Source organism: Lentibacter sp. (genome assembly GCF_965658795.1).
In the GTDB taxonomy this organism is placed as follows: domain Bacteria; phylum Pseudomonadota; class Alphaproteobacteria; order Rhodobacterales; family Rhodobacteraceae; genus Lentibacter.
In genome coordinates, this window is the sequence record NZ_CBFHTG010000001.1 from 198,186 (window position 1) to 253,420 (window position 55,235).

Genomic DNA, 55,235 nt, shown 5'->3' on the forward strand with positions numbered 1-55,235 from the left:
CGTGTTTTGAAGAACCGCGCGTGCCAAAGCCACTTATCAAGCCGGAGCTTGGCAGGGCTTTGGACGCTGTCGGATGTTTCGGCCATCAGTCTTTCTTGGCAAAGCCCATGAGTGCTGCCGCGAAGGGGTTGTCTGGGTCGATGGCTTTTTCCTTGGGGGGGCGCGCCTGAAAGCTCTGTGCGCCTTGGGGCTTGCCGCGTGGTTTGCCACGGTCGTTGCCCGTGTTGTTGCCCTGTGGCTTGCCTTTGCCACGGGGTTTGCCCTTGCCGCGCGGTGCGCCGCCTTCGGGGCGGGGGGCGCGGGCGTTGCCACGGTTGCCGGCCCATGTGAAGCTGTAGAACACTTCCATTTCGGGCGCGGCGTCTTCGGCGGGGGCCTCGGGCGCCGCTTCGGTGGGGGTGTCTGCTGCCACAGCTTCAGGGGCGGGCGTTGCCTCTGCCTCTGCTTCGGCTGCAGGTGTTTCTGCGCTGGCGTCAGCGGCGGGCGCTTGGGCTTCGGGCGCGGGTGCGGCCTTTACTTTGACGCGCTCGCCTTTTTCGGCTTTGTAGCCAAGCCCTGCCATCAGGTCGGCAAATTGCTCAAGCGTCATGCCTGTGATGGAGAGCATGTCGGCCTTGGCTTCAAAGCCGCCGCGGCTGTCTTCACCGCGCAGCATATCGGCGAGGCGCTCGAGCATATCGATGCGGATCGCGCGGGTGCCTGCGTTGCGGTAGCCGGCCATTGTATCTGTGCCAGCAGGGTGCGCCGACATGTTCGGGACGGTCACGAGGCCTGCGGGCGGGCTTTCGGGGAATTCGGCCAAATCCTGGGCCAGGGACCAGATCACAAGGCGCAGGCGTGTGGGCGCGGGCTTCAGCAGAAGGGGCTGGAAGATGGTAAACTGGCCAAAGCGGATGCCGTGCTTGCGCAGGGCAGAGCGGGCGTCCTGGTCAAGCGCCTTCACGTCATTGGCGACATCGGCACGGGGCAGAACGCCGAGGCCTTCAACCATCTGGAAGGCAAAGCCACGGGCGAGGCCTGTGAGGGTTTCGTCGCGGCTGAGGTTCAGCAGGGGTTCAAAAGCTGTCGCGATTTTGCGGTCAATGAAGTGTTGCAGGCGGCGGGTGACTTTCTCGGCCACGTCTGTGCCTGCTTCGTCATCGACAAAGGCTTTGACCAAAGGCTTGAGCGCCTCGGAGCCTTTGACGAGCTTGCCCACAGCTGTGTTGCCCCACATGAGGCCACCTTGCTCGGTAAAGTCGATCTCTGTGTCGGGCGCATTGTAGAAGCGGTCGGCCAGCAAGTGAAAATGCGGGGTCAGCGCGGCGAGGCTTGCGGCCTTGAGCGTCTTGGCCTCTTGGCCTGCTGCTGATTTGTCCTGCGAAAAGCGGAACCCTTCGAGACGGCCGACGAATTCGCCTTCGACCGTCACTTCACCATTTTCATTTACTTCGGCCAACATGGCCTCCTTTTGTTTCAGGCGTCGCAGGAGCACGGATGTGCGCCTGTCGACAAATCTCTGGGTCAACGCCTCGTGTAGCGCATCTGACAGGCGGTCTTCTACCGCGCGAGTCGTCTCGCGCCAATGAGAATCGTCCCGCGTCCAGCCTTTTCGCTGTGCGACATAGGTCCAAGTGCGGATAAAAGCCAGCCGTTTGGACAATGTGTCTATATCACCTGTGGTGCGATCTATGTGTTTTATGTGCCGTGCGACCCAATCTTCGGGCAATTCGCCGCGCTCGTGCAAGTGGGCAAAGATCTGCCCAAGCAGGGCCGCGTGCTCGCTGGCGGAGATAGAGCGGAAGTCAGGTACGCAGCATACATCCCACAAAAGCCGCACAGATTGTGCATCAGAGGCGCGGGCGCGCGGCTCGGCTTCGCTGGCCAGTGTTTTGAGTGCGATGAGGTCGTCGGCCTCACGCGCCTTGACCAAAAGCTCGTCTGTCGGGCTTTCCTCGAGTGAGTGGATGAGGGCGTCAAGCTGGCCGAACTGGAGCTTTGGGTTGCGCCAGATGATCTTTTTGACGGGTGCAAAGCGGTGATCCATGATCGCTTGGGCCACGCCATCGTCGAGCGGCGAGGCCTCGCCTGTGACACCAAAGGAGCCATGGCTCATGCCACGGCCAGCGCGCCCTGCGATCTGGCCAAGCTCGTGGGGCATGAGCTGGCGCATGCGGCGGCCATCAAACTTGGCTGTGGCCGAAAAGGCGACATGGTTGATATCGAGGTTGAGTCCCATGCCGATGGCGTCGGTGGCGACAAGAAAGTCGACCTCGCCGTTTTGGTAGAGCTCGACCTGTGCGTTGCGGGTGCGGGGGCTGAGCGCGCCCATGACCACGGCCGCGCCCCCTTTTTGACGCTTGAGCAGTTCGGCGATGCCGTAGAGGTTTTCGACCGAAAAGCTGACAATGGCAGACCGGGGCTGCATGCGGCTGATCTTTTTGGAGCCGCCGTAAACGAGCTGGGACATACGCTCGCGGCCCAGAAAGTCGGCCTCGGGGACGAGGGCGCGAATGATGCCGCGCATGGAATCAGAGCCGAGAAACAGGGTTTCGTTGATGCCACGGGTGCGCAGCAAGCGGTCTGTGAAGATATGGCCGCGTTCGGGGTCGGCGCAGAGCTGGATCTCGTCAATCGCGACGAAATCGGCGGCCATGCCCTCGGGCATCGCCTCAACGGTGCAAACCCAGTATTGGGCGCGCGGCGGGATGATCCGCTCTTCGCCTGTCACCAGCGCCACAACGGACGGGCCGCGCACCGCGACGATCTTGTCATAGACCTCGCGTGCCAGAAGCCGCAGCGGCAGGCCGATGACGCCTGTGCGGTAGCCGAGCATCCGCTCGATGGCGTAGTGGGTTTTGCCTGTGTTGGTTGGGCCGAGAACAGCCGTAACACGCCTTTGCTGGGTCATATTGAGGGACTCTTTTGCTGGCGTTACGACGAAAGCCTAGAGCTCTACACCATTTAGCGAGGGCTCAAGGCGGGCGATACCTGCAAGCGCTTTCTCATGTGCGGGGTAGAGGTTCAAGAGGATCTTGTAGGCATCATAGGCATCGGCGGGCTTCTCAAGCTGCTCCAGCAGCGCCGCAAGGCCATAGATGGCCCCGAAATGCTGGGGGTTGAGCGCGAGTGTCTGGCGCAGGTCGGCCAAGGCGAGGCCATATTGCTCAAGTGCAAAAAAGCTCTGTGCGCGGCCATGCCAGCCCTCGGCAAAGCCCGGGGCGTGGTCGGTGAGGGCTGTGAAGTGGTCAAGCGCCTTGGCGGGTGTGCCTGCATCCAGCGCGTCTTGCCCGCGTTTGAGCAAGAGGTTGGCTGTGGCCGACCCTGAGGCAGACCAGCGGATCTCGATGTCGCGGGCGATGTTTTGCGCCTCGGGGGCTTGGGCCTGTTTGAGGGCTTCAAGCAGCGCGGTCACATCTCGCTCGTCGGCAAAACCCGGCTGACCCAGCGTGAGCAAGGTGACAAGTGCCGCCACGGCAGGTTTGAGATGGACACGCAGATTTCGCATAGTAGGGTCAGGATAACCACTGGCGGGGCTGAAACAAGCCTTTGTCGCAACAATGTGAAGGAAACAGAGATGAGTGATGTGATTGATGGCGCCGTAAAAGCCCTGAACGAAAAGATGGGTGGCGCCGGGTTTGACGCGGGCACAGCCAAATTTGTGATCAACGGCGAAGGCGCTGTTCTGATTGATGGCGATGGCGCGCGCGCAGGGGATGACGACGCCGATGTGACGCTGTCAGCGGATCGCGATGTTTTTGAGGCGATTCTGTCTGGCGACATGAACGCGACAGCGGCCTTTATGGGTGGCAAGCTTGCTGTTGACGGCGACATGGGCATGGCCATGCAGCTTGGCGCGGTGCTTGGATAAGTGCGCGAGCCTGCGCCCTTTTTTGACAGGATCGCCGAAGGTCCGGCGGGCGGTTATGCGCGCTGGATCATGGCCGATGATGCTGTGCGCCTGCGTGTGGTGCACTGGCCAAAAGAGGGCGCGCGCGGCACTGTTCTGCTGATGCCTGGGCGCACGGAATATGCCGAAAAATACGGGCGCACGGCGGGAGAGCTTGCCGCGCGTGGGCTTGCCACGCTGACGATCGACTGGCGCGGGCAGGGGCTGGCCGACCGTTTGGCAGAGCCTGCACTTCTGGGACATGTGGCCCGCTTTTCGGACTACCAGCGCGATGTGCGCGCGATGGTTGCCGCCGCCAAAGAGGCGGGCGCGGTTGAGCCTTATTTCCTTTTGGGGCACTCGATGGGTGGCTGTATCGGCTTGCGCGCGCTCTATGAGGGGCTTGAGGTCAAGGCTGCGGCCTTTTCCGCGCCGATGTGGGGCATCGAGCTTGCCCCGCACATGCGCCCCGTGGCGTGGGGGCTGTCAAACCTTGCGCAGAGCTTTGGGCAGGGGGCGCAGTTTGCGCCGGGCACAAAGACCGAAACCTATGTCATAGTTGACCCGTTTGAGGACAATATGCTCACAACGGATGCAGATATGTGGGCCTATATGGTGCGCCAAGCCGAGGCGCAGCCCGAGCTCACCTTGGCTGGCCCCTCGCTCGGCTGGCTGGCGGAGGCCCTGCGCGAGACGCGGGCCTTGCACCGCATGCCGTCGCCTGCGACCCGCACGATTGCCTTTCTGGGGACATGCGAGCGCATTGTGGATGTGGCGCGGATCAGAGACCGCATGACGCGTTGGAGAAACGGGCGGCTTGCTATGGTTAAGGGGGCCGAGCACGAGGTGTTGATGGAAGGGCCTGCGATGCGCAGCCAAGTGCTGGACGAGATGGTACAATTCTTCGAGGATTAGGCCGCCGCGCGCCTTGAGATCGGCTCTGGCGCACTCTATGTCTCTTGCAAGCTAAACAAAGAGGCGCTCAGAGATGTTCCAACTTCCCTTTCCCGTTCGTGACGCAAATGCAGGCTCTGGCGCCGGGGGGCTTGGCAAATTGCCCGAGTGGGACCTGAGCGATCTCTATTCTGCCGAAGATGCGCCCGAGCTTCTGCGCGACCTTGCCTGGCTTGAGGACGAATGCGCCAGCTTTGCGGCTGACTATGAGGGCCAGCTGGCAGCGCTTGATGCCAAGGGCTTTCTAGACTGTGTTTTGCGCAACGAAAAGATCAGCAGCATCGCAGGGCGCATCATGTCCTATGCCGGGCTGCGCTATTACCAGCTGACGGTGGATGCGGGGCGCGCCAAGTTTCTCTCGGATATGCAGGAAAAGATCACCAATTTCACCACGCCGCTGGTGTTTTTCACGCTGGAACTCAACCGCTTGGACGACGGTGTTCTGGACAGCCTCTTTGCCCAAAGCGATGAGCTCGCGCGCTACAAGCCCGTGTTTGACCGCATCCGCGCGATGAAGCCTTACCAGCTCAGTGACGAGCTGGAGAAATTCTTGCACGACATGGGCGTGGTCGGCGACGCATGGGAGCGGATGTTTGACGAAACCATCGCGGGGCTGGAGTTTGAAGTCGATGGCGAGCCGCTCAACATTGAAGGCACGCTCAACCTTCTGACCGACGAGACCCGCGAGACCCGCGAGGCGGCGGCGCGCGAGCTGGCCGATGTGTTTGGCAGCAATATCAAGACGTTTGCCCGTGTGCACAACACACAGGCCAAGGAAAAAGAGATTGTCGACCGCTGGCGCGGGATGCCCACAGCCCAGACGGGGCGGCACTTGAGCAATGATGTGGAAGCGGAAGTGGTCCAAGCGCTGCGCGATGCGGTTGTGAAGGCTTACCCCAAGCTCAGCCACCGCTACTATGAGCTGAAGCGCAAGTGGCTGGGGCTTGAGACGCTGCAAGTCTGGGACCGCAACGCGCCTCTGCCGATGGAAGACAAACGCGTGGTTGGCTGGGAGGCGGCGCGCGAGACGGTGATGAGCGCCTATGCGGGGTTTGATCCGCGTATGGCAGAGATTGCCGAGCCGTTCTTCACCAAGGGCTGGATTGATGCGGGTGTGAAGCCGGGCAAAGCGCCCGGTGCTTTTGCGCACCCCACGGTGACCGATGTGCACCCCTACGTGATGCTGAACTATCTGGGCAAGCCGCGCGATGTGATGACACTGGCGCATGAGTTGGGCCATGGCGTGCATCAGGTTCTGGCTGCCGAGCAGGGCGAAATGCTCTCCTCTACGCCGCTGACTTTGGCGGAAACAGCCAGTGTGTTTGGCGAGATGCTGACCTTCCGCAAGATGCTGTCCGAGGCCAAGGACGACGCGCAGCGCCGCGTGATGCTGGCGGGCAAGGTTGAAGACATGATCAACACGGTTGTGCGCCAGATCGCCTTTTACGACTTTGAGTGCAAACTTCACGCAGCGCGCCGCGAAGGAGAGCTGACGCCTGAGGCGATTGGCGATTTGTGGATGAGCGTGCAGGGCGAAAGCCTTGGCCCTGCGTTTGAATTTATGGACGGCTATGAGCACTTCTGGGCCTATATCCCGCATTTCGTGCATTCGCCGTTTTATGTCTATGCCTATGCCTTTGGCGACGGCCTCGTGAATGCGCTCTATGCGGTCTATGAAGAAAATCCAGAGGGCTTTCAGGACAAGTATTTCGACATGCTCAAAGCGGGTGGATCGATGCACCATACCGAGCTGCTGGCACCCTTTGGTCTGGATGCCACAGACCCCAAGTTCTGGGACAAAGGCCTCAGCATGATCTCGGGCTTTATCGACGAATTGGAAGCCATGGAGGCGTGAACCAAATGTGCGCCTTGCGGCGCGCAGGATATCTCATCGCCGCCTGTGGCGTCTCCTCGGGAATGTTGTGAGGTGACGCGCACCTCTTAGGCTTGGCCTGTTGAGAGTACGGATGCCTCCGGCGGGGATATTTGGAGCAAAAAGAAAGAGCGTAACGGACGGTTAAGAATATTGGGGTATGATCTTGCCACGGTACAGGCGGGGACGCCGATGACCGTGCGAAGAGAAAGACCTTCACAGGGTTTCTTTGGGAGAGGGCTTGGCGCCTTCTCCCTTTCTTTTTGCCTTAAATATCCTGGGGGTCTGGGGGCAAAGCCCCCAGCCGGGCGTGGCCGCAGGCCGCGCAATACCTCTTTTATTTGAGCTGGCTGTCTTTTGAGCCGCGGCGGTTGATGCCACCGCGCGCGCGTTGAGCGGTGTCGCGTTCGGTCATACAATCGATGCAGAGCTTTACCCCCGAGATAGCCATTCGGCGGGCTTCGGGGATTGGCTCCTCACATTCGGCGCAATGAGTGAGGCTCGCGCCTGTCGTTTGCTTTCGGGCTTTCATACGCGCCAGCTCATCGTTGATGGTGGCTTCGATTTGTTCGCTGACTGCGCCGTCCTTGGCCCATCCGCCTGCCATGGTGTTTATCCCTTTACTGCAAGAGACGGCCGTCGCGGCGGTGCTCTCCGAGAAGAACATAGCGTGAGAATTCGTCGGCTGCCAAGCCCACCCCCCCTGTCAGGCGGCGCAAGAAACGGATTGCGGCAGGTGAGGAGACAGGTACCATATGGCCCATGCCTTCGCCGGTTTCAAAGAGAGAGAAATCCATCACCGTCACGTCCAGATCGGCCACTTCCTCGGCGCTTTGAATGCGGCCCAGGCGCTCTTTGCGCCCTGTGAGCAGGCCCGCCACATTGAGCACGCGGTCGCGCTGCGTCGTCATGATGATGAACGGGCGCGGCAGCCTGCCGATTTCAGTGGCTTGGCGGCGGAAGACATCGGGGTCGATGTCGGGTGACATGAGCACCACCGCTTCAAGAGACTGGATCTCTTTGGTTTTGCCTTGCAGCGCCATTTGGCGCAGGGCTTCCATCACAAGGTAGCTGCCCATTGAATGCGCGAGGATGATCACGCGGCGCTGGCCTGCGCGGTTCAGATCTTCCAGCAGGCGCGCAAAGTCTGTGCGGGCAAAGAGCACTGAATCCCTGTCATAGGCGTAGCCGAGCGGGTCGCCGGCGGAGGGCCAGGAGAAGAGCAGCGCCGGGTTCTTCAGTTCGAAATCATGCTGGATTTGCGCGAGGCGAAAGGCGGCGTCTTCCAGCGTGTTGTTATAGCCGTGCACATAGATCAGGAGCGGTTCGTCTGCTTTGCGACGTGTTTTGCCGAGCTGTTTGGCGAGCGCGGGCGCATCTGCGAGGTCTTTGGCGCTGAGCGGGGCAAAGTGGCGGCTGGCATCGATCACACCTGTGGCGCGCTCGATTTTCCCAAGCTCGTGGCGCGCGGGAATGGATATCTCGGCCTGGACGTAGCTCATTGTTTCTGAGCGTTTTTCCCCGAACATTTGTCCGCGTTGGCCTTCGGTTCGCATGGTGGCGATGAAGAGGGTTTCCACGGTTGCCTCTGGCACTGGTGTGGAAAACCCCGTCGCTTGCGGGCGTTCACAGGCTGCAAGGGGGACAAGGGCAATCAGGAGGAGAAACCGGTACAACATGGCCAGCTTATGGCAGGTTGTTCACGGGCAGGAAAGCGCGTCTGTAAGACTCTGGGGGCTTTGATAGGGGCCTATCTCACGTGAGGTGAGGCGCTCACCATCAAATTGTGTGGCCATGACGCGAGACCAGTCGGCGCTGGCGGTGATCATCTCGCTGGTGCCGTCGCAGTGTTTTACACCGCCTGCGATAAAGTCCCAGCCGATTTTGTGGTTTGTCAGCCCTGTCTGGCTGGCAATCTCGGTTAGCGTGCCGCTCTGAAAGCGCCAGAGGCGGAGTGTTTTGGCCAGATGCGGCCTGTCGATGTAGCCGATCTCGATATGGCCGTCGCCGTCAAAGTCGGCCGCGCCGATGGGGGCAAGCCAGCGGTTGCGCTGGCCAATGTGGGGTGTGGCGGCGATCAGGCCTTGGGGGCCGTAAACGGAGAGGCGCGCGCCGAGTTGGCTGTCGGCTTCCACCACAACGACTTCGGGGCGGTTGTCGCCATCAAGGTCGATGAGACGCGGGGCCAAGTCTTCAAACACGCGCGATTGGGGGAGGCGCAGCGTAACGCTGTTGTGTTGGCCGTCGGCCTCAGTGGTGCGCAAGATCAGCGCGCCGTATTCCACATCATCGCCCAGAACGCCGTGGGCGTAGCGGGTTGTCGGCGCGTCAAAGCGGGCCGATGTGATGGTTGTTTGCCCAAGGGCGGCCAGAGGTGTGGCCACAAGCAGCGCCGCTGCCAGTCCCGCGCCGCGGGTGAGGCCGCGCAAGGGGCGAAGGCTCTGACGCGGCGCTTTGGCCACGATCAGATCTGCTTTTCTGGCATCTGCACGACGAGGCCATCCATATCGTCAGTGACCTTGATCTGGCATGTGAGGCGCGAGCGGGCCGCGTCTGGCTGATAGGCGAAGTCGAGCATGTCTTCTTCCATATCTTCCTTGCCCGGGATTTTGCCCACCCAGTCAGGGTGTACATAGACATGACATGTCGAGCAGGCGCAGGCGCCGCCGCAGTCGGCTTCGATGCCGGGGATGTTGTTGTCGCGTGCGCCTTCCATCACGGTGAGGCCTGAGGCCACATCCACTGTGTGTTCGGTGCCGTTGTGCTCGATATAGGTAATTTTCGCCATTGTGACGCACTCCTGAAAAACGTTGCTTGAGACTTGTTACAAAAGCCGTGCCGCCGCGACCAGTCCTAATTGGCAACTGCATTCCTGCCACAGGGAAAAAACTTCGTGATCAACGGGTTTATGGGCGCTTTGCCTCGTTGTTTTTTGCGCGTAGCTTACGGGGCGAACAAAAACGGGCGACGCGCAGGTGAAACGGGTTCTTGGATCATGGTTGATGGTAGGTGTTTTGGGGGGCTGTGCGCCTCAGGCGCTTATTTCGGATGTGGAGCCTGCGCTGGTGCAGAGCTTTGAAGCACCGCCGCCCGGCTCTGATCCGAACTCGTGTTGGGGCAAGGATGTCAGCCCTGCGGTCATCGAAACCGTGCGCGAACGTATTTTGGTACAGCCTGCCGAAATTCTGGGGGATGGCACTGTTGTCAGCGAGCCGATCTACCGAGAGGACACGCGCCAGGCGATTGTCAAAGAGCGCCGCGAGCTGTGGTTTCAGACCCCGTGCCAAGACCAGCTGACCCCTGATATTATCGCGACGTTGCAACGTGCGCTCAAAGCGCGGGGGCTCTATTCGGGGGCTTTGACAGGGCGGATGGATGCAGGCACGCGGGCTGCGATCCGCCGGTTTCAGAGCAAGCAGGGCCTTGATAGCTCAATTCTGTCGCTTTGGGCGGCGCGCCAGCTCGGGCTTGTGGCTGTTGCGCGCTCCTGACGGGCGCATCAGCGCCAGTCGATCAGCTCTGAGGGCGTGGCGCGTGCCGTGCGAAAGCCGTTGATGGGCGCGTCTTTGTCGCCATAGCCAAAGGCCACGGTGCACAGAATAAGGCGGTCTTCTGGCAGGGTGAAATAGCTGCGCAAGAAGGGCGCGTAGCCTGCGGGCGCGGCTTGGGGAATACTGCTGAGGCCAAGACTTGTCAGGGCTGCGCAAAACGCCGTAACAAAGCCGCCGCAATCCAGCGCACCATATGGCCCAAGCTCGGCAGGCGAGGTGATGAGCGCCATATGGGGGGCACCAAAAAAGCGGAAGTTCTCAAGCATTTGGGCGTTGCGGGCGGCCTTGTCTTCACGAGGAATGGAGGCCGCATCGTAAAGCTGCATACCGCACTCAAAGCGGCGGTCTTTATACGCCCCCGTGTAGCTCGTGGGCCAAGGCAGGTCAGGCTGCATCGGCTCGGTCCGGGCATGGGCGTGGAGCGCGGCGCCAAGGCGTGCTGTCTCCTCGGCCGATGTGATGACGAGCTGCCAAGGCTGGGCGTTGCACCATGAGGGCGCGCGCGTGGCGGTGGCAACGGCTTGCTCGATGAGCGCTGGTGGCACAGGCTCAGGCAGGTAGGCGCGGGTGGACTGGCGTGTGGCCATGATACGGTCGAGCGCCTCAAAGTCGGGTGTCATCAGAATGCTCCTTGCTCAAGCCCGTAGAGATAGCCGACAGCGCCCGCCACGAGAAGCCCGAGCAGCACAGCAAATGTAATCTTCCATGCGGAATAAGGCCGTTCGCCCTGCACGCGGCCTGTGCGACCGTTGACAACAAAACGGTAGCTCTTGCCACGATACTTATAGGCCGCAAGCCAGACGGGCAGCAAAATATGCTTGAACGTGACATCGCGCACATCGGTTTCGATGTTGTGGATGCGCTGGCGGTCGCCGCCGATGTCAAACTTCACATCCCGCTCGATGATGCGGGCCATTTGCGCGCGGGCCTCTTCATAGCCTTGGGGCAGCGCCACGGCATAGCCCTCGGCGCGAAAGCCTGCGAGATATTCTGGGCGATAGGGCTCAAGCGCGGCCAGATCCCATGGCTCAAGCGCATCGGTGAAGCGTTTGGGGAGGCTCTTGGAGGCCAGCACCAGAACATCATCAAAGAAGCGCGCCACGCGCCCGCGGACAGGGCGCCAGCGGATCTTGGCCACTTGCTGGCGCTGGCGTTTGCCGTCGCGCATCACTGTGATGGTCTCGTAGTAGACCGTGCCGCGCTCGCCTGTGTAGCGCGAGGCGGTCTCGGCATCAAAGGTCCAGTAGGGCACATAGATGCCAGACATGCTCCGGCCTTTGCGGGCGTAGTCTTGCAGGCCGTTGGGGGCAAACCAGAGGCTACCGAGCCAATCTGTCATCGCGGCGCGGGCGCGGCGCTCATCAAGCGCAAACGGCAGAACGCCGCGCGGCTTGATGTGGCGATGTGTGCCTGTGTCGGTGACCACGGGAGTGGCGCAAAACGGGCATTCGGCGGCGTGGGTGGTGGCATCAAACTCGACTTGGGCGGCGCAATTGGGGCAGCGGGACACGCGGGTTTCTTCGATGTCTTGTGCGGGGAGCGCGGCGTGCAGGGCGGCTTCGAAATCCAGCTCCCGAATCTCTGTGCCACGGGTGAGGCCGATGGCCTCTGTGTTGCCGCAGTGATCGCAGACAAGGCGCTCTTGAGCCGGGTCAAAGCGGTAGTCAGCCCCGCAGCTTTGGCAGGGGAAGCGGTGTTCGGCTGTTACGCTTTTGGGGGCTGTTTCGTCTATCAACTTTTATGCCTTCGGCGAGGATATTTGGAGCAAAAAGAAAGACGTATTATGCGTCTTGGGTGACGGGGATATCTTGCAGCATGTCAGCGGGAAAGTTGCGCATGTTGACGCCTGTGTTCTGCCAATCGACCGTGACGGCGGCCCAATGGGTGAGCGCGCCGCAGGTTTTGCAGCGGTGAAAGGCGAGGCGTTTCTGGCCGCGCCTGTAGGTGTCTGTCGGGCCTGAAACGGTGACTGTTTCTTTGGGGAAATAGCCCCAGGCTGCGCCCATGCGGGTACAGAAAGAGCAGGGGCAGGCCGTGATTTGGAGCGGCAGCTTTGGGAGGGTGATGCTGACGGCGCCGCAATCACAGGTGGTGGTCAGGGCGCGGGGGGGTATCGAGGACATGACGCTCAGCTTTCCGGTGGGGGTGGTGGCAGGATGGTGAAGAGCGTGGCGAGGGCTGTGACATCGCCTGCTGTTTTCCAGCCGTCCTGACCTGCTGTCCAGACATGTGTGTCGCGCTTCAAAGAGCCGTCAGCGACCATACGCCCGAGCGCTGCGCGTGAGAACGGCCCCTTGGTTTGGCCCGCCTCGGCAATATGCCAGACCTGCTCCACAGGAGCGGGTGGCGGCGGCGGGGCGATCTGGGGGGCTGCTGCGCCCCATGGGCCCTGGCTGGCGTCGCGCGCGATCTGCATGCCCAAACCTGCGCCAACCCCTGCCTGAAGCGCGCCTGCACCTGCGCCCTGAGCGGTCAGGCTCTCTGCGGCTTGGAAACTCATATAGGTGGAGAGGTCGCCGACGACGCCCATGGCGCTGCGCTTGTCCAGCACCGCTTCGACAGCCTCGGGAAGCGAGATGTTTTCGATGTAAAGCTCAGGCATTTCAAGGCCGTAGGCGGCAAGCTGGGTGGCGATATCGCGTGCGACAAGCGTGCCAAGCTCGCGGGTGTTGGCTGCCATATCCAGAACAGGGATCCCCGCGCGGGCGATGGTGCGGGAGAATTCCTGCACGATGATGTTGCGGATCTGATAGCTGATCTCGTCCATGGTGAAATCGCCATCTGTCCCGACAATTTCGGTGAGGAAGCGGGCAGGGTCACTGACCTTGATCGTGTAGGTGCCGAAAGCGCGCAGGCGCACGGGGCCGAACTCCGGGTCACGCGCGATTATCGGGTTTTTGGTGCCCCATTTGAGGTTGGAAAAGCGGGTTGTGTTGACGAAGTAGATCTCGGATTTGAACGGGCTTTCAAAGCCGTGATCCCAATGATTGAGCGTTGTCATTACGGGCATATTGTTGGTCTCGAGCATATAGAGACCCGGCGTGAACACGTCTGCGAGCTGCCCTTCGTGCACAAACACAGCGGCCTGCCCCTCGCGCACAGTCAGCTTGGCGCCATATTTGATCTCGTGTCCCTCGCGCTCAAAGCGCGACACCATTGTGTCGCGGGTGTCATCAACCCAGTGGATGACATCAATGAATTCGCCTGTGAGAAAGTCAAAAATACCCATGAGGGCCTCCTATTTACGCAGTCAGCTGCCGTTTTCACCTGTGAGGTCTGCGGCGATGTGTTTGATTTTTGGGCGGGCCTCTTCAAGGGTCATGCCGCTTGTGAGGCGCGGGTCGTAGAGCATTTGCAAGAGCAGTTCGTCGTGGCTGGTGAGCGTGGCGAATTCTTCGTCATCATTGAAGATCGACGGCCGCGCCATCGGGCTGTCGTTGGAGAGGCCAAGGCCTTGGGCCAGCTCTTCGTGGATGCAGGAGAGGCGCATGAGCGGGGGGTGCTCGGCGCGAATGATGGCGATGGCCCGCTCGCGCCCTGCGGGGGCGGAGGGCGTGTTGGTGTGCACAAGGCAATAAATATCGCGCGGCAGCTCTGTCAGGGTTTGCAGGCGCGACGCGGGAAAGTCGGGCCAGAGGCGGCGCACGGTGTCTGTGAGATCCTGATTGTCATCGGCGCTCATGAAGAGCACATGAAAGTTGCCGTTGCGCTCTACAGCCGCGATCGGATGGCGGGTGACGCGCGCAAGGCGGTCGGCAAAGCCGGCGACGGCGGCCTCGTCTTGCTTGCGCTGGGCCATGGGGACAGAGGCACCGAAATGTGTGCTGAACCGAACCGCGCCACGCCACGGGTGAAAGCGGCTGATGGCTTGCGCACTGCGCGACAGTTCGCCGCCTGCGTGTTCGTCATAAAAGGCGATGGTCTCGAAATTGCGCGCCAGATCAAGCGCGCGGAACGTTGTGTCAGGGCCGCCACCGTCGCGGCGCAGAAGGCCTTGGGCCAGAAGGTGGGCTTCCAGCTTGGTGTAATAGGCTGAAAGGGCACGCGACTCGGCCGACGGCATGGGGGCAACCGCCTCGGCTTTGGGCGGGATAAGCCCTGCAGGGCGCGCCTGTGGCTTCAGGCTTTCGCGCAAGGGAAAGTCGCATGCGGCCAGAAGAGACAACCCCAAAAGGGCTGCCCCTAACTGGCGAAGAGGGCTGTGCCCGCGCAGCACGGCTTAGGACGGCACTGCTGTGCCAGCAGTGTCGCCCGTGCCTGTTTTGCGCGCTTTGGCCGAGGCCAGCGTGTCGCGCAGCTCGGCTTCCATCTTCTTGAGCTCGACTTCGGCTGACGCGCGTTTGGCTTTGCCTTCGTCCGCGATTTGCAGGCTCTCTTCAATCGTGCCGATCAGGTCGGCATTGGCCTGTTTGACGGCTTCGATATCAAAGACGCCACGCTCCATTTCCTGACGGATCATTCTGTTGCTGTCGCGCAGGTTCTGGGCGTTGGCGGTGAGCAGCTCGTTGGTAAGGTCGTTGGCGTCGCGCACGGCGGCGGCGGCCTCGGCTGAGCGCTGGATTGTCACGGCTTGGGCCAGTTGGGTCTCCCAAAGGGGCACCGTGTTGACCAGTGTCGAGTTGATCTTGGTGACCAGCGATTTGTCGTTTTCCTGCACGAGGCGGATCGAAGGCAGAGACTGCATGGTGACCTGACGCGTGAGCTTCAGGTCGTGCACGCGGCGCTCCAGATCATCGCGTGCGGCGCGCAGGTCGCGCAGCTCTTGTGCGCGCATGACCTTGTCTTTCTCGGGGGCTTTCTCGACTTTGGCTTCCAGTGCGGGGATATCCTTGGTGTCGAGCAGGCGGATTTTCTCTTCGCCCGCTGCGATGTAGAGCGCCAGCTCCTCATAGAATGCGAGTGTCTTTTCATAGAGCATATCTAGAGACTTAATGTCTTTGAGCAGAGTGTGCTCATGCTCCAACAGGCTTTCTGTGATGCGGTCAATCTGGCCCTGGACCTGCTCGAACTTGGCTGTGAACTTGGCAAAGGGCGCCGCGCGGCCCAGAAGCTTTTCCCACCATGTGCGCTCGCGGCGCACATCAAGCTCGCTCACCGAGAAGCCGCGAATGGTGGTGACGATCCCGCGCAAGCTGTCGCCCGCCGGGCCGACATCTTTGTTGCGTACGCCTTGCAGCATGGACTGTGAAATCACCTGAAGCTCGGCCTGTGCGGCAGAGCCAAAGCTGACGATCGACTGTGTGTCGCTCATGTCGAGCTCGGCGATCCGCGATTTGATCTCTTTGCCCAGTGCGCCTTTGGCCTCGGACATAGGCACGATGGCGCCTGCCTCGGTGGGTTCGGGCAGAACCACAGCGTTGACTTCCTCAACGAGGGCAAGGGCATCTTGGGCTTTCTTCTGGATTTCTGTGGCCATATCGGACCTCACTTTCTGTAAAATTAAGACTTGTCTAAACGGATGCCTTCTTGTGCGAGGCGGTCGCGCAGCACTTCGATCTCGATGTTGAGATCGCTGCGGTCATCCAGCAGCAGGTGGCGGTTTTTGGCAGAGAAGCTGTCTTGCAGATCGCTCAGCAGCGCGAGGTAGTCATTCTTGGCCTCTGTGCTGCGGGCGCGGGTGTAAATATCGACGAACTTCTCGGTCGCGTCGCGGGCCCCCTTTAGGTACACGCCCATGAATTTGCGCGCGGCTGTCAAATCACGCGGGTCTTCTTCAACGGTGCGCAGCAACTCGCGGACTTGGTGCTGGAAGCGCGCGACGCGCGAGGAGACCTGACGGTCTGCGGCACGATTGGTGGCAGCTGATATGGCTGCAAGGTGCTCTTCAGCCTGGCCGACAACCCGTGCGACACGGTCGTTTTGAAACTGGTCGATGCCGTCCATGCCTTTGTTGACCAAAGGGTCGGGGCCGAAAGCGGCAAAGTGCAACGCCGTGCCAAGCACACCGAAGAGGGCCGCCTCCAGCACACCAAAGCCTGCATAGCCCGCGATTGCGAGGCCTGTGCCTGTGAGGATTGATCCGAGGATCTTGCGTGGCAGGGCCGGGCGGCGCGCCACTTTGCGCGCCTCATAGGCCTCGTGGGCTTGCTGGCCTGCGCGTGTCAGCCATGCGGCCAGTAAAAGATCGGACAGAGCGGTGATCCAAAGAAACATTTCAACGGGCGGAGCCGTGAAGGCCTGCCAGATCATGGGAAGGGGCGCAAGAAACAGAAAGTTCACCCGACCGCCCACACGCGAACGGCGCGCGCCGTGGTAGCTGTCTTCGCCTGCGGCATTGCCTGTTTTGGGGCTGTATTTTCCGCCGAACCGCTCAGCCATCAGGAGGCTCCGAACACGGAGATATAGAGCATCAGCAACACAAGCAGCGCAAAAGCCAGTTTCTGCAAGCCAGTTTCGGTCATAGATCCCCCAGTACGACAAACACACGTCTTGCCCGGTAATCTAGGGTAGCAGGGGGCCTCGCGCTAGGGGGAAACGCCCGGCATTTGCCTCAAGGCAGGGTTTCGCTTGAAAACGCGCGCTTTCACTCAGCGTTCGCGGCGGCGCATCGGCTTCTTGCGTTGCGTGGGCTTTGGCGCTTCTGGCTCAGGGACTTCAAGGCCAAGCTGGTCGCGAATGACACGGGAGCGCAGCTCTTGAACCTGCCCTTGCTTCAGCTCGCCCAGCTGGAAAGGACCGTAGGAGACGCGAATGAGGCGGTTCACGGAGAAGCCAACAGCCTCCATCGCGCGGCGGATTTCGCGGTTTTTGCCTTCGCGCAGACCGATTGTCGCCCAAGCGTTGGCACCTTGCTGGCGATCAAGCGTCACTTGCATCGGCTGGAAAATTTCGCCCTCAACGACGATCCCTTTGCGCAGGGGCTCAAAGCTTTCTTCGGTCGGGCGACCGTTGATGCGCACGCGGTAGCGGCGCAGCCAGCCTGTGGACGGCAACTCAAGCTGGCGTTTGACGCCACCATCATTGGTGAGGAGCAAAAGGCCCTCAGAGTTGATATCAAGCCGGCCCACTGTCATCACACGGGGCAGATCTTCTGGGAGTTTGTCAAAGATCGTGGTGCGACCTTGTTCATCATTGTTGGTGGTCACAAGGCCGATGGGCTTGTGATAGAGCCACATGCGGGCAGGCTCGGGCGCTTTGAGCGGTTTGCCGTTGACCACGACTTTGTCGGCACTCGTAATGTTGAGCGCGGGGCTGGTGATGACCTTGCCGTTGACGGAGACGCGGCCCGCCTCGATCATGCGCTCGGCCTCGCGGCGCGAGGCCACGCCAGCGCGGGAAATAACTTTGGCGATCCGGTCGCCTGCGGGTGTGTCGGGTTTTGATGTGTCGCTCATGTGGGGGGCTTAGAGCATTCGTGGCTCTTGCGAAAGAGGGCATGTTCGGGGCATGTGGAGCCATGGGATTTGAGACATATATGAGCGTGGCTCTGAAAGAGGCCGAAGCCGCAGGCCAGCGGGGCGAGGTGCCTGTGGGGGCCGCGCTGGTGGTGGATGGCAAGGTCATTGCGCAAGCGGGCAACCGCTGCCGCGAGTTGAGCGACCCGACAGCCCACGCCGAGATGCTGGTGATCCGTGCGGCCTGTGCCGCGCTGGGGCGGGAACGTATTGAAAACGCAGCCCTTTATGTCACGCTGGAGCCTTGCCCCATGTGTGCCGCAGCGATCTCCAATGCGCGTGTTGCGCGGCTGTATTACGGGGCGGGTGACCCCAAAAGCGGTGGCGTGGCACAGGGCGCGCGGGTGTTTGACCATGCGCAATGTCACCATGTGCCAGAGGTCTATGAGGGCATCGCCGCCAAGGCCAGTGCGGCTTTGCTCGCAGCTTTTTTCAAGGGCAAGCGGTAGCATCTGACGTGCCGATTTTGGCCGAAAACCCGCGTGGGGCAGCCAGTGGGGCAGGCTGTGCATACACCAGTATGGACACTGTCAGGCGGCTCTCGGGGCCAGATTGCGGGTTTTGGATGCGAAGCAGGTTGAAGCGCGCGCCAAGGAGCGCTAAAGGCAAAGCGTTCAGAAATTGGAGTGATAGCCATGTCGATTGACAAGGACACAGCGGCCAAAGTGGCCAAGCTGGCGCGGATCAGGGTGGAAGAGGCGGACTTGCCTGCTTTGGCCGCAGAATTCAATGCTGTGCTCGGCTTTATCGAGCAGCTTTCTGAAGTGGATGTGGACGGGGTGGAACCGATGGTTTCGGTCACGCCCATGCGCTTGCCACGGCGGGTTGATGCTGTGACGGATGGCGGCCAGCAGGCCAAAGTTCTCGCCAATGCGCCAGATGCGCGTGAAGGCTTCTTTGCAGTCCCTAAGGTGGTAGAATAATGGCTGATCTGAACAAAATGACAATTGCTGCGGCGCGCGATGCGCTGCGCAAGGGCGATGTGACAAGCGCGGAGCTGACCGAGGCCTGCCTTGGCGAGATTGAGGGCTCAGGCGCTTTGAACGCCTTTGTGCACAACACCCCCGAGATTGCCCGCGCCCAAGCGGCGGCGGCAGACGCACGCCTCAAGGCAGGCGATGCGCCTGATATGTGCGGTATCCCGCTCGGCATCAAAGACCTGTTTTGCACCAAGGGTGTGCCCTCGCAGGCAGCGTCCAATATTCTCAAGGGCTTCAAGCCCGAATATGAAAGCACGGTCACGAGCCAGCTGTTTGACGCCGGCGCGGTGATGCTGGGCAAGCTCAACATGGACGAATTTGCCATGGGCTCCTCCAACGAGACCTCGGCCTACGGCAATGCCGTAAACCCGTGGCGGCGCGAGAACGACGCAACGCCGATCACGCCCGGTGGCTCGTCAGGTGGCTCGGCGTCGGCTGTGGCGGCAGACCTTTGCCTTGCTGCGACAGGCACAGATACGGGCGGCTCGATCCGCCAGCCTGCGGCCTTTACCGGCATCACAGGCATCAAGCCGACCTATGGCCGCGTGAGCCGTTGGGGTGTTGTGGCGTTTGCCTCAAGCCTTGATCAGGCTGGCCCGATGACAAAAGACGTGCGTGATGCGGCGATTATGCTGGAAGCCATGTGCGGCCATGACGCCAAAGACAGCACCAGCGCCGATTTGGCTGTGCCAAACTTCGAAGCCATGCTGACAGGCGACATCCGCGGCAAAAAGATCGGTATTCCGCGCGAATACCGCATGGACGGTATGCCTGCCGAGATCGAAAAGCTCTGGGCCGAGGGCACAGAGATGCTCAAGGCGGCGGGGGCCGAGATCGTTGATATCAGCCTGCCACATACAAAATATGCACTGCCGGCTTACTATGTGATCGCGCCTGCAGAGGCCTCAAGCAACCTCGCGCGCTATGACGGGGTGCGCTATGGCCACCGTGCCAGCCTTGCGGCAGGCGATGGCATCACCGAGATGTATGAAAAGACCCGCGCCGAAGGCTTCGGCCACGAAGTGCAGCGCCGTGTGATGGTTGGCACCTATGTGCTCTCGGCAGGCTTCTATGATGCCTACTACAACCGTGCGCGCAAAGTGCGCACGCTCATCAAGCGCGACTTTGAAGATGTGTTTGCCGCCGGGATCGACGCGATTCTGACGCCAGCGACCCCAAGCGCGGCCTTTGGCCTTGGTGAAATGTCAGAGGCAGACCCGATTGCCATGTATCTCAACGATGTCTTCACCGTGACCGTGAACCTCGCAGGGCTGCCCGGTGTGGCTGTGCCCACGGGTGTGGACAGTCAGGGGCTGCCGCTTGGCTTGCAGCTGATCGGGCGTCCTTGGGAAGAGGGCGACTTGCTGAATACCGCCTATGCACTTGAACAAGCTGCAGGTTTTGTGGCCAAGCCGCACAAATGGTGGTAAAGCGGCGCAAAATTGCATGAATTTTGCATGCGCAAGATAGGCAGGACGTGACGTGAAGAAAGTGTTTCTAATGAGTGTGGCTGCGCTTGTATTGGCGGGCTGCGAGCAGACTGTTCCAGACAGCGGAGCAGGTGTGGGCTTTGGCAGCTACAGCGAATATGAGGCGCGCCAAGCCGCGCGCGAGGCACAGCTCAACGGTGGCTCTTTGCCGCCTGCGACAGCCGTGAGTGAAGAAACACTGGACAGCACCAGCGATGTGGCCGCAGACGCCAGCGCCGTTCTGGACGCGACCCGCGCGCCGCTTGATGCAAGCCCGAGCAACCCGCCCCCCGCAGTGCTGAATGCGGCGGGTATTTCTAAAGAAAACGACTTTGATGCCGTGGATTCACAGCGCACCATTGCCGACGATGCCGAGCGCCGCGCCGCGCTGAAGGCCCAGTATCAGGTTGTGCAAGCGACTGACGTTCCAACGCGTGCGGGCAGTGGCGGACCAAACATTGTGGAATATGCGCTGAACACGACCAATGCCAAAGGGCAGGGGATTTACCGCCGCGTTGGCGTGAACTTGCAGGCGCGCAACACGCGCAACTGTGCGAAATACCCCTCACCTGATTTGGCGCAAGCCGAGTTTTTGCAGCGCGGTGGCCCCGAGCGTGACCGCTTGGCGCTTGACCCTGATGGCGACGGCTATGCCTGCTCATGGGATCCCGAGCCCTTCCGCAAGGTGAGACAAGAGGCCGTTGCGGCCGCACCGCTTGAGGCGACAGCGACCGAGTGAGCGCTGCGCTGGATATCTGCGAAAGACTATCGCCAAATCGGGGCGCGCGGCGAGAGGCTGCGCGCCCCGATCTGCTTGTGATCCATTACACAGCAATGGAAAGTGCCGAAGCCGCCATCGAGCGGTTGAGTGACCCTGCGGCCGAAGTCTCGGCGCATTATGTGATTTGTGAGCGCGGAGGCGTCACGCGGCTTGTGCCTGAGGCCGAGCGCGCGTGGCATGCGGGCGCGGGGCGCTGGGGCGATGTGTGTGATGTGAACTCACGCTCTATCGGGATCGAGCTGGCGAACCTTGGCAGCCATCCGTTTCCTGAGCCGCAGATGCGCAGCCTTGAGGCGCTGATGGCTGGTATCATGGCGCGCTGGGAGATCGGGCCTGCGCGGGTGATCGGGCATTCGGACATGGCACCAGGGCGCAAGAGCGACCCCGGGCCAAGGTTTGATTGGGCGCGTTTGGCGCGCGCGGGGCTGTCTGTCTGGCCCTCTGCGGGCATGGCGGGCGACTTTTATGCCGATGCTGCGCGGTTTGGCTACCCTGTGGGCGATGTTGAGGAGGCGCTGGTTCTTGAAGCGTTTCGCCTGCGCTTTCGCCCTTGGGCCACGGGGCCGCTTGCGGCGGCGGATGCCGCGCTCATGGCTGATCTGGCCGGGCGCTGGCCTGTTTTGAGCGGGCCTGCCTGAGGGATTGACCTGCAGGGCGGGGCGGACTATCTGGCGGGAGCGCGGAAGGCTGGATGGCCGCGGCGGGGCAACCTGTCGAGGAAAGTCCGGACTCCACAAGACAACAGTGCCGGGTAACGCCCGGGCAGGGCAACCTGACGGAAAGTGCAACAGAGAAGAGACCGCTTGGCCGATATCGCTCGCGATTGGGCCGAGTAAGGGTGAAACGGTGGGGTAAGAGCCCACCGGGGGGCTGGCAACAGGCCTCGCATGGTAAACCCCACTGGGAGCAATGCCGAATAGGAACCTCGCTATGGGCCGTCTTGGCTTTGAGGTTCGGGTTGGCAGCTAGAGGGGCGTTGGCAACAGCGCCCTGAGATGAATGGTCATCCACTTCGGGGGCAACCCCGGGGAGACAAAATCCGGCTTATAGGCCTTCCGCGCGTTTATCAGATGTCACGATATAGAGCCCTGCAAGGAGCAGGGCCGCGCCAGCGAGTTTGAGCGGCGTTGCAGGCTCGCCCACGACCAGAAGCGCCAGCACCCATGCGGTGAGCGGCTCGGCCAGCGCCAATGTGACGGCGGTGGAGGCAGGCAGCGCCTTTAGCCCCCATGTATAGAGCGCATAGGCCAGACCTGTTGCCCCCAAGCCAAGCGCCAGCAGCGCTGCGGGGGCGGAGCCTGTCAGCGCCCAGTGCCATGGCAGCAAGAAGAACACAGGGCTTGTCAGCAGCGCGGCCAGCGTGAAGGTGCTGGCGGCTATCGTGGCCGGGGGCGCATGGGCGACCATGGCCGAGGAGGCCAGAGAATAGCTCGCGTAGGCCAGACCGGCCGCTGCCGCCAGAAGCAGGCCAAAGGGCGCGACACCGCTGCTTGAGCCTGCGAGCACAAGCGCGGCTGCACCTGCGATCGCCAGAGCCTGCCCGAAGGCCTTGCGCAGGCCCGGCGCACGGCGCAGCACCAACATGTCATACGCGGCCACCCAGAGCGGCGCTGAGCCGATTGTCACCGCTGTGCCAAGGCCCACACCCGCCCGCGCCACGGCGGCGAAAAACAAAAGATTGTAGGCGGCAATGGCTGCGGCTGCCAAAAAGAGCGGGGCTTTGGGCAGGCTGGCCCAGCCGCGCCGCGCGGCGGGCTGGACGGCGGCCAGACAGATCAGGGCCACAGCCCCGATCCAGAGCCTGAGCGCACCAACAACAAGCGGCTCGCGCGCATCGGGCAAGACGCTTTGCAACGTGCCTGTTGTGCCCCAGAGCATGGCGGCGGCCAGCACCGCGAGTGTGGCTGTGAGGGTTGCGGAGGCGCGTATCATAGCCTTACATGCGGGAACTCGGGGCCTCGTGCAAAGCAAAACTTTCAGACAGGCGCGCTTTGCGGTTGACTCGGGCGTGCATGTCCTTAAAAGGCAGGCTTCAAGAGATTTCACGGGTTGCGCGCGCACTGCGCCTGCCCAGCCGCAGGAGAAGCCCAATGGCGAAGCCAACCACGATCAAAATCCGCCTGAACTCGACCGCAGGCACAGGCCACTTCTATGTGACCAAAAAGAACGCACGTACAATGACGGAAAAAATGACCGTTCGTAAGTATGACCCCGTTGTACGCAAGCACGTTGAATATAAAGAAGGCAAAATCAAGTAAGCCTTGGTTTTGACTTTGACGCGATTGGGCCGTTCCTTTGGGGGCGGCCTTTTTCGTTGGGGTGGTTGTTTGCGCAGGGCGGCATGCTTAGCTTTTGAGTAAGCGCGCGCACCCGGAATATCTTGGCGACGAAAAAGGGGCCAAAGAACATGAAACGACAGTGGATGACGAGACGGCTTGGGCCTTTGGCGATTCTTTTGGGGCTTGCAGGTGGCATGGCGCAGGGAGCAGAGCAGATGCTTGAAGATTTTAGCGGCGCGCCCGAGGCGCGCTGGAGCTTTATCTCCGATCAGGTGATGGGCGGTGTCTCAAACGGCACTGTCGCCTTTGAACAGGTCGATGGCCTGCCGGCCTTGCGGCTGAGGGGGGATGTGAGCACGAAGAACAACGGTGGCTTCATACAGGCGCGCCTGATGCTGCCTGAGGCGCTGCCAGAGGGCGCTGAGGGGCTTGAGCTGCGTGTGCGCGGCAACGGGCAAGGATACTTCGTTCATGTCCGCACAGGCGGCACTGTGCTGCCGTGGAACTTCTACCAAGCGCCGTTTGAGGCGGGGGACGACTGGTCAGTTGTGCGCATTCCGTTTTCGGCCTTCAAGGCGCAAGGGATGCTGTTGCGCAAGAGCTTGGCGGCTGGCGCGGCAAAGTCGATCGCTGTGGTGGCCTATGGGCGCGACTATGCCGCCGATGTGATGGTGTCGGCGATCAAATCTTACTGAAGGTCAGAGCGTTGTCGCCGCGGGCCGATGTGGTTTGGCCGAGGCGCAACAGACAAAAGAAAAGGGCCAGACGCAGTGTCTGGCCCTGTCTGTTTGTGTGTAAGCTAAGCTCAGTCGCGCGGCATGAAGAGGAACATGATCGAGCGGAACATCGCGATGAAGCTGATGTAGAGTTGCAGCGCGCCGATGATGGCGGCTTTCTCAAGGAAGAGCTCTGCCTCTTGGCCACCGTGCTGGCGGGCGCCGAGGTATGTGTTCTTGATGTCTTGCGTTGATGTGGCTGTCAGCACGGCGAAGACGCCGAGGATTGCCAGGTTCATCCACCATGCGCCATTGGCACCCATGCCACCTGTGAAGAAGCTGAACATGCCGATTGCGACAATACCCCAAGCCATCATTGTGGCCACTTGGCCGATGGGGCCGAGGTTGCGCTTGGTGAGGTAGCCTGTGAGGCTGAGGCCAAGGAAGGCCACCGCCGTGTAGAGCAGACCCATGATCACGCTGGTCATGGAAAACATGATGAAGATCACGGAGAGCGAAACACCCGTGAGGGCGGCATAGGCCCAGAAGATCATGTTGATGCTGGCGACGCTGAGGCGCTCAAACGCGAAGTTTGCGACGAGCACAAAAGCCAGTGGGCCAAAGATGACCGCGTATACGATGGGGGGAACCAGCAGCACTTGCTGTGCAGCCGGGCTTTGGGCCACGATGTAGGCCAAAGCAAAAGTCGCAAGGAGCGCGGCCGACATGAGGCCGTATACCTTGTTCATGTGGGCGCGAAGCCCTTGGTCTATTGCGGCGTCGTTGGGACGTGCGCCGGAATGGACGGTGTCAAAATTTGCCATTTAAGCCTCCGAAGTTGCATAGGCGTTATGTGGCTCTGCCTGTTCACAGAGCCCTCTTGGTGAATATCGGTGAGGTGCAACTCTTTTTCAAGCATTACCGTATGCGATTTTGTCGGGTTTTACGCAGTTTTGCGCAGGCCATGCGGATATGGCTGCGCGCAGCTGCTAGAGCGTGATCACCACTTTGCCTGTGGATTTGCGGCTGCGCAAAAGCTCCATGCCGTCGAGAGCCTGTTCAAGCGGCAGGGTGTTGCTGACGTGGGGTTTGATTTTGCCTTCGGCGTGCCAGCGCACAAGCTCTTTGAGGCTGTCTGTGACAACCGAGGGTTTGAACGCGAGGTAGCCGCCCCAGTAAAAGCCGATGACCGTCAGGTTTTTGACAAGCAGGATGTTGGCAGGCACTTGGGGCACGTCGCCTGAGGCGAAGCCGATGGTGAGCAGGCGCGCCTCAGGGTTGCAGGCGCGCATGGCGGCTTTGAACTGATCGCCGCCGACAGGATCATAGACCACATCGGCGCCACCAAGGGCGCGCACGGCTTCGCGGATATCGTCGGTTTCGGCATCAATCAGGTGGTCTGCGCCTGCGGCCTTGGCCACGGCGAGCTTGTCGGCGCCACGGGCGCAGGCAATGACGCGCGCGCCCATGTGCTTGCCGATTTCGACAGCTGTGAGGCCAACGCCGCCCGCCGCGCCAAGCACGAGAAGTGTTTCGCCTGCTTTGAGGCCGGCCTTATATCCGAGTGCGAGGTGGCTGGTGCCGTAGGCGACCTGCAGGGCGGCAGCCTCGGCCATATTGGCCCCGTCGGGCAGCGGTGTGACGCGCGCGGCCTCAAAACAGGCATAATCGGCCAAACCCCCTTGGCCGCCAAAGACCATAACGGGCGTGCCAACGGCAGGGCCGCTGACGCCCTCTCCGAGCGCATCAATGATACCAGCCACTTCCATACCCATTGTGAACGGGTAGGGGGGCGTGTCCTGGTAGCTGCCTTTGACCATCAGCAGGTCGGCAAAGTTAAGCCCGCAGGCGGCGATCTTGATGCGCAGCTGGCCTTGGGCGGGCTCGGGGCGCTCTATCTGTTGGATTTCGGGAGACTGGTCTTTGGCCAGACAGCGCAAAGCGCGCATTGTGGTCTTTGTCATGGGCTCGATCCTTTCAACAGATACCTTAACGTCACCCTTTGTTTGCCTTGACGCGGCAAGGAGGTAAACTAAAAAGCACAGCGCTTGACCCTGCCTCGGATTAAGCGGAAAAGCGAAAGAGAATAAACTGCCTGAGCGTGAAGCTTGACAAAAGGCGGTTCAAAACGCGTAATGCGTGTGTGCAAGGATTTGTTTAGCTTTATGCGATAGTCTTTGCGAGGGCACATAGTGTCACAGGAAATGTTGATTGTGTAAATGGTGTGCGCCTTGATGGTGCGCCGAGTATATAAGCCACGGTGGCGCTGTTCGTCTTGGACGGTCAGCCACATCGTGTGCAAAGCTTGATTGAGGAGTAGACTATGGCTCACCCGGTAGATGTTCATGTTGGCAAGCGCCTGCGCCAGCGCCGTTGGCTTGTGGGAATGACACAGCAGCAGTTGGCTGAAAAAGTCGGGATCAAGTTCCAGCAGATCCAGAAATACGAGACAGGCGCGAATCGCGTCAGCGCATCGCGGCTCTGGGACATCTCGGAAGTGTTGGATGTGCCTGTTGCCTACTTCTTTGAAGCTATGGAGGCCGCCAGCGCGCCTCAGGCGAAAGAAGAGAGCATCCCTGCCGATTTGATGGGCGATAAAGAGGCCATGGACTTGATCCGCTCTTATTATGCGATCCCTGAGAACCAGCGCAAACGGCTCTTTGAGCTGGCACGCGTGCTCAGCGACGTCGCTTAAGCCAAGCAAGGCTTGCGTCTTCGGGCGATGCTGCGCCATAACCGCGGCATCAGGAGGCGTTTGTCGTGCAGTATAATTCCGATGAGTTGGTTCGCACAGCCCATGCGTTGGCAGATGCCGCGCGTGAGGCTGTTTTGCCATATTTCCGCAGCGCAGGCTTGGATGCGGAAAACAAGCTGGAGGCAGGGTTTGACCCTGTCACCGAGGCCGACAAAGCCGCCGAGCGCGCGATGCGCGCGATTTTGGCCGAGCGCCGCCCTGATGACGCGATTGTCGGCGAGGAATATGGCGCAAGCGCGGGCACAACAGGGCTGACATGGGTTCTGGACCCGATAGATGGCACACGCGCCTTTCTGTCTGGCACACCGACATGGGGCGTTTTGATTTCGATCTGCGATGCCACGGGGCCGATCTTCGGGATCATCGATCAGCCCTATATTGGCGAGCGGTTTCTCGGGGGCTTCGGCCTGGCCGAGATGCGGGGGCCACAGGGCGCAAAGCCGCTCAAGGCCCGCCCGAGCCGGCCTCTTTCGGAGGCGATTGTCTTTACCACCTTTCCTGAAGTGGGCAGCGCAGCCGAGCGGGCTGGCTTTGACAGCGTCGCAGGGCAGGCCAAGCTCACGCGCTATGGTATGGATTGTTATGCCTATGCGCTTCTGGCGGCGGGGCATATCGACCTTGTGATCGAGGCGGGCCTGTCAAACTATGACGTCTGTGCGCCGATTGCGCTGATTGAAGCCGCTGGCGGCATTGTGACCGATTGGCAGGGCGGCAAAGCCCATGAGGGCGGGCGCGTGCTGGCTGCGGCTAGTGCCGCGCAGCACAAGGCTGCGCTTGAGCTTTTGTCACGCGTGAGCTGATCCGCGCTCTTTGCGCGCGCTCTGTTTTCGCGTATACGTAGCCTGTTCGTGCTTCTTGGCCCTTTTCCAGCGCGACAGGTTGAACATGAGAGGGCGCCAAAATGAGGTGCCATCATGCGCGAAACGCTGATCCGCAATGCGGACTATATCCTGACAATGAACGACAGCCGCGAAGAGCTGGCTGGTGCGGATATCCTGATCCGCGATGGAAAGATTGCCGCTGTTGGCCGTGGTCTGAGCACGCAGGGGGCTGTGCTTGAGGCCAAAGGCTGCGTTGTGACGCCCGGCCTCGTGAACACGCATCACCACCTTTATCAAAGCCTCACGCGCGCTGTGCCCGGGGGGCAGGACGCGCTGCTGTTTGGCTGGCTTCAAACGCTCTATCCGATTTGGGCAAAGTTTGGCCCCGAGGAGATGTTTGTCTCTGCACAAGTGGGCTTGGCCGAGCTGGCGCTGACGGGCTGTACCATGAGCTCTGATCATCTTTACCTCTATCCCAACGGGTCACGGCTGGATGATACGATTGCGGCTGCGCAGGAGATCGGCCTGCGGTTTCATCCGACGCGGGGGGCTATGAGCATTGGCGAAAGCGACGGCGGTTTGCCGCCTGACAGCCTTGTGGAGCGGGAAGCCGCCATTCTGGAGGACAGTATTCGTGTGATCGATGCCCACCACGATGCCCGCGACGGGGCCATGGTGCGCGTGGGGATTGCGCCCTGTTCGCCCTTTTCGGTGAGCCGTGAGCTGATGCGCGATGCGGCCATTCTGGCGCGCGACAAGGGCGTGATGCTGCACACGCATTTGGCGGAAAATGATGAGGACGTGGCCTATAGCCTTGAGAAATTCGGCTGCCGCCCGGGGCAATATGCCGAGGATCTCGGCTGGACAGGCCCTGATGTCTGGCATGCACATTGCGTGAAGCTTGACGGGCAAGAGATTGATTTGTTTGCACGATCTGGAACAGGAGTGGCGCATTGCCCATGCTCCAACTGCCGCCTTGGCTCGGGGATTGCGCCTGTGCGCAAGATGCGCGACGCGGGTGTCAACGTCGGGCTTGGGGTGGATGGATCTGCCAGCAACGACGCCGGCCAGATGATGGCGGAAGCGCGCCAGAGCATGCTCTTGCAGCGGGTGGCCAATGGTGCGGATGCGATGAGCGCGCGCGAGGCGCTGGAGATTGCCACGCGCGGTGGAGCAGAGGTGCTTGGGCGGCCTGACTGTGGCCAGATTGCCGTGAGCAAATGCGCCGATATTGCGGTGTGGGACACAGGCGGTATCGAGAGCGCGGGGAGCTGGGATCCTGCGGCGCTTTTGCTGGCTGGGCCAAGCAAGGTTAAGGATTTGTTTGTGAACGGGCGCCATATTGTGCAGGATGGCGCTATGCCACACATCGACTTGGCAGGTATTATTACGCGTCAGAGACAGCTGGCTTTAAAAATTATGGAGAGTTGAGAATGCGGGTTTTGCAAATGACACTTGGCGCTGCGGCGCTCTGTTTGATGGCCTCTGCGGGGGCATCGCAGCCTGCACGCGATGTGGTGCAAATGGTCAATGATCTGCGCGCCCAGAACGGGCTTCATGCGCTGGATATCAGCCCCGAGCTGGAAAAGGCCGCAGAAAAGCACGCGGCCGATATGGCCAAGAGCGGTAAGCTTTCGCACACGGGCTCAAACGGCTCGACCCCTGCCAAACGCGCCAAGCGGGCGGGATACCGTTTTTGCACGGTGGCCGAAAATGTGGCGGCAGGGCAGCAAAGCAGCGCGGAAGTCATGCAAGCTTGGGCAAACTCGGCGGGGCACAGAAAGAACATGCTCAAGCCCAAAGCGCGCGATATTGCGGTTGTGCGCGGGCCCAATGACAACTGGGTTATGATGCTGGCGGCAAAGCGCGGGCGCTGCTGATCTTTAAATCCTTGATTGCCCCTTTGCTCACAAGGGCTTAGATTGCCCTCAAGCGAACGGGGGCAGATTTGAGCGACCAAGATTTTGAGACAGTAGAGCCTGATGAAGAAGCTTACGAGCTGAGCCGCCGCGATGTGGCGACGGTCCTTGAGGCTGTGGAAGCTGGCGCGCGCGATGAGCTTATTGCGCTCATGGAGCCGATGCATGCGGCGGATATTGCCGATATGCTGGAGCAGATCAGCTCGGCGGACCGCTATGCGCTGATCGAGCTTTATGGCGTCGAGTTTGACGGTGATATCCTGTCGGAACTTGACGAGAGCATTCGTGAGGATGTCATCAGCGCGCTGCGGCCCGAAGTCTTGGCTGTGGCGGTGCGCGAGCTTGAGTCAGATGATGTTGTCGATCTTCTCGAAGACCTTGAGCAGCCGCAACAAGATGCGATTTTCGATGCTCTGGATGATGCCGACGCCGTCATTGCCCGCCAGGCGCTGAGCTACCCCGAAGAATCTGCGGGCCGCTTGATGCAGCGCGAGGTTGTCGCGGCGCCCGAGCATTGGACTGTGGGCGACGCGATCGATTTCATGCGCTCGTCTGAAGACCTGCCAGACCAGTTTTACCACGTGGTGCTTGTGGACCCGCGGATGCACCCTGTGGGCAACGTCACGCTGGGGCGGATCATGGGGGCACCGCGCAAGCTGCCTTTGATGGAGCTGACCGAAGAGGTCTTCCAGATCATTCCTGTGGATCAGGATGAGGGCGATGTGGCCTATGCTTTTAACCAGTATCACCTGATTTCAGCGCCTGTTGTGGACGATGAGGGCCGCCTTGTCGGTGTGATCACCATTGATGACGCCATGGCGGTTCTGGATGAGGAACACGAAGAAGACATCATGCGCCTTGCGGGTGTGGGCGAAGGCAGCTTGACGGACCGTGTGATCAACACCACGCAGCAGCGCTTTCCCTGGTTGGCGGTCAATCTGGTCACAGCGGTGCTGGCGAGCCTTGTGATTGCGCAGTTTGATGTTGTTATTGCGGATTTCGTGGCGCTGGCGGTTTTGATGCCGATCGTGGCCTCGATGGGCGGAAATGCGGGCACACAGAGCCTCACCGTGGCCGTGCGGGCGATAGCGACCAAGGATTTGACCAGCTCCAACGTCTGGCGGGTTATCCGCCGTGAAGTGCTTGTGGGCGCGGTGAACGGAACAATTTTTGCCATTGTCATGGGGCTTGTGTGCCTCTTCTGGTTCTCCTCGCCCGTGTTGGGCGGGGTTATCGCGGCGGCGATGGTGATCAACCTTGTGGTGGCAGGGCTGGCGGGGACGGTCATCCCCGTGGCGCTGGAAAAAGCGGGCGTTGACCCTGCACTGGCGTCAGGGGCGTTTGTCACCACGGTGACGGATGTTGTCGGCTTTTTTGCCTTTCTCGGCTTGGCCGCTTGGGTGCTGGTATGAGCGATCTGCTCGCGGCCAAGGCGGCTGCGCGCCAAGCAGCCTTTGCGCGGCGAAAACTGGCTTTTGAGGCCGCCAGCGCCGCACAGGCTGGGTATTTGTCAGAAGTTCTCGCAGGCTATCGCGGTGTGCCTTTGTCAGGGTTCATGCCGATCAGGACAGAGATCAACCCGCTGTCTGCCATGGAAGAGGCGGCGGCGCATGGCCCTGTCGGGGTGCCTGTCATTCAGGCGGCGGGAGCGGCGCTGAAGTTTGCGCGCTGGGAGCCGGACTGTGCGCTTGTTCAAGGGCCATTCAAGGCGATGGTGCCTGCGGTGCTTGAGTATTTTGAACCCGAAATTCTGATTGTGCCGCTGGTTGCTTTTGACCGCAACGGCGGGCGGCTGGGCTATGGCGGCGGGTTTTATGACCGCACGCTGGAGGGCTTGCGCGCCAAGCGCGCAACCTTGGCCATCGGCTTTGCTTTTGCGGCTCAAGAGGCCGAGGGCCTGCCGCTTGAAGCGACAGACCAGCCCTTGGACATGATTGTGACAGAGCGCGGGATTATCAGCGTCTGATACGCGCTTTTCAGGCGCGCCCACCCGCCCACCCCGCGCCCGAAAAGCGCGTCGCCTTCGGCGAGGATATTTTTAGCAAAAAGAAAGAGGGGTTCGGGATGAAGACGCATGTTTTTCGCGCCAAGATCGTCTGGACGGGCAACCTTGGCCAAGGCAATAAAACCTACAAGGGCTATGAACGCTCTTGGGAGGTGCGCACCGAGGGCAAACCTGTGATTGCCTGCTCCAATGATCCGCTTTTGGGCGGAGACCCAAGCCTGCACAACCCTGAAGACATGTTGATCGCGGCGCTCTCGGCCTGCCATATGCTGTGGTATTTGCATCTGGCGCATCAGGCGGGGGTGCTTGTTTCGGGCTATGAAGACGACCCTTTGGGCCATGGTGAAAGCGCCCCAACCGGAGCCGGCCGCTTTGTGGGCGCGACGCTGCGCCCGCGGATTACGGTGGCGGCGGGAACGGACATGGCGCGGGCCGAGGCGCTGCATCACGAGATCGCGCAGGTGTGTTTTATCGCGCGGTCTGTCAACTTTCCTGTGCGCTATGAGGCGCGATACGAGATTGCATAAGGTGCGTCTGCGGCCTATGGGTGCGCTATGAGACTTCTATTTTTAGGCGATGTCATGGGCCGCGCTGGGCGCCGCGCTGTGAGCGAGCGGCTCAAGGGCCTGCGTGAGGCTTGGGGCCTTGATTTTGTTGTGGTCAATGGCGAGAACGCCAGCAACGGCATGGGGCTTTCGGGCGAACATGCCAAGGCGCTGCTTGAGGCAGGGGTCGATTGCCTGACGCTGGGCGACCATGCGTTTGACCAGAAAGACATGTTGCAATTCATTGGCGGGGAGCCGCGCATCATTCGGCCTGTGAATTTTGCCAAAGATGCGCCCGGTGCAGGCGCACGGGTGTTTCAGGACGGGCGCGGGCGCAAAGTACTGGTGGCGCAGGTTTTGGGACAGGTCTTTATGAAGCGCGCGTTTGAAGACCCTTTCGGGCAGATTGATATGGTTCTGAAGAAGCATATTCTGGGCGGCGCTGTGCAGGCGGCTGTTGTGGATGTGCATTGTGAAGCGACCTCTGAGAAGATGGCTATGGGCCACTTCTGTGACGGGCGCGCGAGCCTTGTTGTGGGCACGCATACACATGTCCCGACGGGCGATGCGCAGATCATGCCGAAGGGCACAGCCTATATGACGGATGCTGGCATGTGTGGCGATTATCTGAGCGTGATCGGGATGGAAAAGACCGAGCCGATGCGCCGCTTTGTGACAGGGATGCCCAAGAGCCGCTTTACCCCTGCCAATGAGGAGGCCACGCTGTCGGGTGTTTATGTGGAAACAGATGATCGAACGGGCAAGGCGCTGAAAGTGTCGCCGATCCGTATTGGTGGCCGTTTGCAGCCGGCAGAGCCCTAAGCGGGACGTATGATTTTGGCATCATGCGTGCCGAGGGGACCGGGCCTGATCTTTTCTGCATGTTTTTGCAGCTCCTACAGGATACAGAAGTGCTTGCGGCGCAAGGTCTTGAGCGCGACAATGAGTGACGAGTGAGTAAGGGTAGAGCCACATGGGATTCTTCGAACTGAGCCAGACTGCATCGGCGATCATGACGCTGTGCGTTGTTGTCGGGATGTTTGTGCTGTTTGTGCGTGAGACATACCCCGCCGAGGTGGTGGCGATAGCCGGCGCGGCCTTGATGCTGGCGTTGGGGCTTTTGCCTTATGACAACGCACTCGAGGTTCTGGCCAACCCCGCGCCATGGACGATTGCCGCGATGTTTATTGTGATGGGGGCCTTGGTGCGCACGGGGGCGCTTGAGGCCTTTACCAGCGTTGCCGACAAGCTCGCGGCGACCAATCCGGCTCTCGCGATCGGGCTGTTGATGGGGTTTGTGGTGATTGCATCGGCCTTTGTCTCGAACACGCCTGTGGTGGTGGTGATGATCCCTGTCTTTGTCCAACTGGCCAAGACGATGGGATTTTCGGCCTCAAAGCTGCTGATCCCCCTGTCTTACGCCGCTATTTTGGGCGGCACGCTCACGCTGATCGGGACATCGACCAATCTTTTGGTGGACGGTGTTGCGCGGGCCAACGGGCAGGCGGCGTTTACGATTTTCGAGGTGACGCCGCTGGGCATTGCGCTGGTGATTTGGGGGATGATCTATCTGCGCTTTATTGCGCCGCTTTTGCTGCCTGAGCGTGACAGTATGGCAAGCTTGCTGAGCAACCGCTCCAAGATGAAGTTTTTCACCGAAGCTGTGATCCCGCCCGAGAGCAACCTGATCGGGCGGGAGGTTTCGGGTGTTCAGCTGTTCAAGCGCGATGGCGTGCGCCTGATTGATGTTGTGCGCGGGGATGCCTCGCTGCGCCGCAATCTGGCGGGTGTGACATTGCAGGTGGGCGACCGTGTGGTTTTGCGCACGGAGATGACAGAGCTGTTGAGCTTGCAGCGCAACAAGGAACTCAAGCGGGTGGATCAGGTTTCAGCTGTGGAAACGACGACTGTTGAGGTGCTGATCACACCGGGGGCAAGAATGGTGGGGCGTCAGCTTGGCGCGATGCGCCTGCGCCGCCGTTACGGCGTCTATGCGCTGGCGGTGCACCGGCGCAACCAGAACATCGGCCGCCAGCTGGACGAGCTGATTGTGCGGGTGGGGGATACGCTTCTGCTTGAAGGTGCGCCAGATGACATTCACCGCCTTGCTGCGGATATGGAACTTGTGGAGGTGAACCAGCCGCAAGCGCGGGCCTATCGGCGCGGCCATGCGCCCTTGGCGCTGGCGGTGATGGTGGGGCTTGTCGCTTTGGCGGGGCTTGGTGTTGCTCCGATTTTCCTGCTGGCCATTCTGGCTGTGGCGATTGTGCTTTTGTCGCGCTGTATTGATGCGGAAGAGGCGTTTTCTTTTGTGGATGGGCGTCTTCTGGCCCTGATCTTTGCGATGTTGGCGATCGGGGCGGCTTTGCAGGCCACTGGGGCTGTTGAGATGATCGTGGCGGCGATTGCGCCTGTGCTGTCGATCTTGCCGCCGTTTCTGATCATCTGGGCAATTTATCTGCTGACCTCCGTGTTGACGGAACTGGTGAGCAACAATGCGGTGGCCGTGGTGATCACGCCTGTGGCGATCGGGGTCGCCGACGCGCTCGGGATTGATGCGCGCCCTTTGATTGTGGCGGTGATGGTGGCGGCGAGTGCATCTTTTGCCACGCCGATCGGATATCAGACGAACATGTTGGTCTATGGCCCCGGCGGCTATAAATTTACCGATTTTATGCGCGTTGGTATTCCGCTGAACCTGTCGGTTGGTCTGTTGGCCTCGGCGCTTATTCCACTGCTCTGGCCTCTTTAAGGATGTCGAATTTGGCGAGGCCAAATCCGACCGGCTGGGGGCGCTGCCCCCAGACCCCCGGGATATTTGGGGCAAAAAGAAAGAGCGGCTTGGTGCGCTTCTAGAGCGGCCAGAAGATGAGGATCAGCGGGATGGAGACAGCGACCACGATGATTTCGAGTGGTAGCCCCATGCGCCAGTAATCCCCAAAGCGGTAGCCGCCCGGGCCGAGGATGAGGGTGTTGTTCTTGTGGCCAATCGGGGTGAGGAAGGCCGAGCTGGCCGCCACGGCGACAGCCATGAGGAACGGGTCGGGGGACACCTCAAGCACGCGTGCCATTTCGATGCCGACGGGGGCTGCAACAATTGTTGTGGCTGTGTTGTTGAGCACGTCGGAGAGCGTCATGGTGACGATCATCAGAACAGTCAGGATGGCCCAAGGGGGCATGGCCTCGGTGAAGGTGAGGAGCGCGCCTGCGAGAAGTTCTGTGCCGCCCGAATTCTCCAAGGCCGCGCCGAGCGGGATCATCGAGCCGAGCAGGACAACCACGGGCCAGTTGATATGGTCATAGAGCTCGGACAGGGGCAGGATCTTGAAGAGAATGTAGGACACGACCACGATGCCAAGGGCGATGGGCAGGTAGACGATCCCGACAGAGGCCGCCGCCACAGCCGCCCCAAAAAGGCCAATGGCAAGCCATGTCTTGCTGTCTTGGGTGACAGCCAGACCACGGTTGGCCAAGGGCAGGCAGCCGAGCCAGTCTGTGACTTCGGCACCGCTGCCTTTGGGCACGAGCAGCAGCAGGATGTCGCCTGGCTGGACTTCGGTTTTGCGGATCTGGCTGGTGATGCGGCGACCCTCGCGGGAAATGCCCATGAGCACCGTTTGTTTGCGCCACGAGAGGCCCACGCTGAGCGCGCTTTTGCCCGCGATGCGGGCTTCGGCTGTGACCACGACCTCAACGAGGTCGAGCCCGTCGCTGGTGGCTTTGAGGCGCTCTTCGCGCTCTTTGTCGGCAAAGGCGAGGCCAAGTGTGGCGCGGAACTCATCAAGCGCATCGGGGGAGGCTTCCAGCACGATGATATCATTGGCCTGCAAGAGTGAGTTGCGCGCCGCGCCATACCGGCGCTTGCCATCCCGCATGAGGCCGAGAATGGCGACATCGGCTTGCTCGGCGGCGTCTTCAAGCTCGGCCAGACGTTTGCCGATGTGCTTTGAGCCGTCGGGCACAGTCAGCTCGGCGATATAGGCGGACATGTCGCCAACGGCCTTGAGCGCGTCATCACGGTTGGGGATGAGCCGCCAGCCGACCAGTGCGACGAAGAGCAGGCCTGCGATGGCCGTGAGGCCGCCAACAGGTAAAAAGTCAAACATTGCAAAAGGCTCGCCCACGGCGTCACCACGAATCGAGGCGATGATGATATTGGGCGGTGTGCCGATGAGGGTTGCCATGCCGCCAAGGATGGTGGCGAAGCTGAGTGGCATCAGGGAAAGCCCCGGCGCTCGGCCCGCCTTGCGCGCGGTCTGGATATCGACAGGCATCAGCAGGGCCAGCGCGGCCACGTTGTTCATGAAGCCCGAGAGGATGCCGCCGACACTTCCCATGATGGCGATATGCGTGCCAAGCGAGCGGGTGCTGTCAACGAGTGTGCGGGTGATCAGATAGATCGCGCCGGAGCGCACAAGCCCTGCTGACACAACCAGAACAAGCGCCACAACGATGGTGGCAGGGTGGCCAAAGCCGTCAAAGGTGTGTTTGGTTTCCACGACACCAAGGACAACGCCGAGCATGAGCGCAGCAAAGGCGACAAGGTCATAGCGCCAGCGGCCCCAGAGCAAGAGGGCAAAAACGCCGCCAAACAGCGAAAACAGAATAATTTGATCTTGTGTCATGGGGAAAGCCTATCGTGGGCGGGGGAGAGGTTCGACGGGAAAAATCGCTGTTTCACGTCTTCTGTGCAATTTGGGCGCCTTTCGCGGCTCGGGCGTGTGCCAAAGGTTGAACAGCACCGTATGGATCACTTATAGAGAGCGCAACACAAGGCATCGTGATCAGGAGCATACCATGGCAGGCCATTCCAAATGGGCAAATATTCAACACCGCAAAGGGCGTCAGGACAAACTGCGCTCAAAGCTGTTTTCAAAGTTTTCTAAAGAGATCACGGTTGCCGCAAAGATGGGCGACCCTGACCCCGAAAAGAACCCACGCCTGCGCCTTGCAGTGAAAGAGGCCAAGAGCCAGTCGATGCCGAAAGACAACATCGAGCGCGCGATCAAGAAAGCGATTGGCGGTGAAGGCGAGGCCTATGAAGAGATCCGTTATGAGGGCTACGGGCCGAACGGTGTGGCTGTGATTGTCGAGACGATGACCGACAACCGCAACCGCACGGCAAGCAATGTGCGTTCGCTGTTTACAAAAAACGGCGGCAATCTGGGCGAGACGGGCTCTGTTGGCTTCATGTTTGATCGCAAGGGCGCTGTGAGCTACCCCGCCAGCGTTGGCGATGCAGACACTGTGATGATGGCGGCGATCGAGGCTGGTGCCGAAGACGTCGAGAGCGGTGACGAAGAGCATATTATCTGGTGTGCCGATACCGACCTGAACGAAGTGTCCAATGCGCTGGAAGCCGAGCTTGGCGAGAGTGACAGCACCAAGCTTATCTGGCGCCCCACGACGACGACGGACATGGGCCTTGAAGATATGCAAAAGCTGATGAAGCTTATTGATGCGCTGGAAGATGATGACGATGTCCAGACTGTCACAACAAACTTTGAGGCCTCTGACGAGGTTATGGCGCAGTTGGGCGAAGAGTAAGCCCCTCTGACACAAGGCGAGATTAAGGGCGTTGGGCTGTCAGTGGCTCCAGCGCCCTTTTTGCTGTGTGACACAATTTGTCTGTGACCTCTGCAAGCGCGGGCGCAAGGATGCGGCTGACTTGCCAGTAGAGGCCCGTATCAAGGCGGCTGTCGGGTTTGAGCTCGACAAGGGTGCCGCGCGCGAGGTGTTCGGCGACAAGGCTCTCCGGATTGAGCGCCCAGCCAAGGCCCGCAAGCGTGGCCTGAACAAAGCCGGTGGTTGAGGGCACAAAGTGCACAGGAGGATGCAGCCCGGCGCTGATGTGGCGCTTGAGCCAGTTCGGCTGGAGCGCATCATTCAGGCTAAAGCGCAGCATAGGAGCCATGGCCATCGCCGCAGGTGTGGCCCCATCGGGTAGCCACTTGTGAATGAACTCCGGCGCGGCGGTTGCGACATAGCGCATGGCGCCGAGCTTGTGCACATTGCAGCCCTGCACGGGGCTTTGTTGGGTTGTGACCGCGGCCATGACCTCGCCGCGGCGCAACCAGTCGGCAGACACGGTTTCGTCATCTACCATAAGCTCAAAGCTAAATTGCCCTGTGTCATCCAATGCGGCGGGCAGCCATGTGGCGAGGCTGTCGGCGTTGACCGCGATGCGGACGCGCTGGGAAGAGTGTGATCTTGGGCCGCCAAGCCCCAAGCTGCGGGCGAGGTCGGCTTCCATCAGCGCGACGGCATCAGCGTGTGCGGCCAGCCTGAGGCCTGCGGCGGTGCCTCGGCAGGGGGTGCTGCGCTCCACCAAGATACAGCCAAAACTGTCTTCCAGCGCCTTCAGCCTTTGGGAAATGGCCGATTGGGTGACGCCAAGAGCCGCTGCGGCTGCTTCAAAGCTGCCTTGACGCAGGATTTCGGCGAGCGCTGCGAGCTGCTTTGTGTCGAGGGACATAAGCCATCCTAATGTTCGTTTAGCTGTATTCGTTTGTTTTATGCGCCTGCCCTCGGTAGGCATAGGAACAAGTCGAGGAGACACAAGAATATGCAGGCTGCAGCAGCTGGTTTTGCCCTTGGGCTTTCGCTTATTTTGGCCATTGGCGCGCAAAACGCTTTTGTGCTGCGCCAAGGTATTCGCCGTGAGCACGTTTTTGCAGCGGTGCTGACCTGTGCCATTTCTGACGCGCTGCTCATTGCCGTTGGCGTGGCCGGGTTTGGCGCGCTGGCCGAAGCGCTGCCGTGGCTTGAGAGCGTAATGCGATATGGGGGGGCTGCATTTTTGGTCTGGTATGGCGCGCACAATTTTCTGGCCGCATGGCGCGGTGGGCAGGCGCTTGAGACAGAGGGGCGTGTGCGCAGCTCGCTAAAAGGGGTTTTGGGAACGGTGTTGATGCTCACCTGGCTCAACCCGCATGTTTACCTTGATACCGTTGTTTTGCTGGGCTCGATTAGCGCGCAATGGGAGAACAAGCTTGGGTTTGCACTTGGTGCGATGACGTCGAGCTTTGTGTTTTTCTTCTCGCTGGGCTATGGCGCGCGGCTTTTGCGACCGTTCTTTGCAAAGCCGCGCTCGTGGCAGATTTTGGATGCTGTTGTCGGCGCAACCATGTGGGCGATTGCGGTGAAGCTCGTTCTCTAAAGCGCGTTTTGCCCTTGCAGGGGGCAGGGCTTCGTGGCTTTCTTAACAGATGAATGAAAAGAACGCCTACCAGCCTGTTATGGGTGTGATCTGGATGCTTGTGACGGGGCTGCTTTTTGTCGCCGTGACGGCGCTTGTGAAGTTCAACGGAACACGCATTCCAGCAGCTGAGTCCGCATTCTTGCGCTACGCTATGGGGCTGGTTTTTCTGATCCCTATGGTTGGCGCTATGCGCAAAGCCCATTTGACCCTGCGCCAGCACAAGCTCTTCTGGCTGCGCGGCATTGCCCACACCGGCGGCGTGACGCTTTGGTTTTATGCCATGGCGCGAATCCCGATCGCGGATGTCACGGCGATGAACTATCTCTCCCCGATCTATGTCACTTTGGGGGCAGCGCTGTTTTTGGGGGAAAAGCTCGCGCTGCGGCGGATCCTGGCCGTTGTCGCGGCACTTGTCGGCGCGCTGATCATTCTGCGGCCAGGCTTTCGAGAAGTTGGGCCAGGGCATTTGGCCATGGTTTTTGCCGCAGTGTTCTTTGCCACATCGTATCTCGTTGCCAAGCTCATGTCAGATGAAACCAACCCCGCTGTTGTGGTGACCATGCTGTCTGTCACTGTGACAGTTGGGCTTGCGCCGCTCGCTCTTGCCAACTGGGTCACACCCACGGCGGGGGAGCTGGCTGTGCTCTTTGCTGTGGCGGCCCTCGCGACGGCGGGGCATTTTACGATGTCGATGGCCTTTGCCGCCGCGCCTGTAACGGTGACCCAGCCTGTCAGCTTCTTGCAGCTGGTTTGGGCTGTGGTTCTGGGCGCGGTTGTTTTCAACGAGGGCATTGACCCTTGGGTCGTGGTCGGTGGCCTTGTGATTATTGGCTCTATTGCCTTTATCACAATGCGCGAGGCTGCGCTGAAACGAAAGATGCGCACACCTGCTGTGCCAGCGACCAAATTCTAACCCTGACAAGGCCTGCGATGGCTGCGCCCTCTCCCTTAGCTTGCGGGGGCGAGAAGGCGGTCGAGGATCGCTGTTTTGGTGATCTGTCCGATGGCAGCACCCTTTTCAACCACCTGAACAGGAGCCTCTTGCGCCCGGAAATGCTCCATCAGCGATGAGAGTTTCGCATCCGCGGCGACAGTGCCTTTTGCGGCTTTTGTCAGGGGTTCCATAACATCTCGTGGTGTCAGAACGCCAAGAGGGTTCATATGGGCGACGAACTCGGCAACATAAGGGTTGGCGGGGTTTGTGTAGATTTCTTGTGGGGTGCCGCATTGCACGATGCGCCCCCCCTCCATGATGGCGATACGGCCGCCCAGCTTGAAGGCTTCGTCAAGGTCGTGTGAGACAAATATGATCGTACGCCCCAGCCGCGCTTGAAGCTCTAGCAGCTCGTCTTGCAGGCGGGTGCGAATGAGCGGATCGAGCGCTGAGAAGGGTTCGTCCATGAGCAGAATAGGGGCGTTTGTGGCAAATGCGCGTGCCAAGCCGACGCGTTGCTGCATCCCGCCTGAGAGCTCTGCGACTTTGCGGTCAGCCCAATCTGTGAGGCCGACAAGCTCAAGCTGTTCGCGTATGATGTCGCGCCGCTCCGGGGCAGCTAGGCCGCCAAACTCAAGCCCGAGGCCGACATTTTCGGCAACGGTACGCCATGGCAGCAGCCCGAACTGCTGGAAGACCATCGAGACTTGGGTGAGGCGCATTTCGCGCAATTCTGCTGCGCTGGCTTGGGTGACCGAGCGCATGCCACCTTGGCCAGACACGCTGACGTTGCCGCGTGCAACAGGGTTGAGCCCGTTGACTGCGCGCAAGAGCGTTGACTTGCCCGAACCTGACAGCCCCATCAGCACAAGGATTTCGCCTTTGGCCACATCAAGGCTGCAATTGTGGACGCCCAGAACCTGGCCTGTTTGGTCTTGGATCTCGGCGCGGCTCTGGCCTGCGTCCATCAAGGGGAGGGCTTTGGCAGGTGTCGGGCCAAAGACGATTGAGACGTTGTCAAAGGAAACGGCTGTTTCGGATGTCATGTTTTTGCCTCCACGCGCAGCATTCTATCAAGGGCGATGGCGACGGCGACAATGACCAAGCCGCTCTCAAAGCCGAGAGAGGCATTGACCGTGTTGAGCGCACGCACCACCGGTACACCAAGCCCGTCTGCGCCAACGAGCGCCGCGATGACAACCATCGACAGGGAGAGCATGATTGTCTGGTTCAGGCCTGCCATGATCTGGGGCAGGGCCGAGGGCAGCTCAACGCGCCACAAGAGCTGACGGGGGGTCGCGCCAAAGGCGCGGGCAGCCTCGATAAGTGTCACAGGGGTGCGGGAAATGCCAAGTTGCGTGAGCCTGATGGGGGCGGGCAAAACGAATATGAATGTGGCCACAAGGCCCGGGACCATGCCAATACCGAACAGAACGATCATCGGGATGAGGTATACAAAGGTGGGGATGGTTTGCATCATGTCGAGCACAGGGAGCATGGCTTGGTATACGCGCGGGCGATGGGCTGCGTAGATGCCGATGGGCACGCCGACGCCCATGCAGAATATGCCAGCAAACAAGATAAGCGCGAGGCTTTCTGTGGCCTCTTCCCAATAGCCCTGATTGATCACAAAGCCAAAGCAGAGCACCACAAGCAAAGTCCGCTTCCAAGAGCGTTGCAGCACCCATGTGAGGGCCGCAAAAAGCGCAACGACTATGAGGGGCGGGGGAAACTGCAAGAGAAAAAGCGCCCCGTCAATGGAGGCGCTGAGGAGGGTTTCAAGCACATCAAACGCGCCACCAAAGCTATCGGTCAGCCAGTCAAAACCTGCCGCAATGGTTTTGCCGATTTCAAGTTTGCCATCGTCATCAATAAGAGTTTGGAGCCATTGCCAGCGCATGAGATCTGTCCTTGGGGCGCTCGGTGCGCTTGTCGGTTTTGAGGTGTATATATCGTGGGTCAAAAAGGCGGGCCATGGTCTGGCCCGCCCAAATCTGCTTTACATGCCAAGAGCCGCTTTGAGGGCTGCTGCCGCGTCGCCACCATCTTTTGTGGTCACGCCGTCAAGCCATGCCATGGCTGCATCAGGGTTGGCTTTGAGCCACGCTGTGGCGGCTTCGGCCGGATCTGCACCATCGTTCAGGATCGCGCCCATGATTTCGTTTTCCATGGCGAGTGAAAACTTGAGGTTGCCCAAGAGCGCGCCGACATTTGCACATTCTTCAACATAGCCTGCGCGTGTGTTGGTGTAGACGGTTGCGCCGCCAAAGTTTGGGCCGAAGTACGCGTCGCCACCTGTCAGATAGCCCATTTCAAAATTGGCGTTCATGGGGTGTGGCTCCCACCCGAGGAAGACGATCGGCTCGCCTTTCTTATTGGCGCGATCCACCTGTGACAGCATGCCTTGCTCGGAGCTTTCGGCCACTTCAAACCCGTTCAGATCAAACGCGTTGCTGTCGATCATGGTTTCGATCAGGCGGTTGCCGTCATTGCCGGGCTCGATGCCGAAAATCTTGTCATCCAGCGCGTCGCGGTGTGTGGCGATATCGGCAAAGTCCTTGATGCCCAAGTCCATCGCGGCCTTGTTGACGGCGAGAGTATATTTTGCGCCTTCGAGGTTTTCGCGCACAGTTTCAACCGTGCCTGCCTCGCGGTAGGGGGCGATGTCGGCTTCCATTGTCGGCATCCAGTTGCCGAGGAACACATCGATATCGCCTTGGGCCATGGCTGTGTATGTGACGGGCACAGACAACAGCTTGATGTCGGTTTCATAACCGAGCGCTTCCAGCACGGTCGTGGTTGCGGCTGTGGTGGCTGTGATGTCAGTCCAGCCAACGTCCGAGAATGTGATTTTATCGCATGCGCCGTCTGCAAAGGCTGATGTGGCTGCAAATAGAGCCATTGTGGATAGGGTGAACTTCAAACTCATTCTTCTTTCTCCTGTTGAGGGCGTTTTTATTGATTGACGCATCAATAAAAACAAAACAATCTCTGCATCGCAACTGAAGAGGCGCTGCAATGCCGAAACTTGGGATGGAGCCTATTCGAAGACAGGCTCTCGTAAAAGCAACTATTGCCGAAATTGGCCAACACGGGACGCTTGATGTGACCGTGAGCCAGATTGCGCGGCGTGCGGGCATGTCGAGTGCTTTGGCGCACCACTATTTTGGCGGCAAAGAGCAGATTTTCGTTGCCGCGATGCGCTATACGATGGGCGTTTATGCGGCGGAAGTACGGGGCGCGCTTGTGATGGCGCAGGGTGCGGCGCAACGCATCGAGGCGATTGTGCGGGCGTCGTTTTCAAGCCGCAACTTTCGCAGTGAGACGGTGGCCGCATGGCTGAACTTTTATGTCTTGGCGCAGGTGTCACCGGAAGCGAAGCGCCTTTTGAACATTTATCACCGCCGCTTGCGCTCTAACCTTGCCCATGCGCTGCGCCCGCTTGTTGGAGACAGGGCCGAGGCCGCAGCGAGCCGCGTCGCGGCTTTGATCGACGGTGTGTATTTGCGCCAATCACTGGGTGAGGCGGAGCCAAACGGCGCACGCGCGCTCGAACAAATCATGGGTTATGTCCAGCTTGAGCTGGGAGAGGTAAAATGACCAAGCCGAATATTCTTATCATCATGGTGGATCAGCTCAATGGCACCTTCTTTCCGGATGGGCCAGCAGAGTGGCTTCATGCCCCCAACTTGAAAAAGCTGGCGGCGCGCTCGACCCGCTTCAAGAACGCCTACACGGCCAGCCCGCTGTGCGCGCCCGGTCGGGCTGCGTTTATGACAGGCCAATTGCCAAGCGCGACCGGGGTCTATGACAATGCGGCCGAGTTTGCTTCAAGTCTGCCGACATATGCCCACCATCTGCGCCGCGCGGGCTATCAGACCTGTTTGAGCGGGAAGATGCACTTTGTCGGGCCTGACCAGCTTCATGGCTTTGAGGAACGGATGACCACGGATATTTATCCGCCCGACTTCGGCTGGACGCCAGATTACCGCAAACCGGGGGAGCGGATCGACTGGTGGTATCATAATATGGGGTCTGTCACGGGGGCAGGCGTTGCCGAGATCACCAACCAGCTCGAGTATGATGACGAAGTGGCCTATCATGCGACGCGCAAGATTTATGACTACGGGCGCGGTCTTGATACGCGGCCTTGGTGCATGACGGTGAGCTTTACCCACCCCCATGACCCCTATGTGGCGCGCAAGAAATACTGGGATTTGTACGAGGATTGCGCGCATCTTCTGCCTGATGTGCCAGCCTTTGACTATGAGGACCACGACCCGCACAGCCAGCGCATTTTTGATGCCAATGACTGGCGCTCTTTTGACATTACAGAAGACAATATACGCCGGTCGCGGCGCGCTTATTTTGCCAATATTTCCTACCTCGATGACAAGGTTGGCGAAATTCTGGATGCCTTGGACGCAACACGTCAGGAGGCGACAATTCTATTTGTCTCTGATCATGGGGATATGCTCGGGGAACGTGGATTGTGGTTTAAGATGAGCTTTCTGGAAGGCTCGGCGCGTGTGCCCATGATGATTGCTGCGCCGCAGATGGCGGCGGGGCTGGTGGAGACGCCTGTGAGCAATATCGACGTCTGCCCCACGCTGTGTGACCTTGCCGGTGTGAGTATGGACGAGGTGATGCCCTGGACGACGGGAGAGAGCCTTGTGAAGCTAGGGCAAGACGGGGTGCGCAAAAGCCCTGTGGCCATGGAATATGCGGCAGAAGCAAGCTATTCGCCATTGGTGTGTTTGCGTCAAGACAAGTGGAAGTATACCAACTGCGCGCTCGACCCCGAGCAGCTCTTTGACCTTGAGGCTGATCCGCATGAGCGCACCAATCTGGCGGGCGAAACCGATGCGGCAGATGTCTTGGAGACGTTTCGCATGATGGCCGCGGAACGCTGGGATCTGGAGGCGTTTGACGCGGATGTGCGCCAAAGTCAGGCGCGACGGTGGGTGGTTTATGAGGCGTTGCGAGAGGGCGGATACTTCCCTTGGGATTACCAGCCGCTGCAAAAAGCCTCCGAGCGCTACATGCGCAACCACATGGACCTCAACGTGTTGGAAGAAAACCAGCGCTTTCCGCGAGGGGAATAAACATGCAAGCAGACTATGTGATTGTCGGCGCAGGCTCTGCGGGCTGTGCCATGGCCTACCGTTTGAGTGAGGCCGGAAAGTCAGTCATCGTGATTGAGCATGGGGGCACAGATGCGGGGCCGCTGATCCAGATGCCTGCGGCGCTCAGCTATCCGATGAATATGAAGCGGTATGACTGGGGCTACATGACGGAGCCTGAGCCGCATTTGGGCGGGCGGCGTCTGGTTGCGCCCCGTGGTAAAGTGGTTGGTGGGTCAAGTTCGATCAATGGGATGGTCTATGTGCGCGGCCATGCGCGGGACTTTGACCACTGGCGTGACAGCGGCGCTGAGGGCTGGGGCTATGCGGATGTGCTCCCCTACTACAAGAGAATGGAAAGCTGGGACGATGGCGGCCACGGTGGCGACCCTGCATGGCGAGGCACAGACGGGCCGCTGCATGTAAGCCGAGGGCCGCGCAAAAACCCCTTGTTTCATGCTTTTGTCGAGGCAGGGCGACAGGCGGGCTACCCTGTGACGGCTGATTACAATGGTGAGCAACAAGAAGGCTTTGGCGCCTTTGAGCAGACGGTGCACAAGGGGCGGCGCTGGTCAGCGGCAAATGCCTATCTTAAGCCAGCATTGGCGCGGGAAAACTGCACGTTGGTGCGCGGTTTGGCGGAGAAAGTCGTGATCGAGGACGGGCGCGCCACGGGCGTGCAGATCAAGCGCGGGGGCAGGAGTGAGGTCATCCATGCGCGTGCGGAGGTGATCTTGGCAGCGAGCGCGTTTAACTCGCCCAAGTTGTTGATGCTGTCCGGCATTGGCCCAGCAGCCCATCTGGCGGAGCACGGGATTGAGGTTGTCGCGGATCGTAAGGGCGTGGGGCAGAATTTGCAGGACCATCTGGAGATGTATATCCAGTATGCCTCCAAGCTGCCGATCACGCTTTATAAGCACTGGAACCTGTTTTCAAAGGCTCTGATTGGGGCGCAGTGGCTCTTTACAAAGACGGGGCTAGGGGCGTCGAACAACTTTGAGAGCTGCGCGTTTATCCGCAGCCGGGCGGGGATTGAGTATCCTGATATTCAGTACCATTTTCTGCCAATCGCGGTGCGCTATGACGGGCAGACTGTGGCCGAAGGTCATGGCTTTCAGGCCCATACCGGGCCAATGCGTTCGGCCTCGCGCGGGGCGGTAACGCTGCGGTCTTCCGACCCTGTAGATGCACCGAAAATTCTTTTTAATTACATGAGTTTGGAGAGTGATTGGGAAGACTTTCGCCGCTGTATCCGGCTGACGCGGGAGATCTTTGGGCAAGAGGCCTTTGCGCCTTATGTGAAGCACGAAATCCAGCCCGGTATGGCCGCCCAGAGCGATGATGAGCTGAACGATGTTATTCGCGAACATGCCGAGAGCGCCTACCATCCCTGTGGTACGTGTAAAATGGGCCGCAGAGAGGACCCTTGGGCTGTGGTCGACCCTGAGTGCCGTGTCATTGGTGTTGAGGGGTTGCGTGTGGCAGACAGCTCGATTTTCCCAAGGATTACAAACGGTAACCTCAACGGGCCGTCTATCATGACAGGTGAAAAAGCGAGCGATCACATCCTCGGGCGTGCGCCTTTGGCGGCGGCCAACGAGGTGCCTTGGGTGCATCCTGAGTGGCGGTCAAAGCAGCGTTAACCCAGTCTTTTTTTCGCGTTGAGCTGACGCCAGCCTGAGCGCATATTAACCAAATGTTAAGAATGGTTAATATCGCATCGGCCGCGCTTTTGGCGTCTCTTCTCTGTGTTCCGGGCTATGGGGCAGCGGATGTGGCAGGGCGTATGGACATTGTGGATGGCGATACCGCTCATGTGGCGGGCCAAACCATACGGTTTTTCGGGATTGATGCGCCTGAGGCTGGCCAGACGTGCCAGAACGCTGATGGAGGTATTTGGGCCTGTGGCAAATGGGTGACCGAGCGCACGCGCGCGCGCTTTCAAGGCAAGCAGGCACGCTGTGTCGAGGTGGATCGCGACCGCTACGGGCGCATCGTTGCGCGCTGTACTGCCGATGGCACAGATGTGGGCCGGTGGCTCGTGCAAGAGGGGCTGGCCTTTGCCTATCGCAAATATGCGATGGACTATGACCTTGATGAAAAGCGCGCCGCGATCACTGATAAGGGCCTTCACGGAAGCCTCGTGCAAGACCCTGCCGCCTTTCGTGCGGCGCGGGTGAACGGGCAGAGCACCGGGCGCGTCGCCCCTGATGCGAGCTGTGCGATCAAGGGCAATATCTCGTCCAAAGGGGTGCGGATCTATCATGTGCGCGGACAGGAGCACTATGAGCGCACGTCGATCAACACAGCCAAAGGCGAGCGCTGGTTCTGCTCTGATGCCGAAGCGCGCGCGGCGGGGTGGCGGAAAGCCAAGCGATAGCCGCGCGCGCGCATGGCGTGCGATTTTTGATTTTTATTGATTGGGATCAAGGTGGGGCGGCGTGGCAGGCCTTAGGCTCTTTTGTGACACATGAACAGGAGACAGAGCATGTCAAACACGCCACACGAACTTCACGAAGAATTCCCAGAATTTGCCAGCAAAGTCGGTGAATTGAAGGCTTCAGATGCGCATTTTGCACGTCTTGCCGAGGAGTATCACGAGATAAACCGCGCGGTGCATCGCGCTGAAACAAATGTAGAGCCTGTTGGCCAGTTTGCCGAGGAAGAGATGCGCAAAAAGCGCGGCGCTCTGAAGGACGAAATCTACAAGATGCTGTCGGCCTAAGCCCTTTTGCAAAGTGATAGACAGGCGGTGGGGAGACCTGCCGCCTTTTTTTGCGGCCCCGTCTGCGCTCAGCCGACTTCGTATGGCAAGACGCCGCGGCTGTCGGGGTTGATGGTGAGGCGGCGCTCCAGCGGGGGCACAGACCGCTGGTGGCAGTTGGTGCGCTCGCAAATGCGGCACGAAATCCCGATGGGTTCAAAGCTCTGACGCTCGCTCACATCCAGTCCGTCAGCGTAGACGATCTCGCTGGCATGCGCGACATCGCAGCCAAGGGCGATGGCAAAGCGGCGGGTGGGTGCGCCGAACTGTCCACCCGTTTTGCTCACGTCACGCGCGATAGAAATGTAGCGCACGCCATCGGGTGTTTCGGCAAGTTGGCGCAGAAAGCGGCCCGGTGTCTCAAACGCGCGGTGCACGTTCCAGAGCGGACAAGCGCCGCCGAAGCGCGCAAATTGCAGCCGCGTGGCGGAGTGGCGTTTGGTGATTGTGCCTGCCTGATCGACGCGCACGAAGAAGAACGGCACACCCTTGGCGCCCGGGCGCTGGAGCGTGGAGAGGCGGTGCGCCACCTGCTCGATAGAGGCCCCGAAGCGGCGCGCGAGCATTTCCAGATCATGCCGTGTTTCGCGCGCGGCGGCGAGAAAGGCGGTGTAGGGCATGAGCGCGGCCCCTGCGAAGTAGTTTGCAAGGCCGATTTTGGCGATGGTGCGCGCCTCGGGCGACTGGAAACGCGCCAGATCAAGGGTGGCCTCTATGAGCTTGTTTTGTTTGAGAAGCGCCAGCTGTAGCAAGAGCTGGAAGTTGCGTGTGCCAAGGCTTGAACGCGTGGAAAGCGTGAGCGTGCGCGTTTCGCGGTCAAAGTTGCGCAGCTCGGCGCGGTCAAGCTCGTGGACAGTGATGCCTTCATCGCGCAGGGCGCGCACGGCTGTTTGGCGGATATCGCTGCTTTGGGCGGCAAAATGCTCGGCGGCGCGATCCACAGCATCAATGTAGTTGTCACAATAGTGAAAGAAGTCACGCACCTCATCCCATGGGCTGGCTTGGGGGCGGGCGTCTTCGCGCCCCAGTGCTTCGTCAAGCGATGCAAGGCGCTCATGGGTCTGGCGGTAGGCGTTGTGGAGGGCCAGAAAGGCCCGCGCAAGACCCGGTGCATTGGACGCGGCGAGGCGCAAGTCGGCCAGCGGGGGCGGGTCATCGGCAAAGACGGGGTCTGCCATCGCTTCGCGCATATCCGAGACAAGGCGCTCGCTGTCAGCCGAGGTGAGCTCGGTCACATCAAAGCCGAATTCCTGCGCAAGGCCCAGAACAACCGTGGTTGAGACGGGGCGCTTGTTGTTCTCCATCTGGTTCAGATAGGGCAGGGAGACGCCGAGCTTCTGGGCGAAATCCTTCTGGGTGAGGCCAAGGCGGTTGCGGGTTTCGCGCAGCTTGGCACCTGCGTAGAGTTTTTGCTGGGGCATGAGGCGACCCTGTAAGGTTTGCAAATTAGCTTGGCTGACACTGTGCCTTTGCAAAGCCTGTCTGGCAAGCTCTGGATACGTGTTTGCGCAAAACCTTTGTCAGCCGCTCTATGAGAGGTGCAGGCGCTTTTCGCGGCGGTTGACCAGCATGATGACGCCAAGAGCCGCCACGCAGCAGAGCATCATCAGGGTGATAAGCGGCAAGTCTGTTGAGCCGGGTTTGAGCAAGGCACCTGCGATGGCCGAGAGGGCTGCGCCGCCCCCGATCATGATGGCGCTGCCAAGGCCTGCGGCTGTTCCTGCGAGATGTGGGCGCACCGAAAGCATTCCGGCCTGGGCATTGGGGATGACCATCCCGTTGCCGATCCCGAGGATCATGACGCAGCTGAAGAAGGCCGCGGGAGAGCCTGCGCCCGAGAGGCTCAAGAGGAGAGCAGGCAAAAGCGCTGTTGCGCAGATCACATTGCCCCAAAAGATCATCGCGTTGATGCCGATGCGCGCCGAAAAGCGGGCTGTGATGAAATTGCCGACGAAGTAGCCGGCCCCCGGGGCTGCGAAGTAAAGCCCGAGCTGATCAGGGGAGAGGCCGTAGACCTGAACGCCCACAAAGGGCGCGCCGCCGAGGTAGGCAAAGAATGCACCCGACGAGAGAGCCGAGGCCATGCAATAGCCCCAGAAGCGCGGCGATCTGAGCAGCTCGGGATACTCGCCAAACTGCTGGCGCAGCGTGTTGGTGCTTGGGGCGGCGGTCTCGGCCAGATCAAACCATGTCACCACAAAGAGCGCGATGCCGCAGGCAAAGAGCATCCAGAAGCTGGCGTGCCAGCCATACCAGACCTCAAGGATACCGCCGATTGCGGGCGCAATCATGGGGACGAGCGACATGCCCATGGTCACATAGCCGATCATCGAGGCGGCTTGGTCTTGGGGGTAGATGTCGCGCACGACGGCGCGCGCCAAGACCATGGCGACAGCGATGACGGCTTGGAACATCCGGAAGACCATGAAAACTTCGGCATTTGGCGCCATGAGGCAGCCGAGAGTGGCGAGGTTGAACAGCCCCAAGCCCCACAAGATCACGATGCGGCGGCCGTATTTGTCGGAGATCGGGCCAATGAAAAGCTGCAAGAACCCGTTGATCGCCAGATAGAGCGCCACCGAAAGCTGCATGAAGGCGTATTCGGTGTTGAAGTAGGCGGTCATCCCGTCGAGAGAAGGCAGGAAGATGTTCATGGCGAGCGCTGACAGGCCTGTCAGGCAGACGAGCGTCATGATGTGGGGCGGTGTCGTTCTGTCAAAGAAGCGACTCTTGGGGAGCATTTGCATTCTCAAAGGCCTAGGCCTCGATTTTGGCAAAGTCCAGATGGCGCGGGCAGGCCGTTGCGTTATTTGCAGTTATGCAATTAGCCAATAATATTCGGAGTATAGTTTGCAAATTTGCCGCTTTGAGCTTTTGAGGAGGCTTGCAAGCCTGTATAGACAGGTAAAACCATAAGGGGACGTATGATGAAAGACATTCTCCAGAAGCTCGAAGAGCACCGTGCACAAGCGCGCCTTGGCGGCGGCGAAAAGCGGATCGCGTCGCAGCACAGCAAAGGCAAGCTCACAGCGCGTGAGCGGGTCGAGCTCTTGCTTGATGAGGGCAGTTTTGAAGAATTTGACATGTTCAAAACGCACCGCTGCACCGATTTTGGCATGGAAAAGCAAAAGCCTGCTGGCGATGGCGTCATCACGGGCTGGGGCACGATCAACGGCCGTATGGTTTATGTCTTCTCTCAGGACTTCACGGTTCTGGGCGGCTCTGTGTCGGCGACACATGCCGAGAAAATCTGCAAGATCATGGATATGGCGATGCAAAATGGCGCGCCTGTGATCGGGATCAACGACTCAGGTGGGGCGCGTATTCAGGAGGGTGTCGATAGCCTTGCAGGCTACGGCGAAGTCTTTAAGCGCAATATTCAAGCCTCTGGCGTTGTGCCGCAGATCAGCTTGATCATGGGCCCATGCGCTGGTGGCGCGGTGTATTCACCGGCGATGACTGACTTTATCTTTATGGTCAAAGACAGCTCCTACATGTTTGTGACCGGGCCTGACGTGGTCAAGACCGTGACCAACGAGCAAGTGACAGCGGAAGAGCTGGGCGGTGCATCGACTCACACGAAAAAGTCTTCTGTCGCGGATGCGGCGTTTGAAAATGATGTCGAGGCCATCGCCGAAGTGCGCCGCCTTGTTGATTTCTTGCCGATGAACAACAAGGAAAAGCCGCCTGTGCGCCCGTTCTTTGACGAGCCGCACCGTGCGGAAGCCAGCCTTGATACGCTGATTCCCGAGAACCCGAACCAGCCTTACGATATGAAAGAGCTGATCTTGAAGATCGCCGATGAGGGCGATTTTTACGAAATTCAGGCCGATTTTGCGGGCAATATCATCACGGGGTTCATGCGCCTTGAAGGCCAGACCGTGGGCGTTGTTGCCAACCAGCCGATGGTTTTGGCAGGCGTGCTGGATATTGACAGCTCGCGCAAAGCCGCGCGGTTTGTCCGCTTCTGTGATTGCTTTGAAATTCCGATCCTGACGCTTGTGGATGTGCCGGGCTTCCTGCCCGGAACGGGGCAGGAGTATCGCGGTGTGATCAAGCACGGGGCGAAGCTTCTGTTTGCCTACGGTGAAGCGACTGTCCCCAAGGTGACAGTGATCACGCGTAAGGCCTATGGTGGCGCTTATGTTGTGATGAGCTCAAAGCACCTTCAGGGTGACTTCAACTACGCTTGGCCAACATCGGAAATCGCGGTGATGGGTGCCAAGGGCGCAACAGAGATTATCCACCGCGCCGATGCGGGCGATGCGGAGAAGATCGCGCAGCATGCAGCAGACTATGAAGAGCGCTTTGCGAACCCCTTTGTGGCGGCTGAGCGTGGCTTTATCGACGAGGTGATCATGCCGCACAGCACACGTAAGCGTGTCAGCCGTGCCTTTGCGAGCCTTCGCAACAAAAAGCTCTCTATGCCGTGGAAAAAACACGACAATATTCCGCTGTAAGGGCCAATTGATGCGCGCGTCTTTCTCTTCCTTGCTGGCTACAGGTTTGGCTCTTTCGGGCCTGCCTGCGGCTGGGCAAAGCCTGCCGAGCTTGCCTTCGGGGCTTTCGCCGGAGCTGCTGGAAGAGTTTGTTGAGGTGAAACCTGACGGCATGTTTACCTATGCGCGCTTTCGGTTTGTTGTGCCGGAGCTGGGGCAGGAGGCTGGGCAGGGGTTTGACGCGTTGGTGGATGATTTTATGACGTTGTGTCAGGATTATGCTGTGCCCCGACTTCAAGGAAACCCCGAAACGATTGACCGCGTGATGATATCTTACTCGGATAAACCTCTGGAGTTTGGTGTCAGTGACGCGGGTGTTGTGCAGTATTTTGAGCAATTTACGCTTCAGGACGGTGTCTGCATATGGGAGCAGTTTTGATGCAACCACAACATATTGCGACCTTAGGCTCAGCCGATGTGGCATTAGCTGCATTCGCGCCACAGAGTGGCATGATCGCGCCGGGAAGATATTGGAAATCCTGCAAATCTGCTATGATGCGCGGATGCGCTCCCGTTGGAGCGCGCATCTCGTATGAGAGGCAGGACGCGGAGAACTCTCCGCTCATGTCAGAGCAAAATGACAGGAGTAAACAATGTCAAAGACACTTAAAGCCCTTTGTGCCCTCGGCCTCGTGGCCACTGTATCAGCCTGCGGCAGCAGCTCGACACCTGACGACACCTATGTCGTCGTTGATCCGGCGCCCATCTCGGTTGAGCCATCCTACACCGGCAAGTACAAATAAGAGTTTCAGAGGGCGGGCTTTGCGGCCCGCCTTCGCCCCGACCGCTTTTTTTGATGAACCCTCACAGAAGGAGGAGGCATCATGCTAAAGCACCGTGGCTTCCCTGGCCGGCTTTCCGGCACCGACTTCCAGTTTGTTATCCGCCGCGCCAACCCGCGAGGCGTGACGCCCATTACAACGCGCGAGCGCTTCCGCGACCGCAGGCCTGCGGACAAGCGCGCCGATGTGGCCTTTATGGCAGCGCTTTGGGCGCATTTCGGCGATGAGCCCTTTGAGCGCGGAAACCTTGATGCAGGGCGTATCTCGTGGCTGTTCGGCCGTGAGGTTGTCGCCGCAGAAGATCCGTTTGACCCTGCAAGCTACGATGCGCTTCTGCGGATCAATGTAGAGGCTGCGCAGGTCGCTTTCCCTGATATCTTTGACGGCACTTATGTTGAAGAGGGGCAGGCATGATTTTGCCGAGCCAATCTGTATTTGAGCAGGGAACAGCTCAGTTCGGAGCGGTTCCGGACGTGCCTCTTTCGCCGCAGGCAGGCCTGTGTAATGCTCAGAATGTGATGGTTGCCCGACCTCGGGCGCAGAGCGGTTGCTCTGCCCGTTACCCTTCCTCTGCAGGGCGTCGCGGCTGCCCCCAACGTCGCGCGTCCTGCTTTTTTTCGGCCACAGGTGGCAAGAAGTCGCCGTCTGCGAGTTTGGCACTGCGACGCTTTATGCCTAATCTTTGGAGCATAGGAGCCGCGCAGACGGCTCTGAACAAACCAAAGCGAGGCAAAGAGACATGCGAAGATTTACAAAATACGTTGCAGCCCTCAGTGCGGCTGTGCTGCTCAGCGGATGCGGTGACACCTTTGGCGAGCAAGCCCTCATGGGCAGCGGCGCAGGTGTTGCAGCGGCCGCAGTCACCAAGGGCGATCTTGCCACCGGTGCGCTCATCGGCGCGGTTGGCAACGTTGCCTACTGCCAGACATACCCGTCCCGTTGCTAACGGCGTAGCGGGCGCCCTTTCGGGGGCCAAAACCTATCAGAAGCCAGCTGCGGAGTGCTCCGTGGCTGGCTTTTTTCGTGACCAGATACGGGTGCAAACCAGACCCGCTCGAGCCATAAAGGGGACAGACCATGTTTAAGAAGATCCTGATTGCAAACCGGGGCGAAATTGCATGCCGCGTGATCAAGACAGCCAAGAAGATGGGCATCAAGACGGTTGCTATCTACTCGGATGCGGACCGTCAGGCGCTGCATGTGCAGATGGCCGATGAAGCGGTGCATATCGGGCCAGCGCCTGCAAACCAGTCCTATATTGTGATCGAGAACGTGATGCGCGCCGTCAAGGAGACAGGCGCGGAGGCGGTTCACCCGGGCTATGGCTTTCTTTCGGAGAACTCGAAGTTTGCCGAGGCGCTTGACGCGGCTGGCGTTGCTTTTATCGGGCCACCTGTCGGCGCGATCGAGAAGATGGGCGACAAGATCACTTCAAAGAAGATCGCCCAAGAAGCAGATGTGAGCACAGTGCCCGGCTACATGGGCCTGATCGCGGATGCCGATGAGGCAGTGAAAATCTCCAACGAGATCGGGTATCCTGTGATGATCAAGGCCTCCGCGGGGGGCGGCGGCAAGGGCATGCGGATCGCGTGGAGCGATACAGAGGCGCGGGAGGGCTTCCAGAGCTCCAAGAACGAGGCGGCCAACTCTTTTGGGGACGACCGTATCTTCATTGAGAAGTTCATCACACAGCCACGTCATATCGAAATTCAGGTGCTCTGCGACAGCCATGGCAACGGTATCTACCTTGGCGAGCGCGAATGCTCTATCCAGCGGCGTCAGCAAAAAGTTGTCGAAGAAGCGCCAAGCCCTTTCCTTGATGAGACCACCCGCAAGGCGATGGGCGAGCAGGCCGTGGCTCTGGCCAAAGCTGTTGACTACGCCAGCGCAGGCACGGTTGAATTTATCGTGGATGGCGCGAAGAATTTTTACTTCCTTGAGATGAACACGCGCCTTCAGGTGGAACACCCTGTGACGGAGCTGATCACGGGTGTTGACCTTGTGGAGCAGATGATCCGCGTG

58 protein-coding genes, 1 other RNA gene and 1 pseudogene (2 of these 60 cut by a window edge) are annotated in these 55,235 nt (G+C 60.0%); 35 read left to right on the top strand and 25 right to left on the bottom strand.

All coding sequences use genetic code 11. From position 1 onward, the window contains the following. The 3 genes in view from ACTG3X_RS01050 to ACTG3X_RS01060 are tightly spaced (at most 36 nt apart) and all read right to left on the bottom strand, a layout consistent with a single transcriptional unit that may run on beyond the window. On the bottom strand, positions 1–86 hold the start of the coding sequence (locus ACTG3X_RS01050; protein WP_439109365.1) for an RNA-binding S4 domain-containing protein. The gene continues 310 nt to the left of window position 1, outside the view; the window shows 86 of its 396 coding nt (coding positions 1–86); the start codon lies at positions 84–86; the stop codon falls past the left edge of the window. Next, the gene (locus ACTG3X_RS01055) at positions 86–2,890 is read right to left on the bottom strand and encodes a helicase-related protein (RefSeq protein ID WP_439109366.1); all 2,805 of its coding nucleotides are present in this window, start codon (positions 2,888–2,890) and stop codon (positions 86–88) included. Before ACTG3X_RS01055 ends, ACTG3X_RS01050 begins: the two co-directional genes overlap by 1 nt. 36 nt (positions 2,891–2,926) lie before the next feature. Further along, positions 2,927–3,487 (bottom strand): tetratricopeptide repeat protein, encoded by a 561-nt coding sequence (locus ACTG3X_RS01060; protein ID WP_439109367.1) that lies wholly within the window; start codon positions 3,485–3,487, stop codon positions 2,927–2,929. A 69-nt stretch (positions 3,488–3,556) separates the two neighbouring features. Between ACTG3X_RS01060 and ACTG3X_RS01065 the strand changes: the two genes are divergently transcribed. The 3 genes from ACTG3X_RS01065 to ACTG3X_RS01075 all read left to right on the top strand — a co-directional run bounded on the left by ACTG3X_RS01065 (position 3,557) and on the right by ACTG3X_RS01075 (position 6,677). Next, positions 3,557–3,850, top strand: coding sequence for an SCP2 sterol-binding domain-containing protein (locus ACTG3X_RS01065; RefSeq protein WP_439109368.1), 294 nt, complete (start codon positions 3,557–3,559; stop codon positions 3,848–3,850). Beyond that, positions 3,851–4,783 (top strand): alpha/beta hydrolase, encoded by a 933-nt coding sequence (locus ACTG3X_RS01070; RefSeq protein ID WP_439109369.1) that lies wholly within the window; start codon positions 3,851–3,853, stop codon positions 4,781–4,783. 73 nt (positions 4,784–4,856) lie between these two features. Further along, on the top strand, positions 4,857–6,677 hold the full coding sequence (locus tag ACTG3X_RS01075) for a M3 family oligoendopeptidase (RefSeq protein WP_439109370.1): 1,821 nt from the start codon (positions 4,857–4,859) through the stop codon (positions 6,675–6,677). A gap of 355 nt (positions 6,678–7,032) precedes the next feature. On the opposite strand, the gene ACTG3X_RS01080 is transcribed toward ACTG3X_RS01075, so the two are convergent. Genes ACTG3X_RS01080 through ACTG3X_RS01095 form a run of 4 tightly spaced genes read right to left on the bottom strand, consistent with a single transcriptional unit; the run spans position 7,033 to position 9,483 of the window. Beyond that, positions 7,033–7,302: a DksA/TraR family C4-type zinc finger protein gene (locus ACTG3X_RS01080; protein ID WP_439109371.1), complete on the bottom strand. Its 270-nt coding sequence runs from the start codon at positions 7,300–7,302 to the stop codon at positions 7,033–7,035. A gap of 13 nt (positions 7,303–7,315) precedes the next feature. Then, entirely contained in the window at positions 7,316–8,374 is a 1,059-nt protein-coding gene (locus ACTG3X_RS01085; protein WP_439109372.1) for an alpha/beta hydrolase, read from the bottom strand. Between the two features lie 21 nt (positions 8,375–8,395). Then, complete coding sequence (locus tag ACTG3X_RS01090) at positions 8,396–9,157, bottom strand: FG-GAP repeat domain-containing protein (protein WP_439109373.1); 762 nt, start codon at positions 9,155–9,157, stop codon at positions 8,396–8,398. Positions 9,158–9,159: 2 nt separating this feature from the next. Then, positions 9,160–9,483, bottom strand: coding sequence for a 2Fe-2S iron-sulfur cluster-binding protein (locus ACTG3X_RS01095; RefSeq protein ID WP_439109374.1), 324 nt, complete (start codon positions 9,481–9,483; stop codon positions 9,160–9,162). Positions 9,484–9,670: 187 nt separating this feature from the next. Between ACTG3X_RS01095 and ACTG3X_RS01100 the strand changes: the two genes are divergently transcribed. Further along, a complete protein-coding gene (locus ACTG3X_RS01100; RefSeq protein ID WP_439109375.1) occupies positions 9,671–10,186 on the top strand; it encodes a peptidoglycan-binding domain-containing protein in 516 nt (171 codons plus the stop codon). 8 nt (positions 10,187–10,194) lie between these two features. Here the strand turns inward: ACTG3X_RS01100 and ACTG3X_RS01105 are convergent, their stop codons facing one another. The 8 genes from ACTG3X_RS01105 to ACTG3X_RS01140 form a co-directional block, all read right to left on the bottom strand. Further along, positions 10,195–10,866 carry a nitroreductase gene (locus ACTG3X_RS01105; RefSeq protein ID WP_439109376.1) on the bottom strand — a complete coding sequence of 224 codons (672 nt, stop codon included), beginning with the start codon at positions 10,864–10,866 and terminating at the stop codon, positions 10,195–10,197. Beyond that, the gene (locus ACTG3X_RS01110) at positions 10,866–11,981 is read right to left on the bottom strand and encodes a primosomal protein N' (replication factor Y) - superfamily II helicase (RefSeq protein ID WP_439109377.1); all 1,116 of its coding nucleotides are present in this window, start codon (positions 11,979–11,981) and stop codon (positions 10,866–10,868) included. Before ACTG3X_RS01110 ends, ACTG3X_RS01105 begins: the two co-directional genes overlap by 1 nt. A gap of 46 nt (positions 11,982–12,027) precedes the next feature. Continuing rightward, on the bottom strand, positions 12,028–12,369 hold the full coding sequence (locus ACTG3X_RS01115) for a GFA family protein (RefSeq protein ID WP_439109378.1): 342 nt from the start codon (positions 12,367–12,369) through the stop codon (positions 12,028–12,030). Between the two features lie 5 nt (positions 12,370–12,374). After that, a complete protein-coding gene (locus tag ACTG3X_RS01120; protein ID WP_439109379.1) occupies positions 12,375–13,475 on the bottom strand; it encodes an SPFH domain-containing protein in 1,101 nt (366 codons plus the stop codon). 21 nt (positions 13,476–13,496) lie between these two features. Further along, on the bottom strand, positions 13,497–14,417 hold the full coding sequence (locus ACTG3X_RS01125) for a DUF2927 domain-containing protein (protein WP_439109380.1): 921 nt from the start codon (positions 14,415–14,417) through the stop codon (positions 13,497–13,499). A 48-nt stretch (positions 14,418–14,465) separates the two neighbouring features. After that, on the bottom strand, positions 14,466–15,662 hold the full coding sequence (locus ACTG3X_RS01130) for a toxic anion resistance protein (RefSeq protein WP_439109381.1): 1,197 nt from the start codon (positions 15,660–15,662) through the stop codon (positions 14,466–14,468). A gap of 23 nt (positions 15,663–15,685) precedes the next feature. Next, a complete protein-coding gene (locus ACTG3X_RS01135) occupies positions 15,686–16,564 on the bottom strand; it encodes a 5-bromo-4-chloroindolyl phosphate hydrolysis family protein (protein ID WP_439109382.1) in 879 nt (292 codons plus the stop codon). A 209-nt stretch (positions 16,565–16,773) separates the two neighbouring features. Continuing rightward, positions 16,774–17,580, bottom strand: a complete 807-nt coding sequence (locus ACTG3X_RS01140; RefSeq protein ID WP_439109383.1) for a pseudouridine synthase — start codon at positions 17,578–17,580, stop codon at positions 16,774–16,776. A gap of 62 nt (positions 17,581–17,642) precedes the next feature. Here ACTG3X_RS01140 and ACTG3X_RS01145 point away from each other — a divergent pair, with 62 nt between their 5' ends. The 6 genes from ACTG3X_RS01145 to rnpB all read left to right on the top strand — a co-directional run bounded on the left by ACTG3X_RS01145 (position 17,643) and on the right by rnpB (position 21,933). Continuing rightward, entirely contained in the window at positions 17,643–18,089 is a 447-nt protein-coding gene (locus ACTG3X_RS01145) for a nucleoside deaminase (RefSeq protein ID WP_439109384.1), read from the top strand. A gap of 186 nt (positions 18,090–18,275) precedes the next feature. After that, positions 18,276–18,563 (top strand): Asp-tRNA(Asn)/Glu-tRNA(Gln) amidotransferase subunit GatC, encoded by a 288-nt coding sequence (gatC, locus tag ACTG3X_RS01150; protein ID WP_439109385.1) that lies wholly within the window; start codon positions 18,276–18,278, stop codon positions 18,561–18,563. Continuing rightward, positions 18,563–20,050: an Asp-tRNA(Asn)/Glu-tRNA(Gln) amidotransferase subunit GatA gene (gene gatA / locus ACTG3X_RS01155; protein WP_439109386.1), complete on the top strand. Its 1,488-nt coding sequence runs from the start codon at positions 18,563–18,565 to the stop codon at positions 20,048–20,050. The genes gatC and gatA overlap by 1 nt, the downstream gene beginning before the upstream one ends. 52 nt (positions 20,051–20,102) lie before the next feature. Next, on the top strand, positions 20,103–20,828 hold the full coding sequence (locus ACTG3X_RS01160; RefSeq protein WP_439109387.1) for a hypothetical protein: 726 nt from the start codon (positions 20,103–20,105) through the stop codon (positions 20,826–20,828). After that, positions 20,825–21,508, top strand: coding sequence for an N-acetylmuramoyl-L-alanine amidase (locus ACTG3X_RS01165; RefSeq protein WP_439109388.1), 684 nt, complete (start codon positions 20,825–20,827; stop codon positions 21,506–21,508). The genes ACTG3X_RS01160 and ACTG3X_RS01165 overlap by 4 nt, the downstream gene beginning before the upstream one ends. 41 nt (positions 21,509–21,549) lie before the next feature. Next, positions 21,550–21,933, top strand: an RNA gene (gene rnpB, locus ACTG3X_RS01170) — RNase P RNA component class A. A gap of 20 nt (positions 21,934–21,953) precedes the next feature. Here rnpB and ACTG3X_RS01175 read toward each other — a convergent pair. After that, a pseudogene (locus ACTG3X_RS01175) lies at positions 21,954–22,802 on the bottom strand (EamA family transporter); the annotation flags it as partial. Between the two features lie 158 nt (positions 22,803–22,960). Here ACTG3X_RS01175 and rpmG point away from each other — a divergent pair. Together rpmG and ACTG3X_RS01185 are read left to right on the top strand one after the other, a co-directional pair. Next, entirely contained in the window at positions 22,961–23,128 is a 168-nt protein-coding gene (gene rpmG / locus ACTG3X_RS01180; RefSeq protein ID WP_007799108.1) for a 50S ribosomal protein L33, read from the top strand. A gap of 164 nt (positions 23,129–23,292) precedes the next feature. Beyond that, positions 23,293–23,844 (top strand): CIA30 family protein, encoded by a 552-nt coding sequence (locus ACTG3X_RS01185; protein ID WP_439109389.1) that lies wholly within the window; start codon positions 23,293–23,295, stop codon positions 23,842–23,844. A gap of 110 nt (positions 23,845–23,954) precedes the next feature. Here ACTG3X_RS01185 and ACTG3X_RS01190 read toward each other — a convergent pair whose 3' ends face one another. Next, a complete protein-coding gene (locus tag ACTG3X_RS01190) occupies positions 23,955–24,689 on the bottom strand; it encodes a Bax inhibitor-1/YccA family protein (RefSeq protein ID WP_439109390.1) in 735 nt (244 codons plus the stop codon). A 165-nt stretch (positions 24,690–24,854) separates the two neighbouring features. After that, a complete protein-coding gene (locus ACTG3X_RS01195; protein WP_439109444.1) occupies positions 24,855–25,814 on the bottom strand; it encodes an NADPH:quinone oxidoreductase family protein in 960 nt (319 codons plus the stop codon). A 374-nt stretch (positions 25,815–26,188) separates the two neighbouring features. Here ACTG3X_RS01195 and ACTG3X_RS01200 point away from each other — a divergent pair, with 374 nt between their 5' ends. From ACTG3X_RS01200 to ACTG3X_RS01240, 9 genes are all read left to right on the top strand, one after another. After that, positions 26,189–26,560, top strand: coding sequence for a helix-turn-helix domain-containing protein (locus ACTG3X_RS01200; RefSeq protein WP_439109391.1), 372 nt, complete (start codon positions 26,189–26,191; stop codon positions 26,558–26,560). A 65-nt stretch (positions 26,561–26,625) separates the two neighbouring features. Beyond that, positions 26,626–27,420 (top strand): inositol monophosphatase family protein, encoded by a 795-nt coding sequence (locus ACTG3X_RS01205; RefSeq protein WP_439109392.1) that lies wholly within the window; start codon positions 26,626–26,628, stop codon positions 27,418–27,420. Positions 27,421–27,534: 114 nt separating this feature from the next. Further along, positions 27,535–28,872: an 8-oxoguanine deaminase gene (locus ACTG3X_RS01210; RefSeq protein ID WP_439109393.1), complete on the top strand. Its 1,338-nt coding sequence runs from the start codon at positions 27,535–27,537 to the stop codon at positions 28,870–28,872. A gap of 2 nt (positions 28,873–28,874) precedes the next feature. Beyond that, positions 28,875–29,321: a CAP domain-containing protein gene (locus tag ACTG3X_RS01215; protein ID WP_439109394.1), complete on the top strand. Its 447-nt coding sequence runs from the start codon at positions 28,875–28,877 to the stop codon at positions 29,319–29,321. A 68-nt stretch (positions 29,322–29,389) separates the two neighbouring features. Beyond that, on the top strand, positions 29,390–30,772 hold the full coding sequence (gene mgtE, locus ACTG3X_RS01220; RefSeq protein WP_439109395.1) for a magnesium transporter: 1,383 nt from the start codon (positions 29,390–29,392) through the stop codon (positions 30,770–30,772). Beyond that, positions 30,769–31,326, top strand: coding sequence for a 5-formyltetrahydrofolate cyclo-ligase (locus tag ACTG3X_RS01225; protein WP_439109396.1), 558 nt, complete (start codon positions 30,769–30,771; stop codon positions 31,324–31,326). The genes mgtE and ACTG3X_RS01225 overlap by 4 nt, the downstream gene beginning before the upstream one ends. Before the next feature lie 98 nt (positions 31,327–31,424). After that, entirely contained in the window at positions 31,425–31,892 is a 468-nt protein-coding gene (locus ACTG3X_RS01230) for an OsmC family protein (RefSeq protein WP_439109397.1), read from the top strand. A gap of 27 nt (positions 31,893–31,919) precedes the next feature. Beyond that, on the top strand, positions 31,920–32,732 hold the full coding sequence (locus ACTG3X_RS01235; RefSeq protein ID WP_439109398.1) for a TIGR00282 family metallophosphoesterase: 813 nt from the start codon (positions 31,920–31,922) through the stop codon (positions 32,730–32,732). Positions 32,733–32,883: 151 nt separating this feature from the next. Then, complete coding sequence (locus ACTG3X_RS01240; protein ID WP_439109399.1) at positions 32,884–34,662, top strand: SLC13 family permease; 1,779 nt, start codon at positions 32,884–32,886, stop codon at positions 34,660–34,662. A gap of 100 nt (positions 34,663–34,762) precedes the next feature. Here the strand turns inward: ACTG3X_RS01240 and ACTG3X_RS01245 are convergent, their stop codons facing one another. Continuing rightward, the gene (locus ACTG3X_RS01245; RefSeq protein ID WP_439109400.1) at positions 34,763–36,535 is read right to left on the bottom strand and encodes an SLC13 family permease; all 1,773 of its coding nucleotides are present in this window, start codon (positions 36,533–36,535) and stop codon (positions 34,763–34,765) included. Positions 36,536–36,707: 172 nt separating this feature from the next. On the opposite strand from ACTG3X_RS01245, the gene ACTG3X_RS01250 reads away from it, so the two are divergent. Continuing rightward, positions 36,708–37,457, top strand: coding sequence for a YebC/PmpR family DNA-binding transcriptional regulator (locus ACTG3X_RS01250; protein ID WP_439109401.1), 750 nt, complete (start codon positions 36,708–36,710; stop codon positions 37,455–37,457). Positions 37,458–37,479: 22 nt separating this feature from the next. On the opposite strand, the gene ACTG3X_RS01255 is transcribed toward ACTG3X_RS01250, so the two are convergent. After that, the gene (locus tag ACTG3X_RS01255) at positions 37,480–38,385 is read right to left on the bottom strand and encodes a LysR family transcriptional regulator ArgP (RefSeq protein ID WP_439109402.1); all 906 of its coding nucleotides are present in this window, start codon (positions 38,383–38,385) and stop codon (positions 37,480–37,482) included. Positions 38,386–38,475: 90 nt separating this feature from the next. On the opposite strand from ACTG3X_RS01255, the gene ACTG3X_RS01260 reads away from it, so the two are divergent. Both ACTG3X_RS01260 and ACTG3X_RS01265 read left to right on the top strand, forming a co-directional pair. Continuing rightward, complete coding sequence (locus ACTG3X_RS01260) at positions 38,476–39,069, top strand: LysE/ArgO family amino acid transporter (RefSeq protein ID WP_439109403.1); 594 nt, start codon at positions 38,476–38,478, stop codon at positions 39,067–39,069. Between the two features lie 49 nt (positions 39,070–39,118). Continuing rightward, entirely contained in the window at positions 39,119–40,024 is a 906-nt protein-coding gene (locus ACTG3X_RS01265; RefSeq protein WP_439109404.1) for a DMT family transporter, read from the top strand. Between the two features lie 35 nt (positions 40,025–40,059). On the opposite strand, the gene choV is transcribed toward ACTG3X_RS01265, so the two are convergent. The 3 genes from choV to choX form a co-directional block, all read right to left on the bottom strand. Then, positions 40,060–41,091 (bottom strand): choline ABC transporter ATP-binding protein, encoded by a 1,032-nt coding sequence (choV, locus tag ACTG3X_RS01270; RefSeq protein WP_439109405.1) that lies wholly within the window; start codon positions 41,089–41,091, stop codon positions 40,060–40,062. Then, a complete protein-coding gene (choW, locus tag ACTG3X_RS01275; protein WP_439109406.1) occupies positions 41,088–41,945 on the bottom strand; it encodes a choline ABC transporter permease subunit in 858 nt (285 codons plus the stop codon). Before choW ends, choV begins: the two co-directional genes overlap by 4 nt. Before the next feature lie 99 nt (positions 41,946–42,044). After that, positions 42,045–42,974, bottom strand: coding sequence for a choline ABC transporter substrate-binding protein (gene choX / locus ACTG3X_RS01280; protein ID WP_439109407.1), 930 nt, complete (start codon positions 42,972–42,974; stop codon positions 42,045–42,047). An 89-nt stretch (positions 42,975–43,063) separates the two neighbouring features. Between choX and betI the strand changes: the two genes are divergently transcribed. From betI to ACTG3X_RS01305, 5 genes are all read left to right on the top strand, one after another. Beyond that, complete coding sequence (betI, locus tag ACTG3X_RS01285) at positions 43,064–43,645, top strand: choline-binding transcriptional repressor BetI (protein WP_439109408.1); 582 nt, start codon at positions 43,064–43,066, stop codon at positions 43,643–43,645. Then, complete coding sequence (gene betC / locus ACTG3X_RS01290) at positions 43,642–45,150, top strand: choline-sulfatase (RefSeq protein ID WP_439109409.1); 1,509 nt, start codon at positions 43,642–43,644, stop codon at positions 45,148–45,150. Before betI ends, betC begins: the two co-directional genes overlap by 4 nt. Positions 45,151–45,152: 2 nt before the next feature. Then, entirely contained in the window at positions 45,153–46,811 is a 1,659-nt protein-coding gene (gene betA, locus ACTG3X_RS01295; protein ID WP_439109410.1) for a choline dehydrogenase, read from the top strand. A gap of 62 nt (positions 46,812–46,873) precedes the next feature. After that, complete coding sequence (locus ACTG3X_RS01300; protein WP_439109411.1) at positions 46,874–47,548, top strand: thermonuclease family protein; 675 nt, start codon at positions 46,874–46,876, stop codon at positions 47,546–47,548. Between the two features lie 108 nt (positions 47,549–47,656). Further along, on the top strand, positions 47,657–47,893 hold the full coding sequence (locus ACTG3X_RS01305; RefSeq protein WP_439109412.1) for a YdcH family protein: 237 nt from the start codon (positions 47,657–47,659) through the stop codon (positions 47,891–47,893). 68 nt (positions 47,894–47,961) lie between these two features. Here ACTG3X_RS01305 and ACTG3X_RS01310 read toward each other — a convergent pair whose 3' ends face one another. Both ACTG3X_RS01310 and ACTG3X_RS01315 read right to left on the bottom strand, forming a co-directional pair. Beyond that, positions 47,962–49,353 (bottom strand): helix-turn-helix domain-containing protein, encoded by a 1,392-nt coding sequence (locus tag ACTG3X_RS01310; RefSeq protein ID WP_439109413.1) that lies wholly within the window; start codon positions 49,351–49,353, stop codon positions 47,962–47,964. A gap of 108 nt (positions 49,354–49,461) precedes the next feature. Continuing rightward, positions 49,462–50,679: a multidrug effflux MFS transporter gene (locus ACTG3X_RS01315; protein ID WP_439109414.1), complete on the bottom strand. Its 1,218-nt coding sequence runs from the start codon at positions 50,677–50,679 to the stop codon at positions 49,462–49,464. A gap of 180 nt (positions 50,680–50,859) precedes the next feature. On the opposite strand from ACTG3X_RS01315, the gene ACTG3X_RS01320 reads away from it, so the two are divergent. The 6 genes from ACTG3X_RS01320 to ACTG3X_RS01345 all read left to right on the top strand — a co-directional run. Beyond that, a complete protein-coding gene (locus ACTG3X_RS01320) occupies positions 50,860–52,392 on the top strand; it encodes an acyl-CoA carboxylase subunit beta (RefSeq protein WP_439109415.1) in 1,533 nt (510 codons plus the stop codon). Between the two features lie 10 nt (positions 52,393–52,402). Continuing rightward, positions 52,403–52,810 carry a DUF6497 family protein gene (locus ACTG3X_RS01325; RefSeq protein WP_439109416.1) on the top strand — a complete coding sequence of 136 codons (408 nt, stop codon included), beginning with the start codon at positions 52,403–52,405 and terminating at the stop codon, positions 52,808–52,810. A 214-nt stretch (positions 52,811–53,024) separates the two neighbouring features. Next, positions 53,025–53,174 (top strand): hypothetical protein, encoded by a 150-nt coding sequence (locus tag ACTG3X_RS01330; protein WP_439109417.1) that lies wholly within the window; start codon positions 53,025–53,027, stop codon positions 53,172–53,174. Between the two features lie 81 nt (positions 53,175–53,255). Beyond that, positions 53,256–53,627 carry a hypothetical protein gene (locus ACTG3X_RS01335; RefSeq protein ID WP_439109418.1) on the top strand — a complete coding sequence of 124 codons (372 nt, stop codon included), beginning with the start codon at positions 53,256–53,258 and terminating at the stop codon, positions 53,625–53,627. Between the two features lie 325 nt (positions 53,628–53,952). Continuing rightward, a complete protein-coding gene (locus tag ACTG3X_RS01340) occupies positions 53,953–54,159 on the top strand; it encodes a hypothetical protein (protein WP_439109419.1) in 207 nt (68 codons plus the stop codon). 131 nt (positions 54,160–54,290) lie between these two features. Beyond that, positions 54,291–55,235 carry the 5' portion of an acetyl-CoA carboxylase biotin carboxylase subunit gene (locus ACTG3X_RS01345; protein ID WP_439109420.1) on the top strand. The gene runs 1,101 nt beyond the window's last position, so 945 of the gene's 2,046 nt are visible here — the first part of the coding sequence; the start codon lies at positions 54,291–54,293; its stop codon lies beyond the right edge, outside the window.

Coding starts and splice junctions, on each gene's coding strand:
- ACTG3X_RS01075 (WP_439109370.1), top strand. CDS start 4,857: ATGTTCCAACTTCCCTTTCCCGTTCGTGACGCAAATGCAGGCTCTGGC.
- betI (WP_439109408.1), top strand. CDS start 43,064: ATGCCGAAACTTGGGATGGAGCCTATTCGAAGACAGGCTCTCGTAAAA.
- ACTG3X_RS01140 (WP_439109383.1), bottom strand. CDS start 17,580: ATGAGCGACACATCAAAACCCGACACACCCGCAGGCGACCGGATCGCC.
- ACTG3X_RS01085 (WP_439109372.1), bottom strand. CDS start 8,374: ATGTTGTACCGGTTTCTCCTCCTGATTGCCCTTGTCCCCCTTGCAGCC.
- ACTG3X_RS01065 (WP_439109368.1), top strand. CDS start 3,557: ATGAGTGATGTGATTGATGGCGCCGTAAAAGCCCTGAACGAAAAGATG.
- ACTG3X_RS01245 (WP_439109400.1), bottom strand. CDS start 36,535: ATGACACAAGATCAAATTATTCTGTTTTCGCTGTTTGGCGGCGTTTTT.
- betC (WP_439109409.1), top strand. CDS start 43,642: ATGACCAAGCCGAATATTCTTATCATCATGGTGGATCAGCTCAATGGC.
- ACTG3X_RS01055 (WP_439109366.1), bottom strand. CDS start 2,890: ATGACCCAGCAAAGGCGTGTTACGGCTGTTCTCGGCCCAACCAACACA.
- choX (WP_439109407.1), bottom strand. CDS start 42,974: ATGAGTTTGAAGTTCACCCTATCCACAATGGCTCTATTTGCAGCCACA.
- ACTG3X_RS01145 (WP_439109384.1), top strand. CDS start 17,643: ATGGGATTTGAGACATATATGAGCGTGGCTCTGAAAGAGGCCGAAGCC.
- ACTG3X_RS01120 (WP_439109379.1), bottom strand. CDS start 13,475: ATGGGTATTTTTGACTTTCTCACAGGCGAATTCATTGATGTCATCCAC.
- ACTG3X_RS01135 (WP_439109382.1), bottom strand. CDS start 16,564: ATGGCTGAGCGGTTCGGCGGAAAATACAGCCCCAAAACAGGCAATGCC.
- ACTG3X_RS01320 (WP_439109415.1), top strand. CDS start 50,860: ATGAAAGACATTCTCCAGAAGCTCGAAGAGCACCGTGCACAAGCGCGC.
- ACTG3X_RS01080 (WP_439109371.1), bottom strand. CDS start 7,302: ATGGCAGGCGGATGGGCCAAGGACGGCGCAGTCAGCGAACAAATCGAA.
- ACTG3X_RS01130 (WP_439109381.1), bottom strand. CDS start 15,662: ATGGCCACAGAAATCCAGAAGAAAGCCCAAGATGCCCTTGCCCTCGTT.
- ACTG3X_RS01255 (WP_439109402.1), bottom strand. CDS start 38,385: ATGTCCCTCGACACAAAGCAGCTCGCAGCGCTCGCCGAAATCCTGCGT.
- ACTG3X_RS01095 (WP_439109374.1), bottom strand. CDS start 9,483: ATGGCGAAAATTACCTATATCGAGCACAACGGCACCGAACACACAGTG.
- ACTG3X_RS01330 (WP_439109417.1), top strand. CDS start 53,025: ATGTCAAAGACACTTAAAGCCCTTTGTGCCCTCGGCCTCGTGGCCACT.
- gatC (WP_439109385.1), top strand. CDS start 18,276: ATGTCGATTGACAAGGACACAGCGGCCAAAGTGGCCAAGCTGGCGCGG.
- ACTG3X_RS01185 (WP_439109389.1), top strand. CDS start 23,293: ATGACGAGACGGCTTGGGCCTTTGGCGATTCTTTTGGGGCTTGCAGGT.
- ACTG3X_RS01215 (WP_439109394.1), top strand. CDS start 28,875: ATGCGGGTTTTGCAAATGACACTTGGCGCTGCGGCGCTCTGTTTGATG.
- ACTG3X_RS01115 (WP_439109378.1), bottom strand. CDS start 12,369: ATGTCCTCGATACCCCCCCGCGCCCTGACCACCACCTGTGATTGCGGC.
- ACTG3X_RS01200 (WP_439109391.1), top strand. CDS start 26,189: ATGGCTCACCCGGTAGATGTTCATGTTGGCAAGCGCCTGCGCCAGCGC.
- ACTG3X_RS01190 (WP_439109390.1), bottom strand. CDS start 24,689: ATGGCAAATTTTGACACCGTCCATTCCGGCGCACGTCCCAACGACGCC.
- betA (WP_439109410.1), top strand. CDS start 45,153: ATGCAAGCAGACTATGTGATTGTCGGCGCAGGCTCTGCGGGCTGTGCC.
- ACTG3X_RS01060 (WP_439109367.1), bottom strand. CDS start 3,487: ATGCGAAATCTGCGTGTCCATCTCAAACCTGCCGTGGCGGCACTTGTC.
- ACTG3X_RS01265 (WP_439109404.1), top strand. CDS start 39,119: ATGAATGAAAAGAACGCCTACCAGCCTGTTATGGGTGTGATCTGGATG.
- rpmG (WP_007799108.1), top strand. CDS start 22,961: ATGGCGAAGCCAACCACGATCAAAATCCGCCTGAACTCGACCGCAGGC.
- ACTG3X_RS01195 (WP_439109444.1), bottom strand. CDS start 25,814: ATGCGCGCTTTGCGCTGTCTGGCCAAAGACCAGTCTCCCGAAATCCAA.
- ACTG3X_RS01225 (WP_439109396.1), top strand. CDS start 30,769: ATGAGCGATCTGCTCGCGGCCAAGGCGGCTGCGCGCCAAGCAGCCTTT.
- ACTG3X_RS01340 (WP_439109419.1), top strand. CDS start 53,953: ATGCGAAGATTTACAAAATACGTTGCAGCCCTCAGTGCGGCTGTGCTG.
- ACTG3X_RS01260 (WP_439109403.1), top strand. CDS start 38,476: ATGCAGGCTGCAGCAGCTGGTTTTGCCCTTGGGCTTTCGCTTATTTTG.
- ACTG3X_RS01305 (WP_439109412.1), top strand. CDS start 47,657: ATGTCAAACACGCCACACGAACTTCACGAAGAATTCCCAGAATTTGCC.
- ACTG3X_RS01325 (WP_439109416.1), top strand. CDS start 52,403: ATGCGCGCGTCTTTCTCTTCCTTGCTGGCTACAGGTTTGGCTCTTTCG.
- ACTG3X_RS01235 (WP_439109398.1), top strand. CDS start 31,920: ATGAGACTTCTATTTTTAGGCGATGTCATGGGCCGCGCTGGGCGCCGC.
- choV (WP_439109405.1), bottom strand. CDS start 41,091: ATGACATCCGAAACAGCCGTTTCCTTTGACAACGTCTCAATCGTCTTT.
- ACTG3X_RS01335 (WP_439109418.1), top strand. CDS start 53,256: ATGCTAAAGCACCGTGGCTTCCCTGGCCGGCTTTCCGGCACCGACTTC.
- ACTG3X_RS01230 (WP_439109397.1), top strand. CDS start 31,425: ATGAAGACGCATGTTTTTCGCGCCAAGATCGTCTGGACGGGCAACCTT.
- ACTG3X_RS01240 (WP_439109399.1), top strand. CDS start 32,884: ATGGGATTCTTCGAACTGAGCCAGACTGCATCGGCGATCATGACGCTG.
- ACTG3X_RS01315 (WP_439109414.1), bottom strand. CDS start 50,679: ATGCAAATGCTCCCCAAGAGTCGCTTCTTTGACAGAACGACACCGCCC.
- ACTG3X_RS01210 (WP_439109393.1), top strand. CDS start 27,535: ATGCGCGAAACGCTGATCCGCAATGCGGACTATATCCTGACAATGAAC.
- choW (WP_439109406.1), bottom strand. CDS start 41,945: ATGCGCTGGCAATGGCTCCAAACTCTTATTGATGACGATGGCAAACTT.
- ACTG3X_RS01250 (WP_439109401.1), top strand. CDS start 36,708: ATGGCAGGCCATTCCAAATGGGCAAATATTCAACACCGCAAAGGGCGT.
- ACTG3X_RS01300 (WP_439109411.1), top strand. CDS start 46,874: ATGGTTAATATCGCATCGGCCGCGCTTTTGGCGTCTCTTCTCTGTGTT.
- ACTG3X_RS01105 (WP_439109376.1), bottom strand. CDS start 10,866: ATGACACCCGACTTTGAGGCGCTCGACCGTATCATGGCCACACGCCAG.
- ACTG3X_RS01310 (WP_439109413.1), bottom strand. CDS start 49,353: ATGCCCCAGCAAAAACTCTACGCAGGTGCCAAGCTGCGCGAAACCCGC.
- gatA (WP_439109386.1), top strand. CDS start 18,563: ATGGCTGATCTGAACAAAATGACAATTGCTGCGGCGCGCGATGCGCTG.